This is a genomic window from uncultured Parvibaculum sp., from assembly GCF_963975745.1.
GTDB lineage: Bacteria > Pseudomonadota > Alphaproteobacteria > Parvibaculales > Parvibaculaceae > Parvibaculum.
In genome coordinates this window covers 1-40,441 of the sequence record NZ_CAXBIB010000025.1, presented here as the reverse complement: position 1 = coordinate 40,441, position 40,441 = coordinate 1, and the positions used below count along the sequence as shown (strand labels likewise).

General features: G+C 60.5%; 36 protein-coding genes. 17 read left to right on the top strand and 19 right to left on the bottom strand.

The window, feature by feature from the left end:
* Positions 1 to 373: 373 nt before the first annotated feature.
* Positions 374 to 3,325 carry an AAA domain-containing protein gene (locus AAC071_RS15765; RefSeq protein ID WP_339834403.1) on the top strand — a complete coding sequence of 984 codons (2,952 nt, stop codon included), beginning with the start codon at positions 374 to 376 and terminating at the stop codon, positions 3,323 to 3,325.
* Between the two features lie 128 nt (positions 3,326 to 3,453).
* Here the strand turns inward: AAC071_RS15765 and AAC071_RS15760 are convergent, their stop codons facing one another.
* The 3 genes from AAC071_RS15760 to AAC071_RS15750 all read right to left on the bottom strand — a co-directional run bounded on the left by AAC071_RS15760 (position 3,454) and on the right by AAC071_RS15750 (position 5,674).
* A complete protein-coding gene (locus tag AAC071_RS15760) occupies positions 3,454 to 4,881 on the bottom strand; it encodes an aldehyde dehydrogenase family protein (protein WP_339834401.1) in 1,428 nt (475 codons plus the stop codon).
* 228 nt (positions 4,882 to 5,109) lie between these two features.
* Positions 5,110 to 5,427: a type II toxin-antitoxin system YafQ family toxin gene (locus AAC071_RS15755; protein ID WP_339834399.1), complete on the bottom strand. Its 318-nt coding sequence runs from the start codon at positions 5,425 to 5,427 to the stop codon at positions 5,110 to 5,112.
* A complete protein-coding gene (locus AAC071_RS15750) occupies positions 5,405 to 5,674 on the bottom strand; it encodes a type II toxin-antitoxin system RelB/DinJ family antitoxin (protein ID WP_339834396.1) in 270 nt (89 codons plus the stop codon). The genes AAC071_RS15755 and AAC071_RS15750 overlap by 23 nt, the downstream gene beginning before the upstream one ends.
* 192 nt (positions 5,675 to 5,866) lie before the next feature.
* Between AAC071_RS15750 and AAC071_RS15745 the strand changes: the two genes are divergently transcribed.
* Both AAC071_RS15745 and AAC071_RS15740 read left to right on the top strand, forming a co-directional pair.
* A complete protein-coding gene (locus tag AAC071_RS15745) occupies positions 5,867 to 7,408 on the top strand; it encodes a GMC family oxidoreductase (protein ID WP_339834394.1) in 1,542 nt (513 codons plus the stop codon).
* 7 nt (positions 7,409 to 7,415) lie between these two features.
* Positions 7,416 to 7,874 carry a hypothetical protein gene (locus tag AAC071_RS15740; RefSeq protein ID WP_339834392.1) on the top strand — a complete coding sequence of 153 codons (459 nt, stop codon included), beginning with the start codon at positions 7,416 to 7,418 and terminating at the stop codon, positions 7,872 to 7,874.
* A 119-nt stretch (positions 7,875 to 7,993) separates the two neighbouring features.
* Here AAC071_RS15740 and mtgA read toward each other — a convergent pair whose 3' ends face one another.
* The gene (gene mtgA, locus AAC071_RS15735) at positions 7,994 to 8,737 is read right to left on the bottom strand and encodes a monofunctional biosynthetic peptidoglycan transglycosylase (protein WP_339834390.1); all 744 of its coding nucleotides are present in this window, start codon (positions 8,735 to 8,737) and stop codon (positions 7,994 to 7,996) included.
* A 143-nt stretch (positions 8,738 to 8,880) separates the two neighbouring features.
* On the opposite strand from mtgA, the gene AAC071_RS15730 reads away from it, so the two are divergent.
* On the top strand, positions 8,881 to 9,114 hold the full coding sequence (locus tag AAC071_RS15730) for a hypothetical protein (RefSeq protein WP_339834388.1): 234 nt from the start codon (positions 8,881 to 8,883) through the stop codon (positions 9,112 to 9,114).
* A 51-nt stretch (positions 9,115 to 9,165) separates the two neighbouring features.
* Here the strand turns inward: AAC071_RS15730 and mtnC are convergent, their stop codons facing one another.
* The 4 genes from mtnC to AAC071_RS15710 all read right to left on the bottom strand — a co-directional run bounded on the left by mtnC (position 9,166) and on the right by AAC071_RS15710 (position 13,072).
* Positions 9,166 to 9,876, bottom strand: coding sequence for an acireductone synthase (gene mtnC, locus AAC071_RS15725; protein WP_339834386.1), 711 nt, complete (start codon positions 9,874 to 9,876; stop codon positions 9,166 to 9,168).
* The gene (locus AAC071_RS15720) at positions 9,873 to 10,427 is read right to left on the bottom strand and encodes a cupin (protein WP_339834383.1); all 555 of its coding nucleotides are present in this window, start codon (positions 10,425 to 10,427) and stop codon (positions 9,873 to 9,875) included. Before AAC071_RS15720 ends, mtnC begins: the two co-directional genes overlap by 4 nt.
* Positions 10,424 to 11,041 (bottom strand): methylthioribulose 1-phosphate dehydratase, encoded by a 618-nt coding sequence (mtnB, locus tag AAC071_RS15715; protein ID WP_339834381.1) that lies wholly within the window; start codon positions 11,039 to 11,041, stop codon positions 10,424 to 10,426. The genes AAC071_RS15720 and mtnB overlap by 4 nt, the downstream gene beginning before the upstream one ends.
* Positions 11,042 to 11,125: 84 nt before the next feature.
* Entirely contained in the window at positions 11,126 to 13,072 is a 1,947-nt protein-coding gene (locus tag AAC071_RS15710; protein WP_339834378.1) for a rhamnan synthesis F family protein, read from the bottom strand.
* Between the two features lie 178 nt (positions 13,073 to 13,250).
* On the opposite strand from AAC071_RS15710, the gene AAC071_RS15705 reads away from it, so the two are divergent.
* Positions 13,251 to 14,738, top strand: a complete 1,488-nt coding sequence (locus tag AAC071_RS15705) for a DUF2793 domain-containing protein (protein ID WP_339834375.1) — start codon at positions 13,251 to 13,253, stop codon at positions 14,736 to 14,738.
* A 42-nt stretch (positions 14,739 to 14,780) separates the two neighbouring features.
* Here AAC071_RS15705 and AAC071_RS15700 read toward each other — a convergent pair whose 3' ends face one another.
* Positions 14,781 to 15,482, bottom strand: coding sequence for a hypothetical protein (locus AAC071_RS15700; RefSeq protein ID WP_339834372.1), 702 nt, complete (start codon positions 15,480 to 15,482; stop codon positions 14,781 to 14,783).
* A gap of 194 nt (positions 15,483 to 15,676) precedes the next feature.
* On the opposite strand from AAC071_RS15700, the gene AAC071_RS15695 reads away from it, so the two are divergent.
* The 5 genes from AAC071_RS15695 (at position 15,677) to AAC071_RS15675 (ending at position 22,295) form a co-directional block, all read left to right on the top strand.
* Entirely contained in the window at positions 15,677 to 17,149 is a 1,473-nt protein-coding gene (locus AAC071_RS15695; protein WP_339834370.1) for a hypothetical protein, read from the top strand.
* Positions 17,146 to 19,605, top strand: coding sequence for a glycosyltransferase family 2 protein (locus tag AAC071_RS15690; protein WP_339834368.1), 2,460 nt, complete (start codon positions 17,146 to 17,148; stop codon positions 19,603 to 19,605). The genes AAC071_RS15695 and AAC071_RS15690 overlap by 4 nt, the downstream gene beginning before the upstream one ends.
* Positions 19,606 to 19,692: 87 nt before the next feature.
* Positions 19,693 to 20,472 carry a class I SAM-dependent methyltransferase gene (locus tag AAC071_RS15685; protein ID WP_339834366.1) on the top strand — a complete coding sequence of 260 codons (780 nt, stop codon included), beginning with the start codon at positions 19,693 to 19,695 and terminating at the stop codon, positions 20,470 to 20,472.
* Between the two features lie 123 nt (positions 20,473 to 20,595).
* A complete protein-coding gene (locus AAC071_RS15680; RefSeq protein WP_339834364.1) occupies positions 20,596 to 21,486 on the top strand; it encodes a methyltransferase domain-containing protein in 891 nt (296 codons plus the stop codon).
* A complete protein-coding gene (locus AAC071_RS15675; RefSeq protein WP_339834362.1) occupies positions 21,483 to 22,295 on the top strand; it encodes a hypothetical protein in 813 nt (270 codons plus the stop codon). Before AAC071_RS15680 ends, AAC071_RS15675 begins: the two co-directional genes overlap by 4 nt.
* Positions 22,296 to 22,656: 361 nt before the next feature.
* On the opposite strand, the gene AAC071_RS15670 is transcribed toward AAC071_RS15675, so the two are convergent.
* Entirely contained in the window at positions 22,657 to 22,800 is a 144-nt protein-coding gene (locus AAC071_RS15670) for a hypothetical protein (protein WP_339834360.1), read from the bottom strand.
* Between the two features lie 524 nt (positions 22,801 to 23,324).
* Here AAC071_RS15670 and AAC071_RS15665 point away from each other — a divergent pair.
* Entirely contained in the window at positions 23,325 to 23,540 is a 216-nt protein-coding gene (locus tag AAC071_RS15665) for a hypothetical protein (RefSeq protein ID WP_293217650.1), read from the top strand.
* A 27-nt stretch (positions 23,541 to 23,567) separates the two neighbouring features.
* Here the strand turns inward: AAC071_RS15665 and AAC071_RS15660 are convergent, their stop codons facing one another.
* From AAC071_RS15660 to AAC071_RS15635, 6 genes are all read right to left on the bottom strand, one after another.
* A complete protein-coding gene (locus tag AAC071_RS15660; RefSeq protein WP_339834357.1) occupies positions 23,568 to 24,767 on the bottom strand; it encodes an acyl-CoA dehydrogenase family protein in 1,200 nt (399 codons plus the stop codon).
* A gap of 233 nt (positions 24,768 to 25,000) precedes the next feature.
* A complete protein-coding gene (locus AAC071_RS15655; protein WP_339834355.1) occupies positions 25,001 to 26,086 on the bottom strand; it encodes an acyl-CoA dehydrogenase family protein in 1,086 nt (361 codons plus the stop codon).
* An 11-nt stretch (positions 26,087 to 26,097) separates the two neighbouring features.
* Positions 26,098 to 27,291, bottom strand: coding sequence for an acyl-CoA dehydrogenase family protein (locus AAC071_RS15650; protein WP_339834353.1), 1,194 nt, complete (start codon positions 27,289 to 27,291; stop codon positions 26,098 to 26,100).
* A 39-nt stretch (positions 27,292 to 27,330) separates the two neighbouring features.
* Positions 27,331 to 27,753 (bottom strand): Zn-ribbon domain-containing OB-fold protein, encoded by a 423-nt coding sequence (locus AAC071_RS15645; RefSeq protein WP_339834351.1) that lies wholly within the window; start codon positions 27,751 to 27,753, stop codon positions 27,331 to 27,333.
* Positions 27,754 to 27,755: 2 nt separating this feature from the next.
* Positions 27,756 to 28,925 carry a transporter gene (locus AAC071_RS15640; protein WP_339834349.1) on the bottom strand — a complete coding sequence of 390 codons (1,170 nt, stop codon included), beginning with the start codon at positions 28,923 to 28,925 and terminating at the stop codon, positions 27,756 to 27,758.
* 87 nt (positions 28,926 to 29,012) lie between these two features.
* A complete protein-coding gene (locus tag AAC071_RS15635; RefSeq protein ID WP_012110713.1) occupies positions 29,013 to 30,107 on the bottom strand; it encodes a zinc-binding dehydrogenase in 1,095 nt (364 codons plus the stop codon).
* Positions 30,108 to 30,256: 149 nt separating this feature from the next.
* Between AAC071_RS15635 and AAC071_RS15630 the strand changes: the two genes are divergently transcribed.
* From AAC071_RS15630 to AAC071_RS15615, 4 genes are read left to right on the top strand one after another with little or no spacing between them, the layout of a single operon-like run.
* Positions 30,257 to 30,826, top strand: a complete 570-nt coding sequence (locus AAC071_RS15630) for a carboxymuconolactone decarboxylase family protein (RefSeq protein ID WP_339834346.1) — start codon at positions 30,257 to 30,259, stop codon at positions 30,824 to 30,826.
* Positions 30,827 to 30,880: 54 nt separating this feature from the next.
* A complete protein-coding gene (locus tag AAC071_RS15625) occupies positions 30,881 to 31,729 on the top strand; it encodes a MaoC/PaaZ C-terminal domain-containing protein (RefSeq protein WP_012110711.1) in 849 nt (282 codons plus the stop codon).
* Positions 31,730 to 31,748: 19 nt separating this feature from the next.
* Positions 31,749 to 33,794 carry an NADPH-dependent 2,4-dienoyl-CoA reductase gene (locus tag AAC071_RS15620; RefSeq protein WP_339834405.1) on the top strand — a complete coding sequence of 682 codons (2,046 nt, stop codon included), beginning with the start codon at positions 31,749 to 31,751 and terminating at the stop codon, positions 33,792 to 33,794.
* 54 nt (positions 33,795 to 33,848) lie between these two features.
* Positions 33,849 to 34,688 (top strand): helix-turn-helix domain-containing protein, encoded by an 840-nt coding sequence (locus tag AAC071_RS15615; RefSeq protein WP_012110709.1) that lies wholly within the window; start codon positions 33,849 to 33,851, stop codon positions 34,686 to 34,688.
* Here the strand turns inward: AAC071_RS15615 and AAC071_RS15610 are convergent, their stop codons facing one another.
* From AAC071_RS15610 to AAC071_RS15600, 3 genes are read right to left on the bottom strand one after another with little or no spacing between them, the layout of a single operon-like run.
* Positions 34,689 to 35,582: an alpha/beta hydrolase gene (locus tag AAC071_RS15610; protein WP_333666757.1), complete on the bottom strand. Its 894-nt coding sequence runs from the start codon at positions 35,580 to 35,582 to the stop codon at positions 34,689 to 34,691.
* Between the two features lie 14 nt (positions 35,583 to 35,596).
* A complete protein-coding gene (locus AAC071_RS15605; protein WP_339834337.1) occupies positions 35,597 to 37,279 on the bottom strand; it encodes an amidohydrolase family protein in 1,683 nt (560 codons plus the stop codon).
* Between the two features lie 58 nt (positions 37,280 to 37,337).
* Positions 37,338 to 38,441 carry an amidohydrolase family protein gene (locus AAC071_RS15600; RefSeq protein WP_339834336.1) on the bottom strand — a complete coding sequence of 368 codons (1,104 nt, stop codon included), beginning with the start codon at positions 38,439 to 38,441 and terminating at the stop codon, positions 37,338 to 37,340.
* 156 nt (positions 38,442 to 38,597) lie between these two features.
* Here AAC071_RS15600 and AAC071_RS15595 point away from each other — a divergent pair, with 156 nt between their 5' ends.
* Both AAC071_RS15595 and AAC071_RS15590 read left to right on the top strand, forming a co-directional pair.
* Positions 38,598 to 39,410 carry an enoyl-CoA hydratase-related protein gene (locus AAC071_RS15595; RefSeq protein ID WP_339834335.1) on the top strand — a complete coding sequence of 271 codons (813 nt, stop codon included), beginning with the start codon at positions 38,598 to 38,600 and terminating at the stop codon, positions 39,408 to 39,410.
* A 39-nt stretch (positions 39,411 to 39,449) separates the two neighbouring features.
* Positions 39,450 to 40,441 (top strand): LLM class flavin-dependent oxidoreductase (locus AAC071_RS15590; protein WP_339834333.1); only part of this gene is annotated, 992 nt, incomplete at its 3' end.

Here is a 40,441-nt window from a genome sequence, read left to right as displayed (position 1 = left end):
CTTCAAGTGACGGACTCTACTCAAATCTGGAGGAAGTTCAGGGGCTCAGGTCAGAGCGCTTGGTGTCACTAAGCCCGACATCAATAAACTTCTCTACGGGTCTCTGAAAGGGCGTGTCGCTCAAGATCGTGCCTACCGCTGGTCGACAGCAGTCGAAACTCAACTAGCGCGTTCTGATTCTAGTTCACCTGAAGAGCAATTCGTCGATACCGACCTTGCTCGTCTCTGTCGGTATTATCTTGCATGTCTCGGCTACGACGACACCGGCATCTCAACATTTCTGACCTCCAAGTATGGAGACCCGGATTATCTTGAGATCACGTCCATTCCCCGTACGCCTGACGACCTTGCTGAAAGCGAAGCAGGGAGGCGCTTGCTAGGACGAAAGCGCACCGAGCGGGGCCGCTACGGTCTTTATTTCGGTTATCCCACCAACATTTCGCTGATTAAGTCTCGTCGCTCTGACTGGCAAGGGTACATGGTCGAGCCATTACTTCTGTTTCCGATCGAACAGGAGCCAGGCAGCGGCCGCCTGGCCATCGACTTGAGCTTCCCAATCATCAATCAGAAGCCCTTCCAAACCTTTACCAATGTTGAGCGCGACATGCTCATGAATGAGCTTGTCCAGCTTGAGCAAGAGTTGGGGCTGAACAGCGACGAAGTCCGGCCCGAGGTCGACGAGATTGCGATGCGTTTACAGGCGGTGCGGCCTGAATGGCCGTGGAGGGAAGACATCGACTCCAGCGTTCTCGCCGATGAACGCGTCCCGATGACGGAAGTTAGTGAGCCCGGCATTTACAATCGGGCCGTCATCCTCATGGCCGAAAAGTCTCCATTCACCCAAGGCCTTGAGAAGGAGCTCCGCGATCTCGCCCAGCTGCCCGAGACGAAATATGCGGATACAGCACTGGGCAGGTGGATAAGGGGAGAGGACACGTCTCTCGATGTTGCGCCGCTCGACGAGCCGCTCATCGAAGTCTTGCCGATGAACTCGGAGCAGCGAAATGCGGTATCCGCCGCATTGACCCGCCCCGTGACAATCATTACCGGTCCTCCCGGCACCGGCAAATCGCAAGTTGTTACCAATCTCCTTGTGAACGCCGCTTGGTCCGGGAAGCGTGTTCTTTTCGCAAGCAAGAACAATAAGGCGGTCGATGTTGTCGAAACTCGGGTAAACGCACTTGGGCCGCGTCCAATTCTGTTGCGCGTCGGCGCACAGGCGTATCAGGTACGTTTGGCGGAATATGTGCTTGCATTGCTGTCATCAACGACGACAAATGCCGAACGAGAGGAGTTCGCTGACGCCAAGGCCTTACATCAGCGCCTGCTTTCTGAGTACAGCCGCCTTGCAGATGAAACACAGCACTTTATCGAGCTGCGCAATGACATTGACCGTCTAGAGCAGTTTGCCGAAGAGGCGCGCCAACAGTTGCGCCCCGGCCTTTTCGCGAAGGCCTTGGAGTTGGATATTCCAGGCATCCGAGGTGACATGCAGTCTCTTGCGTTCGCCGCCAAGCAAGCGGACCGGGAGCAGGTAGGCATCATCGCAAAGGCTCTTTGGCCATTATTCAGGGGTGGACGGTTCGCCAGTCTTGCATTGGCCATTGAAGCCGCCACTCCCTCTTTGGAGACCATCGAAGTCGATATCCCCGCGCCGCCTTCAACAGACATAGAACTTCAACCGGTCGCGACCGCATTATCGACAGCGATTCACCAGCTGGAAGCTTTGGAGAGAGCGAACCTTTATCGAACGGCATTGAGAGAGCTTCAAAAGTCGCGATCACTAGAGGAAATTGCGCGTGAAGAGGGAAGCGTCCTAGGTCGGATCGCACGTCATTCCGAGATGCTTTGGAAGCTTTGGTTACGTCTTCAGCCATCAGTGATGTCTGCGGCCGAACGACGAGATCTTGGCAAATACACCGCGCTCTTAAAGATGGTTATTGAAGCCGGAGATGACGGGGAGCTATCCCGTCAAGCCTATGCGAAATACAGTGCAATGCTGCGCGACATTTCGCATTTGCTCCCATGCTGGGCTGTGACTTCGCTCTCGGCACGTGGGCGCATTCCACTTGAACCTGGCCACTTTGACCTCGTGGTTTTTGATGAAGCCAGTCAGTGTGATATTGCCTCGGCGCTGCCTCTGCTCTACCGCGCGAAATCTGTCGTGATCATTGGTGACCCAAAGCAGCTTTCACATATTAGCCGCTTGCAGCGAGGGCAGGATCAGGCTTTGCTCGAACGATATGAGCTTATGGACGACTTCCCTCATTGGGCGTATTCACATCAATCATTGTTCGGGCTTGGGGCGACGCAGGTTTCAGGCGAAGACGTCGTGAGCCTTGTCGATCACCATCGCTCCCACGCCGATATCATTGGCTTCTCGAATGATGAGTTTTATGAGCAGCGGCTTCGGGTAGCAACCAGATATGACAATCTGCGTTCTCCAGCTCGGAGTGAGCCGGGAATCCGATGGATTGACGTCAAGGGCCACTCCGTCCGCCCTGCCAGGGGCGGCGCAGTGAATATGGACGAAGTCAAGGCAGTTGTTTCCGCACTAAGCGATCTCGTGCTCACAAAAAACTATCGGGGCAGCGTCGGTGTGGTCACACCATTCAGAGCCCAAGTCAACGCTATTAACGAAGCAGTGAATCGTGAGAGCAAACTTTCGGCCGAACTGATTCAGCGCGGCTTCTTAGTGGATACGGTGCACGGATTTCAAGGTGATGAACGAGATGTGATGGTGTTTTCACCCGTTGTTTCTGCTGGGCTCACGAGCGGGGCGCTCGGATTCCTGCGCTCCAACGGAAACCTGTTCAACGTTGCCATCACGCGGGCGCGAGCTCAGCTGATCGTTGTCGGGGATATGGCTGCATGTAGTGCGTGTGATGTTGGCTATCTCTCACGCTTTGCCACATACGCGGCCTCCCTCGAAAATCGCTCAGCAGAGGCAGTCGAGATGCAGCTGGAAGAATATGGCCCGTCGTATCCAGATGTTCCAAAGCCGGAGCTTGTTTCCGATTGGGAGAGAGATTTCTACACGGCGGCGCACAAGGTTGGTTTGCGCTTGATTCCGCAGTACCCGGTTGAAAAGTATATTGTGGACTTTCTGATGGTGGATGATTCTCGCAAGCTGGCTATCGAAATTGATGGTGAGCGATACCATCGAAATTGGACCGGCGAGCTTTGCAGACGCGACCAGATCCGCAATCAACGGCTCTTCGAGCTTGGCTACGATGTCATGCGCTTTTGGGTTTACGAAGTCAGGGACGACATCGACGGCTGCCTAAACCGCGTAAAGGCGTGGAGAGACAGATCGACGGACTAAATATATGCTCGCCGACTTTGCAAATGCGGCTTAGACCAAGCAAGTCCACAATAGTCCGTCCCCCAAACGAAAAAAGCCGGCCCCTCGCGGGACCGGCTTCTCCGTATCCGGACCAATCCGGAAGTTGCTTACGCCGCGTTATACCCCAGCACCGCCTTCACCTCGAGGAACTCCTCGAAGCCGAACTCGCCCCATTCGCGGCCATTGCCCGACTGCTTGTAGCCGCCGAAGGGCGCGTTGAGGTCGGGGCCGGCGAGGTTGAGGTGGACATTGCCGGTGCGGAGCCGCGAGGCGACTTTCCGCGCATGTTCCGGCTCGCCCTGCACATAGCCCGAAAGCCCATAGACCGTGTCGTTGGCGATGCGCACGGCGTCTTCCTCGTCCTTGTAGGGAAGAATGGCCATCACCGGCCCGAAGATTTCCTCGCGCGCAATGGTCATGTCGTTGGTGACATTGGCGAAGATGGTCGGGCGCACGTAATAGCCCTTGTTCATGCCTTCCGGCCGGCCCGTGCCGCCGGTCACCAGCGTCGCGCCTTCCTCGATGCCCTTCTGGATCAGGCCCTGGATCTTCTCGAACTGCACTTCCGAAACCACGGGGCCGATCACCGTGCCTTCCGCGTTCGGGTCGCCGACCTTGACCTGCTCGGCCGCCGCCTTGGCGATCGCGATCACCTCGTCCTGGCGTGCCGCCGGCACCAGCATGCGCGAGGGCGCGTTGCAGCTCTGGCCCGAATTCGACATCATGCCGAACACCGAGCCCGTCACCGCCTTCTTGAGGTCGGCATCGTCGAGCACGATATTGGCCGACTTGCCGCCCAGTTCCAGCGCCACGCGCTTGACCGTGTCGGCCGCCGCCTTCGAAACGAGAATGCCGGCCCGCGTCGAGCCGGTGAACGACACCATGTCGACATCCGGATGCGACGACAGCGGCGCGCCCACGCCCGGCCCGTCGCCATTGACGAGGTTGAACACGCCCGCCGGCACGCCCGCCTCATGCAGGATTTCGGCGAAGAGATAGGCGTTGATCGGCGCCACTTCCGAAGGCTTCAGCACCATGGTGCAGCCCACCGCCAGCGCCGGCGCCACCTTGCAGGCGATCTGGTTGATCGGCCAGTTCCACGGCGTGATGAAACCGCACACGCCCACAGGCTCGCGCAGGATCCGCGTCGGGCCCTTGTCTTCCTCGAATTCGTATGTCTTCAGGATTTCGAGATTGGTGTTCAAGTGCGCGATGCCCATGGCGGCCTGCGCGTTCTGCGACAGCTTCTGCGGCGCGCCCATTTCCTCGGTGATCGCGGCCGCGATGTCGGCATAGCGCTTCTGATAGACGGCCATGATCGACTGCAACAGCTCGATGCGCTCCTGCCTGGTCGTCGTCGAATATTTCGGGAAGACGGCCTTGGCGGCGGCCACCGCCTTGTCGACATCCTTGGCCGAACCCATGCTGATGCGCGCGAAGGGCTCTTCATTGGCCGGGTTGATCACCTCCAGCGTCTTCGGCGTCGCCGGGTCGACCCACTGGCCGTTGATGTAGAATTTCAGATAGTCCTTCATGGGGGCAGTCCTCCTTGTTTGATGCCGTCCCTCGTCTGCCGGCGGGCGCCGGCGAATGCCGGTTTCACCCGCCCGGACGGCCGCATATGCTGCGGCCCCCGGCTGCGCGCGAGGGTGTTTGTTGTTGGCAAGAAACCTCGCATGCCCCCCCCTGCCCGGTCCAGCGTAAAACGGCCTCGAAAGCCGCCAAAACGCCGGGAAAATGCGGACTTCCGCCTGCCGCTCGCCCTATTCGAAAAGTTCCGCATGCGTGCCGGTGCGCTCAAAAACGACCGATTTGTCATCGCATGTGTAGATCAGGAGAAAATCGCCGCCGACATGGCATTCGCGATGGTCGGCCCAAGCGCCCTTGAGCGGGTGGTCTTTCCACTCGGCAGGCAGCGGACCGTCATTCGCGATGAGCAGCAGCATAACCTCTTTCAGGCGGCCCATGTCGTAGCGGCCGGTGCGGGAGAGGCGGACCCAGTCTTTTTCGAACGCCCTGGTGTGGTCCGACGTGCGCGGCCGCGACGCCCGTTTGCGGCTAGCGGGCTTTTCCGAGGGCATCCAGATGCTCGTCGCCGCTGGAGAACCGGGCCCGGCGCGATTTGATCAGCTTCCGGCCCTCCTTCATCGCTGCCTGCGTTTTAGCGTTGGGCGCGGTGAGATCGAAAGGAACCGCCCGGTCTCGGGCGACGCGGGTCAGCGTCATGCGGATAATGTCGGACACGGTCAGCCCCAGCTCGCCAAGCACGACCGTCGCATCTTCCTTCACATCGTCTTCGACACGGGCGCGAACGACACTGGTGGCCATTTTCAGATCTCCTGTAAACCGAAACCCATATGTAGCCCAATTGGGCCACACTTTCAAGTCCCGTGCGAAAACGGGCCGGCGGGTGGTCCGGCAATCGGGATCGAGCATCGGCCGGCAGCCGCCGCAATTCCGGCGGAATCGGGTAAGAAGTATCAGGGCAGGATCAGACCCGCGCCAGGAGAAGCAGCGCCCATGTTCATTGACGGACGCAACGTCCCCGACGGCACCATCATCGAAACCGACCTCGCCATCATCGGCGCCGGTGCGGCCGGCATCGCCATCGCGCGCGAGCTGGCAGGCTCGGGCATCGCCATCGCGTTGATCGAAAGCGGCGGCTTCGAATTCGATGCCGACACGCAAGCCTTGTATGAAGGCGAGATGGCCGGCGTCGAATATCCGCTGACAAGTTCGAGGCTGCGCTATTTCGGCGGCACCACCAACCACTGGGGCGGCTGGACGCGGCCGCTTGAGCCCATCGACTTCGAAAAGCGCGACTGGGTGCCCCATTCGGGCTGGCCGATGACCCGCGCCGATCTCGACCCTTTTTATGAGCGCGCGGCGGATGTCTGCCAGCTCCGTTCCACCGCCTTCGACGATGCGAGCGCCTGGGCCGAGGGCGGCGAGCCGCTGCCGCTCGCCGGCGACGAGGTGATGACGCGCTTCTTCATCTACAGCCCGCCGACCCGCTTCGGAAAGAAATACCGGCCCGACATCGAAGCCGCGCCCAATGTCACCTGCTACCTCAACAGCAATGTGATGGAAATCGTGCCGGCGGAAAACGGCGCCCGTGTCGAAACCTTGCGCGTCGGCACGCTGTCGGGCGTCCGCTTCGCGGTCAAACCCAAAGCCTGCATCCTGGCCGCCGGCGGCATCGAGAATGCGCGCATCCTGCTTTATTCCAACAGCGTCGAGCCGGGCGGCGTCGGCAATCGCACCGGCAATGTCGGCCGCTTCTTCATGGAGCATCCGCACATTCCCTCGCCCGCGACCTTTCTCGTCACCGATCCCGATCTCGTCGCGCGCTTCTACCGCACCTACACGAAGCTTCAGAATTCGGTCGTGCGCGGCTGCTTCCTTTTCACACCCGACTATCTGCGCCGCACCCGGCGCATGGGCACCGTGCTGACCTTCGGCATGAGCTATGCGGTGACGGACGCAACCGGCTCGGAGGAAGGCCAGCGCGATCCATCCGCCTGGATCCAGCCGCTGGTGCTGAAGCTCGCCCGCGACACCACCGCGCGCGCCGCGCCGTCGGACGAACTCGGCTGGCGCATCGGCGTCGGCTGCGCCGCCGAACAGGCGCCCAATCCGGCGAGCCGCATCACGCTTTCGGACGAAAAGGACGCGCTCGGCCTGCCGCGCACGCGGCTGGCCTGGCGGTTGCAGAAAACCGACGCCGACAGCCTGCGCGGCAATCTCGAGGCGCTGGCCCGCGCCTTTGGCGGCTGGGGCGAGGGCCGCGTCCGCGTGCTCTTTCCCGAACGCGAGACATGGACCGAGGCCGAAGGCTGGGGCAATCATCATCTCGGCACCACGCGCATGGCCGCCGACCCGAAGAACGGCGTCGCCGACGGCAACTGCGCCGTACACGGAATGTCGAACCTCTATATCGCCGGCTCCTCGCTCTACCCGACGGGGGGCACGGTCAACCCGACCCTGACCCTGGTCGCGCTGGCGCTGCGCCTGGCCGACCATCTGAAATCCCGCTTTGCCGAAGGCGCCTTTGCCGCATGAGAACCGCATGAAACATTCATCCGATCACGACGCCGCTCACGCCCATCCGCCGGTCTCGCGCCGCGACATCGTCATTCTGGGCAGCGCCGCACTCCTCGCCGCCGCCGTCCCGGCCGCGCTGTTCGGCCGCGACCCGTCGGTCCTCGCTCTCGACAGCGACGTCTTCCTGCGCCTGCTGGCCGATCGGCAGGCGGCCGCAAAGCTCGGCGAGATCTGGTTCGCCGAAAGCCGCCCGGCCGAAACCCGCGCGATCTACGAGGCCCGCCTCGCCCGCCGCCTGCGCGCGCATGGCTGGACGCCCGCCGCCACGCCGGAGCTCGCCCATCGCGCACTGGCCGCCGCGACCCGCGCCGACTATCTCGGCGACCGCATGGTGGCGATCGAGAAATGGCATTTCTCGGAAACCGAGGCCGATCTCTGCGCGCTGGCCGCGCTGGTCATGCGCGATTCGGCGCATCACGCCTGACTTGTCCCCGGGGGCGGGGATAAACCCGCGCATAACCCCGGGCATAAACCCGGGCACAAGTTTTCCTCGCGGCGATTTGTGACAGTTTCGTGACAGTTCCGTGACAGAGGGGGGGGGGGTTAGCAGGGTCCGTCGCTGCCGAGTTGCACCGATCGCGCCCTGACTTCGATCGTTCCCGCCCTTGCGCTGGCGACCGGCCGCCAGGTCAGCGGCGAGGGCAGCACCGCGGCCAGTTGCGCCGCCTGGGACGGCGAAAGATCGGCCGCCGCAACGCCGAAATAATGCCGCGCCGCCGCCTCCGCGCCATAAAGGCCGGGGCCGAATTCGATCACGTTGAGATAGAGTTCGAGGATGCGCCGCTTGCTTAAAAGCGTTTCCAGCCAGACGGTTATGTAGGCTTCGCCGCCCTTGCGGAAATAGGTCCGGGCCGGCCAGAGAAAGAGATTCTTGGCCGTCTGCATGCTGATCGTCGAGGCGCCGACGACGCGCCCGCCCTGGCGCCGCCGCTCGATCGCGCTGTCGACCGCTTCCCAGTCGAAGCCGCCATGCCGGCAGAATTTGCCGTCCTCGGCCGCGATGACGGCGCGCTGCAGATGCGGCGAGATTTCATCGAGCGGCTTCCATTGCTTGGAGATTCCGTACCCTTCGATGGCGCGGATCAGCATCAGCGGCGTCGCCGGCGGCGGCACCACCGCATAGAGAAGAATGACGAATGCCGGCAGGAAGAAGATGACAAGCACCGCGCGTGCAAGGGCAAGCGCAGCCTGTCCGGCAAAGCGTCGCGCGGTCTCCTTCCGGCGCTCGACCGCCTCTTCGCGCAGCCGGTCGCCGCCGGGGCCTTCGGGTCTGATGTCCTGTGTCATCGCCGGCGATCATCTGCAAGGATCACCGGCCGCACAAGCCCGCCCGCCCCATAATCGGCCCTCAATCGCCCCATTCCCGTCAAGCTTCGGCCGTCAAACGCCGCCAATCTCGGCCGGGTGGATTCACGTTGATGGAGGCAAAGATGAAGAAGACAGCGACGGCCTTCGCGGTGGCTGCGCTTCTGCTGACGAGCGGCTGCACCAATCTGAGCAAGACCGAACAGGGCGCTCTGTCAGGCGGCGCGATCGGCGCCGGTGTCGGTGCAGCGGCCACCGCCATCGCCGGGTCGAGCATTGCCGCCGGCATGATCGTTGGTGGCGCCGTCGGTGCGGCGGCCGGCGCCTATAGCGGCTGCAAGCAGGACGACAAGTGCTGATTTCACGTCATCGACACATCGACAAAAGGCCCGGTGAACCGCCGGGCCTTTTTACTTGCCGGGCACCAGCGCGCGTTCGACCGCATCGAATGAGCCGGCGACGGGCGCCTGTTCTTCGTTGAGCCAGAGATCGGGCGCCGCCTCGCGGTCGATCCGCACAGCCGGCATGCCGGCCGCGCGCGCCGCCGCAATCTCGCCGGCATGATCCGACAGGAAAAGCATCCCGGCCGCCGGCATCGCCGCCGCCTGCGCAATCGCCTGATAGGATGCCGTCGCGGTCTTGGCGCCGATCCGCGTATCGAAAAACCCGTCGAACAGGGGCGTCAGATCGCCCTGGTCCGAATAGCCGAAGATCAGCTTCTGCGCCTCTTCCGATCCCGACGAATAGACGAAGAGCTGCAATCCCCTTTCGCGCCAGCGCCGCAGCATTGCCGCCGCGTCCGGATAGACCGGCCCCTTCAGCACGCCCGCTTCGTAGCCCTGCCGCCAGATCATGCCCTGCAGCAGTTTCAGCGGACCGGCCTTGCGGTCCTGGTCGATCCAGGAAAGCATCAGCGCCACCGTTTCGTCATTTGAAGCGTTCGGCACGCCGCCCAGTTCCCGCGCTTCCGCAAGCGCCGCCGCAACCTCGGGCGCCGTGCCTTGCGCGGCGACGAACGCCGCCAGCCGTTCCCGCGCATAGGGAAACAGCACCTCATGCACGAAGACGATGGGTGTCGTCGTTCCCTCGATATCGGTGACGATGGCACGAATCCGGTTCACGCGGCCGCGCCCTCGAATTTCGGGAAGCGCGTCGCGATGTCGTCGCCGGTGAAATGTCCGACCCAGCCCTCGGGCGAGGTGAAGATGCGGATCGCGCAGAAATGCGGCGCGGGACCTGTATCGAACCAGTGCGTCGTGCCGGCCGGCACCGAGATCAGGTCGTTGCGCTCGCAGACGATGCGAAACACCTTGCCGCCCTTGCGCAGATAGAAGGCGCCGGCGCCCTCGACGAAAAAGCGCACTTCGTCGTCGTCATGCGTGTGCTCGGCGAGAAACTTCTGCCTGAGCGCTTCGCGATCGGGATTGTCGGGTTTGACCCGCACCACATCGGCGCTCTTGTAGCCGCCTTCGTCCATCAGCCGTTTGACCTGCGCGTCATAGGCCGCGAGTACGGCAGCCTGATCGGCATCCTCGCCGAGTTCATGCGGCGCCGCCCAGCGTTCGAAGGCAACGCCGATCCCGGCCAGCGATGCCGCAATGGCGGCACCGTCGCGCGTCTCGAGCAGCACCGTATCGGGATCGGTATCGGGATAGACCGTGAGCTGTGTCATCTTGCGCCCTCCTCATGCAGCTGGGCGGTGAGCAGAAAATCGAAGGCTTCCATGTGACGGATCGCGTCCGTCACCGTCGCGCCCCAGACATAGAGACCGTGTCCGGCGATCAGATAGCCCGGCGCCGCCGCGCCTGCCTTCAGCCGCGCCTCGACCAGCGCGGCAAGCCGGGCCGTGTCCTGGTCGTTGGCGACGATCGGAATATCGAGCGCAACCTCATGCGTCGTCACGCCGGCAAAGGCCTTGAGAAGTTCCCAGCCTTCGAGCCGCAGCGCCCCGGCAGCGGCATGGCGCCGCGACAACACGGTCGCGGCCATGCTGTGCATATGCGCAACCGCACCGATCGCCGGCACGGCCGCATAACGCGCCAGGTGCAGCGGCGCTTCGGCCGAGGCGCGCGGATGCGCGGCACCCTCGATCTCGACCGCGATGACGCCGCTTTCCTCGAGCATCGCCTTGTCGCCGCCCGTCGCCGTCAGCGCCGCGCGCGTGCCGTCGATCCGCACCGAAAAATTGCCGCTGGTCGCCGGCAGCCAGCCGCGCGCGCCGGCAAACCGCGCCATGGCGACGACGCCGCGCGCGGCCTCGGCAAAACGCGTATCGGGGGCTGGCATCGGCAACTCCACTCCGGCGGTCGCGAAACTGGCGCCACCATAATCGATTTGCGCGGCGATGGAAGCCTCTGCCGCCGGACCGGCTCAACCCGACATGTTCCAGATCGGCGAGTGCCGCCGCAGCACATCCTCGACGCCGGCGACGCGCAGCCCGCTGGCAACGACGCTGAGCGCGAGGCCGCGCTCGATCGCATGCGCCAGCGTGCCGTCGAGCTGGCCCGCCTCGGGTTCGAAATCCGCCTCGCCGATGGCAAGGCTCATCAGCGGCGCGAGCGCCGCCACCCGCGCGACGAACATCGAGCCGGCAAAGAACTGGCCATGCGTGACGTCACGCGCGGTCAGGCCGAGCCGCCGCGCCAGGCCGAAAACCCGCGCCTCGTTGGGCACGATATTGTTGCGAAAGCCGGTCAGATGCCGATCCGGCCCGGTCATGCCGAGCGTGCGGTCCGCCGCGAAGGCGGCGAGGATGCGCGTAAAACCCTGACGCCCGAGGATCGGCTCGACCAGCGTCCGCCGCCAGACCGCGCCATCCTTGCGATGGGCCGATTTCTTGGTGTGAACCTTGACGACGAGATCGAAGCCTTCGGCCGAAATCGCCGCATGCATCCTGAGGAAGGGGAGAATGTCGCGGCCGCGATTGTCGAAGACATGCAGCGCATGAGGGCGCCCCGCCGCCCGCAACAGGGCCTCGACCTCGGCCTGCCGCGCCGCCGTGGTGCTGACGAAGAGCTTGTGTTCGGCCGGCAGATCGCGCAGTGCCGCCAGCATTTCGGCAAGAACGTCGGGATAGAAGGCATGCAGGGCGATCGCCGCCCGCAACGGTCGCGACGGCGCGGACGCCACCGCCGCATGGCGCGCCCGGGCGACGCGCAGCGCCTCGAGCGCGGCATGGCCGAAGCGCGGATCGTCGCCAAGATCGGGCCCGGGCCCGCCCGCCGCCGCCAGATCGACAAACACGAAGGCGGGCCCGGCCCGCCCGGCCGCCGCGGCCAGCGCCTTGCCGATCGCCGCATGCGCGGCCCGGCCGAACCGTACCGGCGGCGTGTCGGGCAGCCGCGCCGCGGGATCGGCCGCACCGGCGGTGAAGTCGCCGGTCAGCACGGCGCCGTCATCCCCGGCGAGAAAGACGCCGTCCGCCGAAACGGCGCCGGGTGCCGCGGCCACACGCAAGGCGCGCGGATCGTCAAGGAACGGCGCCAGCGCCGCCATCAGGCCGCGATCGGCCGCCGCCGGGCCCGTCGGCCGCAGGATGAAGGGCAAGTCGCAAGCCGCATCGTCGAGAAAGCGCTGCACCGGCGCCGGCAGGCGAAGCTGCTGGCCGTCCCAACCGCAGGGCAGGCAGAGCGCGTCGAAGCCGGCCAGCCGCGCCCGCGCCAGAAAACCCGCATCGAGCGCCGGAAGCGCCGCGCCGCGCGACAGATCGGCGACGAGGCAGAGGCCCGGCACCGCCGCGGGCGCGCCGGCGGGAAGCCCGACCCGGTCCGGACAGGCAAGCGCGCGCGCGGTAAAGCCCGATTGCGGCGCCGCCCACGACAGCGCGGCCGCCCAGTCGCCCCACAGCGCCGCGCCGACGCCGTCGAGCCCGTGCCGCAGAAAGGCCGTGCCGAGCAGCTTCAGGCTTTCCTTGCGCGCCAGCACCCGCCGCATGAAACGCCCGAAAAGTGCGACATAGAGTGCCGGATAGCTCTTGAACTGCAGCCGCCATGCGAGCCCCGGCAGGGCAGCGCCCGCCGATGCCGCCTCGACGACAAGTGCGACCGCCTCCTGCCGCACAAACACCGGCACGAAGGCGGCAACGGCCCGCCCGCGGCGGCGCCGTGCGAACAAGGGTTCGAAGTCGAGCAGGCCCGCGCGCGGCCGCTCGTCGCCCTCGACCGTCACATCGATCTTCAGCGCCGGCATCGTCGCCCCTGCCGGCGGCACGGCATGCAGCAGATAGCGCCCGGCGCGCAGCGGCCGCGCGCCATCGGCCGGCGTCAGGCGCAGCGCCGGACGTCCCGATCGCAGGATCTCGTCAACGCAAAGGCGCATCGGCCCTCGTTCCACACTGATCGTCCCGCCGGCCGCGACAAGCCCCGGCGCCGACAGGCCCCCCCCGCGTCGATAAGCCATTGCCCGGCAAGGCGCAACCGCGCCGCCGCCGACTTATCCCCACCCCCGGGCACGCGCCTTAGGCTTGCCGCATCCGCAACGGAAAGGGGAGCGACCCATGTCCTTCGACACGACCGAACTGCTCGGCCTGCCCTGCATCATGCCGGCCCAGGCCCAGAAACATGTGACCCACAACGAGGCGCTGCGCCGGCTCGACGCGCTGGTCCAGCTGGCGGTCAGGTCGCGCAGCCTCACCGCGCCGCCGCCCGCGCCGGCGCCCGGCGAGCGCCACATCGTCGCCGCCGGCGCCGGCGGCGCCTGGGCCGGCCATGACGGCGAGATTGCCGCCTGGCTCGACGGCGCCTGGACTTTCTTCACGGCCCATGCGGGCTGGCGCGCCTGGCTCGAAGACGAACGGAAACTGCTGGTTCGCGACGCCGGCACCTGGAGCGACATCGCGCCCGAACAGGCGCCGAAATTCGGCATCAACACCGCCGCCGACACGGCAAACCGCCTCGCGGTCAAATCCGACGCGGCGCTTTTCGCCCATGACGACCAGACGCCCGGCAGCGGCGACATGCGCGTGACGATCGACAAGGCGGCGACGGGCAACACCGGCACGCTGATCTTCCAGACCGCCGCCGCCGGCCGCGCCGAACTGGGCCTTGCCGGCAATGACGACTTCACGCTCAAGGTCAGCGCCGATGGGGAGACGTGGAGGGAGGGAATCAAGCTAGCTGGAGACGGACAAATATCTCTCGGCGACCCCGTCAACTTCGCAAATATCGTTCCACCGCTATCCGCGCTTCCTGCCGTGAGCATCGGAAACAACGACACAGCGCGGCCAACACTGGGCTTGCAGGCAGCGACGGATAACAACGCAGCAGGCACCCGGTTTGACTTTTTTCGCGCGCGCGGGACGCTCTCATTGCCTGCTGTGGTTGCAGAGAACGATACGATCGCTGCTTTCAATTCATTCGGATTTGACGGAGCGGCGTATCGTCAGACTGCAGCTATTCGCTTCGTTGCCGATTCAACCCCGAACTCAGGCGTCTCGTGCCCCACTCGGATTTCCTTCATGTCCGGAGAAACCAGCACAATCGAGCGCTTGCGAATTTCCAGCACTGGCGTCGTGCAGCCAGGCGCTGATAACGCCCAGGATCTGGGCTCATCGGCTCGTAGATGGAAAGACATATACGCGGGCAACGGAGCGATTCAGACATCGGATGCCCGCGCCAAGACACAGTTGCGAGCGCTCGAACCAGCCGAACGCCACGTCGCCAGAAGCTTGTCACGACTCGCCGGCATATATCGCTGGCGTTCGGCGATCGAGGTCAAAGGCGCCAATGCACGGCTTCATATCGGAGTGACAGCGCAGGACGTACTCAGTGCGTTCGAGGCCGCGGGGCTCAACGGATTTCGATACGGTGTGCTATGCCGGAATCCTTGCGAACCGTCCTCCATACCAAGCACAGAAGACGGAGAATCTTCCCTCACACACCGGCCGACTAACGAGCGACTTGGAGTTCGATACGATCAATTGTTAGTTTGGATAGCAGCAGGATTCGAGGATCGAATTGCTTCCATCGAAGATGCAAGGCAATAATTTTCATGTCCAAACTCTAACCACTCAGTCAACGGAAATGTCTTAGACACGCTTGCGCCCCCTAGGCATCGTCGCTCGAACCATCTTCTGATTGCGCGGATGTCCCCAGTCCCCAACAAACTCGATTTGCCAAGGGAGGTTGGCGGCAGCATAGAGAATATCGCCAGATGTGTAGTGATAGGGATCTCGATGTGGATAGGTAATGATCTTTTCGAATTGTTCGAAGGGTCGTTCAAACGACTCACCTTCCGGCAACATAAATACAGTGAAGAAGAATTCACATGGTCCTGCCAGGTGAGCCGATAGATTGGCGAGACACAGCCGCATATGATTCAGTGGCAAATGAGTAAAGACTGACTGGGCGATAGCAAAATCAATGTCGCGGGGAATGCCATCAAACGTAAAATCGGTATCCTGCACAAGGTTTGTTCGCGGCAACTTTTCACCTAAACCTGCTGGCAACACCTCGCGCTCATATCCGGCAGACATCAAACTTTCATTGATGTCTGTTCCCCAGTAGCATCCAACATCCAGATGGCTGACAGCGCGAACCCCGAGGCGCAGGCTTCCGCAACCAATATCCAACAGCACATGATGAGGCGACAAACCATTCGACACAAGAAATTCGATCTGAAGCGCGCCAATTTCATCCCATAAATCACCAATGATTTGCCGATGCCCGCCCCGTTCCACAGCGGCAGCAATCGCATCAATTTCGTAGTAACTCGACGGATTTAGAGACACAGTGCGTTTCCTGAAATCGGATTCAAAACATCAATCGTGATTTGGCGCGCACACACCCCCGACAATGATGTTGAGATGCTGCAACGTCGCCTGCTCCCGATTGTTGACCGGCTCGCCGCCGCCCCCACCTTGAATCAGACTTGCTAGCCTGCCAAGAAAATTATAATTTCATCCGGGGGATAAGCGAGGAATGCGTGAACAATAATATCGTCAGTCAGGAAGGTGTGATGTCTTCCGGGCGCAGTTGCCTTTTGATACTCGGCATGCACCGTTCGGGCACCAGCGCGCTTGCCCGGGTGCTGACGCTGCTGGGCGCCGATGCGCCGCAGACGCTGATGCCCGCCAACGTGGCCAATGAGACCGGCTACTGGGAGTCGATGTCCGTCTTCGGGCTGAACGAGGAACTCCTCGCCTCGGCCGGCTCGGCCTGGGACGACTGGCAGGCTTTCGAGCCCGGCTGGCTGGCCTCGCCGAAGGCCGGCGCCTTCGAAGCCCGGGCGCGCGCGGCGCTCGAGGCCGAATATGGCGGCTCGTCCTTCTTTGTACTGAAGGATCCGCGCCTCTGCCGCATCGCCCCCTTCTGGCTCGGCGTGCTGGCGGCCGCCGGCGTGCGGCCCCTGGTGCTGCTGCCGCTGCGCAATCCGCTGGAGGTTGCGGCCTCGCTCGAACAGCGCCACGGTCTCGCCCCCGAACTCGGCCATCTGCTCTGGCTGCGCCATGTGCTGGCGGCGGAGGCGGCCTCGCGCGGGCTGCCGCGCTTCCATTGCAGCTACGACCAGCTGATGCAGGACTGGCCGCGCCTCGCCGCGCGCGCCGGCCAGGCGCTGGACCTCGCCTGGCCCCGCGCGTCCGAACGCGCCGCGCCGGAGATCGATGCCTTCCTGGCCGAAAAGCTGCGCCACCACAAGGAAGCGCCGCAACGCATCGCCGACAATCCGGCCCTGTCGCTCTGGCTGCGCGAGACCTATGCCATTCTCGCCCGCTGGGCAGCCGAGGGCGAGGATCCTGCCGATTTCGCAACGCTCGACCGCATCCGCGCCGCCTTCGACGATGCGGCGCCGGCCTTTGCGCCGCTGGTGGCGCAGGGCCGGGCGGATGCCGGCCGCGCCCGCGCCGCCGAACAGGCAACGGCCGAAGCGCAGGCAAGCCTGCAGGAAGCGCTCAACCGGGCCGAGGCCGAACAGGCCGGCCGCAGCCGCGCCGAGGCCGGGCTGAAGACGGCCCTGGCCGAACTGGCCGAACAGCGCGCCGCGCGGCAACAGGCCGAGACCGAACGCGACGCGGCCCGCACCGAGGCCGGCACCGAAAAGACCGGCCGGCAACAGGCCGAGGCAGCACTGGCCGCCCGGATCGAGGAAATCGTCGCGCTGACCCGGCTGATGCGCGCGCGCGAAGCCGCCGCGCGGGCCGGCGGCACCGTCGCGACCCTGCTCGACCGGCAGGGCTCGCGGCTGCTGCCGCGCGCCCTGCGCATCCGCCGGCAGATGGCCTGGATGCGGCAGAGCGGCATGTTCGACGCCGAATGGTATGGCCGCGCCTATCCCGACGTCGCGGCCGCCGGCATCGACCCGCTGCGCCATTTCATCGAGCATGGCGCGGCCGAGGGCCGGGCGCCCAATGCGGCGGCAGCCGGCGGGAACGGCGAAAACGGGATCAAGACGGAATGACCGGCGTCCCGGCACAGGATATCGAGATCATCCGGCAGTCGGAACATTTCGACGACGCCTGGTATCTGGCGCAATATCCCGATGTCGCCGCGCTGGACATGGACCCGGCCGAACATTATCTCTGGCTCGGCGCGCAGCTCGGCCGCAAGCCCTCGCCCCGCTTCGACGGCCAGGCCTATCTCGCCGCCAACCCCGATGTCGCTGTCACCGGCGTCAACCCGCTGCTGCACTACGAGACCATCGGCAGGAGCGAAGGACGGTCCGGCGACGTTGGCGTCATCAATAACAATATCATTCAGGATCAAACGATCGCCCTGAAGACCACAGCAGTAACTCCGTCACCAGAAGATCACGAACGGAAGTCGTGGCTTGCACACGATGTCGAACTTGTCGCCGGCTCGGGCCTCTTTGATAGAGAATGGTATTTGCGTACATATCCAAATACGGTGAATGCGGGCGAAGATCCAATAGCTCACTATATTCAAAATGGAGTCGCCGAGAGACGAAATCCGAATCCACTTTTCGATACTGATTGGTACTTGCGCCAGTACCCTGATGTTGCAGAAGCCGGCCTCAATCCGCTCGTCCACTACGTGACGCAGGGTGCGGCGCAAAAGCGTGATCCAGGACCGAACTTTTCGGCGGGATGGTATCTCAATCAAAATCCCGACGTGGCCGCTGCCGGCATCGATCCGCTTTTGCATTTTTTGCAGTACGGCAAGTTTGAGGGGCGTAGGCCCTGCCGTGGAGACGCCGATTACGACTATATGAAATGGCAGGAAAATTTTGATTACCGTCCAGAACGGGACCGATCGAGCTATGTCTCGACGCTGTCGGAACTCCCATGGCACCCTGCAATTTCCGTCTTGATGCCCGTTTTCAACCCGGACCCGGTTCATCTCGAAACCGCAATTCGGTCAGTCGAGAACCAAATCTACCAGACTTGGGAATTGTGCATTGCGGATGACGCATCGACAGACGACCGCGTGCGGTGGGTGCTCGAGGCAGCAGCAACTCGAGATAGCCGAATTAAGATCTCCCTCCGGGAGCAGAACGGACATATCGCAGAGGCCACGAATTCAGCTTTTGCTCTCGCAACAGGCGACTATATCGGCCTGCTGGATCACGATGACGTTCTGCGTGAGCATGCCCTCGCGGAAATTGCGTGCGTTCTCAACAGGCAGCCGAACGCTGAATTGCTATACAGCGATGAAGACAAGCTCAGAGATTCGGGCGAACGCTACGACCCCCATTTCAAACCCGATTTCTCGCCCGATCTTTTCTATGCGATGAATTATCTCAACCATTTTACGGTGCATCGCGCAGAAAACATTCGGAAAGTCGGCGGATGGCGCAAGGGGTTTGAGGGCAGCCAGGACTACGACATCAATCTCCGGATCATCGCGACGATCGATCCGCACAAGATTGTTCATATCCCGAAGATTCTCTATCACTGGCGGGCTGCCGAAGGCTCGACAGCCCGGGCCGGGTCGGAGAAAAGTTACGCTTATACCGCCGGACTCCGCGCACTTGAGGACCACGTTGCACGCCGCGCGCGTCCCGCAAAGGTCGAGAAGATAGATGGGTTACCCTTTTATCGCCTGAGGTGGGCCGTGCCTCGCCCGGAACCGTTGGTTTCCCTTATCGTTCCGACGCGCGACATGGTTGATGTCTTGCGAGCATGTATTGCCTCGATCATCGAGAAAACCACCTATTCGAACTACGAAATACTCATCGTCGACAATGATTCCCGCGAGCAGGCCACGCTGGAATATTTCGCCGAAATATCGGACAACCCCAACATCCGCGTACTGAGCTACGCCAAGCCGTTCAACTATTCAGCTATCAACAATTTTGCGGCACGCGAAGCAAGGGGAAGCATTCTCGGCTTCATCAATAATGACATCGAAGTCATTGAGCCCGAATGGCTGGAAGAGATGGTTTCGCACGCAACGCGGCCGGAGATTGGATGCGTAGGAGCGAAACTTCTCTATCCTGACGATACGGTTCAACACGCGGGTATCATTATTGGTCTTGGCGGTATTGCTGGACACGGGCATCTTCGTGCCCATCGAAATGAGCTGGGATATTTTTCTCGATTGCAGATCGCACAAAATGTCTCCGCCGTAACTGCTGCGTGCCTTCTCGTTCGCTCGGAAGTCTTCTGGGAGATTGGCGGACTAGATGAACTGCATTTGACGGTCGCCTTTAACGATGTTGATTTCTGCCTGAAGGCTCGACAGGCTGGTTACCTTAATCTTTTCACGCCTTTCGCGCTCCTCTATCATCATGAGTCATTGAGCAGAGGATATGAGACGACACCGGAAAAGAAGGAACGATTCGCGTCAGAGACAGCGGTCATGAAAGAACGATGGGGCTCGATACTTGAATGTGACCCGTTCTATTCACCGAATTTGACACTCGAACGCTCTGATTTTTCGCTCCGCTTGTATTGATCGGGCACGCTGCGAGAAAGCCGAGAGACACGCAGCTTGTTTACGCATGCCCCGTTTGTTTATTCCAGCCAACCACAGGCCGCATACATGGAAATTCTCGACGCTTACGTGACAACGCCGCCTGACCCCCAGGCCGTCATCGACATTTTCAACGGTGAGTGGTCGTCAATGATGCCTGAGGAGTCCGGCCTGGTTTCCACTCCAGGCACCGCAGCACTTTTTGCCGATGCCCGCATAAGTTGGCTTGCAGACAGAATCGGTGGTTTTGATGGGAAGAACATCCTTGAGCTAGGGCCACTCGAAGCAGGCCACACATTCATGATGCATAATGGAAACGCTAGAGCAATTACAGCTATAGAGTCGAACTCCCGCTCATTCCTAAAATGTCTTTGTATAAAAGAGATATTTAATCTTCATCGCGCCCAATTCCTCTACGCAGACGCATTGGAATACGCTGCTGGCGCGGACGAAAGCTTCGATCTCTGTGTGGCATCCGGCATACTTTATCATATGACGCATCCGATCGATCTGCTGCAAAACCTAACACGCCTTTCCAGTACGCTTTTTCTCTGGACGCACTATTACGATCAGGCGGTCATTGGCGATAGTGTGGCGAGCCGGCAGTTTGAAAGTGCTACCGAAATAGAGGTTGGCGAAAAAAAGTATACGGCCGCAAAGCGAAACTATCTTGAAGCGTTGAACTGGGCGGGGTTCTGTGGTGGCTCTCACACTTGGGCGTACTGGCTCACTCGACCATCCCTACTTCAGGCTATCGAGCAGTGTGGATTCAATGTGACAGAAATCGGATTTGACAATCCAAATCATCCCAATGGCCCCGCTTTGGCGCTTATCGCGCATCGGAGGTAACCGCGATGCGCTTCATATCTAACGCCTAAAGAAAAGAGTGAATAAGCAGGCTATAATGAACAGCAACGATACAGAGGTGTCCGACCTTAGAGTTTCCTCTTTAGCACTCCAACCGGCATGTCCATGAAGGAAAGATTAGATTTTCCGCCAGAGTTTGATGTTGCGTTCTATCGCCGTCGCTATTCACAACTGGCAGCTCTCGATGATATTGCCTTGACAAGGCACTACGAGTTGCATGGCCGCAATGAAGGACGGCAGGCATCGTCGGCAGCATTACGTTCCGGATTTGTCTGCCTCTTCGATAAGGTGAGGCCACTCCTCGAAATCGGCCCCTTTGATCGTCCGATGGCAATAGGCGAAGGCGTTTCGTACTTCGACGTACTCGATCAATCTGCGCTGATTAAAAGGGCAAGAAATTCCGGCCGGACGGGCGATGTCCCTTACATAGAGTTTGTCTCGCCGAACGGTGATCTTTCCGTAGTTGATCGGAGCTTTGCGGCAGTGTGCAGTGCTCATTGTATTGAGCATCAACCTGATATGATCGCACACCTTCAGCAGGTTGGGCGAATTCTTGAGAACGGTGGCTTTTACTTTCTAGCAGCCCCAGACAAACGGTTCTCCTTCGATCATTTCATCCCAGAATCAAGTGTGGCCGAGGTCATTGAGGCGCACGAGGATAGACGCTCGACACATACGCTAGCGAACGTGATCCGTCATATAGCCCTCTCGACGCACAATGACGCTCCACGCCATTGGGAAGGCGATCATCTGAAGCCGGAATACAATGCCAAAATTCCAGATCAAATTGCCAAAGCAATCCGCCAGTATCGCGCAGCAAACGGAACCTACATCGATGTACATGCGTGGCGCTTTTCGCCGCCTTCATTTCGTGAGATGTTAAATATTCTTAGTGATATGCAAATCATTCCGTTCAAAGTCATTCGCGTTTACGACACGCCGCGTCCTCGCGTCGAATTTATGGCAATTCTTCAAAAAGTCTTGGAAGCAGAATGAAGCGCTATCTTGTCATTGGCCTTGGAAAGACCGGCACCACAGTCATCTCAAAAACCATTCAGAACAGCGCCGGCATCAGCAACTATTATCTTGAGCCCAAGAATGTCGCGTTTTTTGAACATCTTGCGAGTCACAGCGAGGATGGTGTCGTCAAGATTATCTTCGACCATTGGATCATGAAGATTAGGCTCCTCAATGGCATCATTCACAACGAAGCCAGAACAAACTTCCAGAGGAATATTTTCATCACGCGCGACCCTCGGGCTGAGTTAATCAGCCGCATCAATTATGTCGCCTTTCCATATTTCCAGGCTGCAAAGCGTTCTGATGAAGATGCGGCAGATTGGATCAATATCTTTCGCCGCAAGGAAAGCGATCCGTCCTTTTCGCTGCGTGACCTCGTTGCCGGTCTCGCGGATCGCTTCAACGTCCGCATTACCGAGGGTGCCCCGAGAATGACAGAAGCTTACGCGCACTACGTCAGCCAACTATCTCCAAAATACAAGGCACTCCTGAGATATGAAGATTTCGTTTCATCGAATCTGTCCAACCATCCCCTTGCGGACCTGCTCTCCGGTAGCCGCGACGTAGGTGAGGGCCTTCAGCGGACACTCAGGAGCGGCGGCACCGACGACTGGAAGGCGTTCATAAGCTCCGACGATCTTGCGTGGCTGAACGAAGAGCTGTCCGCATCAATCGAGGCGCTTGGCTACGAACGAGATGTGGAGATCGGAGGCGAAGTGAGCCCTGACAATTGCTCTCTTTATGTCAGTAGGATTATAGAGGAAGCACGTAGGCTCCACGCCTGAAAGCGAATGAGGAGCTTCGGTGGCCACGAACCCAAGTCCTCGTCTGCCGGAAGCCGGCGCGACGCCGCTGACGCAGCCCCCAGGCCGACCTCACACGGCCCCCGCAGGCGCACCGTGAAACGCACCGGCAAACGCACCTGCCGCGACACCTTCCCCGTCACCTGCCCCGCCCCCGGGGACAAGTTGAGGGATAAGTCGGGAAACAAGTCCGACTTGTCCCCGCCCTGCCGGATGCCCCGGCGCCATTTGTGACAGTTTTATGACAGTTCCGTGACAGAGGGGGGGGGTCCGCTGTCGTCGCTGTGCAAATCCGTTGTCCAGCCGGTCAATCCGCGAACAGCCGGCGGCCGGGCCCGCGCGCTCAGCGCTCCTCGATCGTGATGCCGCTTTCGCCGATCTGGATGTCGATGCCGCTCTTCTGTTCTTCCTGGTAGATCAGGTAGCCGACCGCCAGGGCCGCGATCGCCAGCAGGCCGATCACGAGATAAAGTCCGTTCCGGTTCATGGGCGCGCGCTCCCCGCTTCGAGGTGACAACAGCGCTCAGCATACGCCTGTTCACGCCCGCCGCCACGGACAAACGGCGCCTGCCGCCGCCGCGCCGCGCGCACCAACAAAAAACCCGCCGAGCGGAAAGCTCAGCGGGCTGATCGTTGGTTGCGGGGGCCCGCCATCAATCCGAAACGCCGTTTCGATCCGGTCGAGCTTGGCCCAATCGTCAAGGACCTCCTTAGCAAGACGAGACCGCCGGACGCGATCGGCGGCAAAACGGTCTGAGCCCTCGCTATACCGAGTCGCAGAATCTGGCCGATCTCACCACGACCGCGAAGAAGGATGGCGCCGGCTACGTCATCAGCGGCGACAAGGAAGTCGTCATCGCGGCGCGCGCTGTGTGCAGAAACTCGTCGTCACGGCCCACACGCCGGGCGCCCAGCGCGACGGCGTCCCGGTGTGCGACTATCCGACAGTCGATGGTCGCCGCGCCTTGGAAATCACCTTCGAGAACGTCAAGGTCGGCACCGATGCGCTGCTTGGCGCAAAAGAAAGGCCTTCCTCTCGTCGAGAAGGCGACCGATCGGGCGATTGCGGCGTTCTCCGCCGAAGCGGTCGGCTACATGGGCATGACCGACGAACTCAATGTCGGCCGCTACAATCACCTCACCGTGATCGGCACCCAGTTCGGCAATGTCGATCACCAGCTCAAGCCCTATTCACAGGCCACTGAGACCGACGGATTGGCGGACTGACACAAGGGCCGCATCCCGGATGGGCCGTCAAAGTCCCAGAACGGCCTTTGCGATGACGTTGCGCTGGATTTCGTTCGAACCGCCATAAATCGAAGCGGCGCGGCCGAAATTATAGGCGCTTGTCACACTCACCGCATAGGCGGGCCCGATGGGCGCCTCATTGGCGATTCCCATCAAATGTTCCCTCTGGAACGGCATGGCGTAGAAGGCGACTGCTTCGACGGCAAGCTCCGACAACGCCTGCTGAACTTCGGTCCCGACGATCTTCAAGGTCGAGGAAGAGGGGCCCGCAGGGCGGCCCGCCACCTCCTCCGCGACGATCCTCAGATTGGTATATTCGAGACCCGTAAGCTTTACCTCGATTTCGGAGAGCCTCGTCATGAATGCCGGTTCGTCCGCCAGCGCCGCGCCATCGCCGAGCCTTTCCTGTTTCACGATTTTTCTGAGGTGCGCGATCTTGCGCTTGGACTCGGGAACACCTGCAATGCCGGTGCGCTCATTGACGAGCAGGAACTTCGCGTAGGTCCAGCCCTTGTTTTCATCGCCGATGCGATTCGTCACCGGCACCTTGACGTCAGTAAAAAAAACTTCGTTCAAGTGATGCAGGCCATCGATTGAAATGATGGGCTTCACCTCAATGCCGGGCGTCTTCATGTCGATCAGAAGGAACGAGATACCTTCCTGCGGTTTAGCGGTCTCATCCGTTCGCACGAGACAGAAAATCCAATCGGCTTCGTGGGCGTACGACGTCCAGATTTTCTGGCCGTTGACGATGTAATGGTCGCCCTGACGCACGGCCCTGGTCCTCAGCGAGGCGAGGTCCGATCCGGATCCTGGCTCCGAATAGCCTTGGCACCACCAGACATCGCCGGTAAGAATGCCCGCCAGATGCTGCTTTTTCTGGTCTTCATTGCCGAAGGTGTAGATCACCGGGCCTACCATTGACAGACCGAAAGGCGAAAGACGCGGCGCGTTAGCGGCGGCCATCTCCTCATTGAAAATATGCTTCTGCATCGGCGTCCATCCGGTGCCGCCATACTGCTTGGGCCAATTGACCGCTACCCAGCCTTTCTCGAAGAGGTCCTTCTGCCAGCGCCTGAGCGCCCCGCGCTCGCCAGACGCGCCCACTGTCTCTCTCTCCGCGAGCTCCCTGGGGAGTTTTTCCGAAATGAACCGGCGGACTTCCGCGCGGAAGGCATCGTCCTCTTTCGTAAGCTCGATATCCATCTACAGACCTTTCGCGGCGACGATCCGGGTGATTGTATTTTTATTATAATGAATTTATCCGGGTGGGCAAAAGACCGAATTGTCCGCCTCTTTCAAAAATTCCGGCGAAAGGTTGGCCGCGATAAATCCGCTTCTCTCCCCATTGCCGGGCCGATGCGAATATTACCGCGCCGTGAGTCGCGGCAACACACATCGACAACCGTATCCATGCTTCCCGATACCCGGGTCGGGGTCTAGGCAGCCCAGCCCTGCAAGCGCGCCGCTTCAAGACGAACCAGCTCCGGCCCGCCCAACAGCTGCCGATCGAAACCAATACGCTTGAACCAGTAATGCAGGCCAAGCAGATCGGTGAAGCCCATGCCGCCATGAACCTCGGTCGCGGTGCGCGCGACGAAGCGGCCCACTTCCGACAAATGGCTCTTGGCATGACATGCCATGAGGCGCGCGTCGCCCGGCACCTCGTCCAGCGCATGGGCCGCATACCACACCAGCGAACGCGATGGTTCGAGAGCGGCCGCCATCTCGGCGCAGAGGTGTTTCACGGCCTGAAACGACCCGATCACACGGCCGAACTGCTTGCGCTCTCCCGCATAAGCTACCGCCTTCTCGATCATCATCTGACCCGCGCCGAGGGTGTCGGCGGCAAGCATGACCCTACCGGCATCTATCACCCGCGCAACCGCGTCGGCGCTGGATAGGCGCAAGGGCTCAGCCGCGACCCGATCGAAGACAAGTTCGCCAACCGATCGGGTCTTGTCGATGGTGTTGAGCGCCCGCCGCGACAAACCCTTCGCGTCGGGCAAAACGACATGAAGTCCATGGTCGCTGTCGGCCACGATGTAGAGATCGGCCTCAGCCCAGTCGATCACGAAGAGGGACTTGCCCGTGAGCGTTCCCTTCCGGGCTTTCACGCCGGCATCTTCGCGGATGCCGATTCTTTCCGTGACGGCCACGCCTGCGACAATCTCGCCCGCGGCGATTTTTGGAAGCCACTTTTCCTGCTGGGCCTCGCTGCCTGCAAGCATCAGCGCGAGCGGCGCCATGACGGCGGTCCCAAGGAAAGGCAGCGGCGCCACATGCCGACCGAACATCTCGTAAACGATCGCCGCGTCGAGAAACCCAAGACCCATGCCGCCAAAATCTTCCGGAATCAGCATTCCAGGGATACCCAGCTCGCTGGCGCCCGCCCACAGGGACCGCTGAACGGTATGCGTGTTCCCGGCGGCAAGGCGTACCTTGTCAAGCGGCGCATTCTGTTCAAGAAAACGGCGGACGCTGTCCTGCAACATGCGCTGCTCTTCCGACAATGCAAATTCCATCGGATAAATTCCTATTTTGCCAGCTTCGGTTCGCGCGGCATTCCAAGCCCACGTTCCGAAATAATGTTTTTCTGAATCTGCGCCGTGCCGCCGCCGATGATGAGCCCAAGCTGAAACATGTATCCCCACTGCCACGAGCCGTGGCTGCGCAGATAGGGGCTGTCGTCGTAGAGAACGCCAAACTCTCCCATGACGTCGATCGCGAGCGCCGATATTTGATGGGTAAGTTCGCAGGATTGAAGCTTCACGATCAGGCGCGCCAAGCCGGAATCTTCGCCCTTGCTGGCGCTGGTCAGCAGCCGGAGCCCATTGAACTTCATGGCGGCAAGTTCTGCCTGAAGCCTTACCAGGCGGTCCCGGAAAATTGGATTGTCGATGGCCCGCTGCCCGTCGACAGTCTCCTCGCGCATCAGATCGACAAGGGCCTGGAACCTGGTTTCCATAGCGGCCGGATCACCCAGCATTCCGCGTTCGTGTTTCAGCGTTGCGTTGGCGACGAACCACCCCTGCCCGCGCTGGCCGACGATCTGCATCTTCGGTACGCGCACATCGGTGAAGAAGACTTCGTTGAATTCGGCATGGCCCGTCATGGTGGTGAGCGGACGGACTTCGATGCCGGGCGTTTTCATCGAGAAAATCAGATAGGAAATGCCTTCATGCTTCGGCTTGTCGGGCTCAGTGCGCACCAGGCAGAAGATCATGTCCGCCTCATGCGCGGTACTGGTCCAGATTTTCTGACCGTTGATGACGAAATCGTCGCCATCGACAGTCGCCCTTGTCTGAAGGCTGGCGAGGTCCGAACCCGAACCCGGCTCGGAATATCCCTGGCACCAGACCACCTCGCCGCGAAGCGTCGGCTTCACCCATTTTTTCTTTTGCTCCTCGGTGCCAAGTTCCAGAAGCGTCGGCACCAGCATGGAGATACCCTGGTTCTGCAACGCCGAAGGCACACGAGCAGCGGAAAATTCCTCCGCGATGATGCGCGATTCGAGAATATCCGGCTTGGCACCATAACCGCCGTAGTCTTTCGGAATCGTCCGCGCGGCATAGCCGTACTGGATCAGCAGTTGCTGCCAGGAACAGGCTTCGGGAGACGGGCGCCCGGCAGCACCGAGCCCCTTAGGCGCCTGACTCTTGTATTTCGTCAGGAACGCCCTGACTTCTTCCCGGAAGGCCTCGTATTTGGGGCCGTATGCCAGATCCATTTTCGATCTCCGATGCGTAGATGGCGATTGGCTTTGCTTTTATTTCGGGGCAGGTTTGAAACACGGAAGCATGAATCCGTCGCCGATATCCTTGAAGACAAGGACCACAGGCATGTCCAGTTCAACTGCCTCCGGGTCGCAGTCGAGCAAGCGCGTCGCCATGCGGACGCCTTCTTCCAATTCCACGACCGCAGCTATGTAGGGCACGTCGCGTGCGAAAGCCGGATGAAAGGGCTGGTAGGTCACCGTCCAGGAAAAAACGCGCCCGCGCCCGCTGCTCGGCATCCACTCGTAATCCGGCGAGCTACATTTTGCACACATGTAACGCGGAAGGAACCGCCAGGTATCACAATGGCTGCACTGCTGAAAACGCAGGACGCTGTCCTGGCAAAGCTTCCAGAACTCCGCATCGACCGGATCGACGGTCGCGGGCTGAGGATATTTCGGTTGCTCAATTTCCATTTTTACCTCCTCAAAATCGCGAGGCTACCATCGCCGAGATCGCCCCATCCGGTCACGAGTCCGATTTCGGCATCCGGAATTTGCCGCTTGCCCGCATCGCCGCGCAATTGGCGGGTCGCCTCAAGCACATGATTGAGGCCCCACACATGTGCCTCGCTCAAAAGTCCGCCATGCGTGTTAAGCGGGAGCTTACCGCCGAGCTCGATCTGTCCATCCTTGACGAAATCGAGCGCGCCACCCGGCTCGAAATAACCCAGGGCTTCGAGCTGGAGCAGCACAACATAGGTGAAACAGTCGTAGACCTGCAGAAAGTCCATGTCCTTCGGTGTCACGCCAGCCATGGCGAACGCGCGCGGCGCGGCGTAGCTCAAACCGATCTTGAAAGGATCCGGCCGTGACGGAATATCGTCGGCAGGATAAGGATGACCCTCGGCCGCACCGGAGATATAGACCGGCCTGTGAGGCAAGTCCCTCGCCCGCTCGGCACTCGTCACCACGACGGCGCAGGCCCCATCTGTTTCAAGACAGCAATCGTATAAACGGAACGGCGAGGACACCATGCGCGACCGCATGTAATCGTCCATCGTCATCGGTTGACCGCAGGTCAGGGCGCGGTCGTTGAGTTGGGCATGCTTGCGGCACGCCATCGCAATCCAACCCGTCGCCTCGGGGCCGACATTGTAAAGTTTCGAGTGCCGCATCGCGAGCCAGGCATACATCTGCACCGGCAACAGAACGCCATAGGGGAGATAGTAACCCCGGATCGTCGAGGTCAGCGTGTTCATATTCATCGGCCGGCTTGGCGGCACCCCCGCTTTGGGACGCAGCGCCGAATAGCCGTTCCAGCCGAGCGTGACCAGCACGTTGTCGCAGATACCGGAGGCCACGGCCATGGCGGCATTCTGCAACGCCGTGGTCGGACTCGCGCCTCCCATGTTGACCGTCGAGGCATATCGCAGCACATCCACGCCGAGGTTGGCGGCCAGTTCTTCCGACGTTGTATAGACGGGCGGCGGCACCATGCCGTCAATGTCCCCAGGCTTCAGCCCCGCATCCGTGATGGCCCGCCTGGCGGCGTCGAGCATCATGGCCACGGCCGTCTGGTCCGACCCTTTTACATAGCCGGTCTCGCCGATCCCGACGATCGCAGCCTTGTCGCTGAAATTCTTCACGAAACTGCCCTCATCATCATTGCCCCGGCACGCAGCCTTTTCGTTGATCCGCCGCACACCTTCCGTAGAAAATATTCTGTAGACAGATCAAGTCGCCGGAATGAGACAGGAATGGACGGATTCCTGCCCCTCGATCTGGCGCGCCAGCGTCTTGATCGCCAGTTCAGCTTCCTCAAGCTCGAAATTATGAGTGTGCATGAGCTCAAGAGGATATTTGCGGCGCTCGATCATCTCGATCGCCTTCTTGTATCCCGACGACGTAACGCCGATCGCGCCCTTGATGGTGATTTCCTTCATGACGATAAGGTCGGACACAAAATCGGAGACGGGCTTAAATCCCTTGACGCCGGCAAGGACGACCGTTCCGCCCATACGGACACAATCCAGCGCATCACGGACCGGCTGAGTCGCGTAGGATGTAACCTCAACGATGACGTCCGCGCCCTTTCCGTTTGTCAACGCCCGCACGCGATCGACAACATTTTCGTTCTGCACGTCGATGATGTGATCGGCGCCCAGAGCAAGCGCCATCTGGAGCTTGTTTGAATCGGCCGCAAGCCCCGTGACTATGATCTTTCCCGCGCCGGCTTCACGTGCGGCAACGACGCTCGCAAGCCCGCGCTGTCCGGGCCCAAAAATCAAAACGGTATCGCCAACCTGCGTCTGCGGAATCTCTACCGCCCAGCGGAAACCGGCGCCCAGCGGATTGAACATGACCGCCAGTTCCGCCGGAAGGTTCTTGTCCATCTTGTGAAGGATCGTGTTGGGCGCGAGATACATATATTGCGAATAGGCACCCCAGAGGCCCGGTGACTCCGTGAGCGGAATATATGAGTAGATCTGGCGACGGTCGCAGAGGTGATAATGCCCGCCGACACAGGTGTCGCAGCAATGGCATGACAGCATCGTCTCGATGGCGACCCGATCACCAACATCGACGCCCCAGCGCCTGGCGGCCTTGTCGCCGATTGCCTCGATAATCCCGAGAGGTTCGTGGCCCGGAATCACCGGCATCGGAGTCTGCAAGACCCCTTCGTATTGTTCGTAATCACTGCCGCAAATGCCGCAGGCTTCGATGCGGAGGATGGCGCTGTCGTCGGCGATCTGGGGGATCGGTAAATCGCGGGCTTCGAGTTTGCGCGGAGCCGTTTGCACCATCGCCATCGATTTTTTCGGCAACATTTTCAACTCCCTGTTTCGTGTCGGCGCCGACGACGCGTCGATAACACATATATATTTTTTTATCTTCGTATGTGTTATAGAGGCTCAAAGGTAGGATGCGAAGCCCTAAACTTCCGGCTTCGCAAAATTTTGGGGAGGACAAAATAATAATGACCGATGAAACGCCCAGGGTTCCCCTGCTGTCGATGGCGGAAGCGGCGGCCGCGGCCGCGAAGGCCGGCATATCCGAACAAATGGCGCCACTCAGCGTCTTCAGGGTCTTGCTCCGGCATCCCGATGTAGCGAGCGAGCTTGCCTCGACGCTGAACACCCTGCTTTTCCAGGGCAACAGGCTCGATGCAAGACTGCGCGAACTCATCATCATGCGTATCGGCTGGAAGACGAAATCGCTCTATGAATGGACACAACATTGGCGGGTCGCCCGCATGCTGGACATTCCGGAGGCGGATCTGGTCGCCACGCGGGATTGGAAAAATGCTTCCTGCCTGTCAGACGCCGACCGCGCCGTTCTCGCCGCGACCGACGAGACGCTCGACGGCGGCATGATTTCGGACGCCACCTGGACTGCCTGTGCGGCACACCTGAAAACGGCCGAAGAACGCATCGAACTGGTTGTCGCCATCGGCAACTGGACGCTTTTCTCGCAACTGCTCAAAAGCCTGAAAATCCCGCTTGAGGATGGCGTCGTCGCCTGGCCACCGGATGGCAAGAAGCCTTGATCTGGCGAGGAATAACAATTCGAGGAATAACAATTCAAGAACAGGATCGCGACAATGAGCGGAAAAAAGGCGATTTCGAAGGATTTGGTCGGCATGACGTTTCCGGCCGTCGATGTGGAATGGTCCGACAAGGACACGATGCTCTATGCACTCGGCGTCGGCGCTCGTCCCGCCGACGGGCTTGATTTCATTTACGAAGGCCGGGGACCGAAAGTTTTGCCGACTTACGCCGTCATCCCTGGCGGGCGAGGGCTCGCCGGGCTGATGAGCGGCGTCGAGATGAAGCTGGAAATGCTGCTGCATGGCGAGCAATCCGTCGAGTTGCTGCGTCCCCTGCCCTCATCGGCCAAGATCAAGGTAACGGGACGCGTTTCCGAGGTTTGGGACAAAGGCAAGGCGGCCGTTATCGGGGTTGAGAGCACAGGTTCCGACGAGAAGGGGCCCCTCTTCAAAACTCACGCAACACTATTTGTGCGCGGCGCCGGCGGATTCGGCGGAGAGCGCGGCCCTTCGGGCGTCGACTCGACGCCGCCGGATCGGACGCCTGACGCCGTGGTCGAGGATGTGACGCGCCCCGAGCAAGGGGCAATCTACCGCCTCTCGGGCGACCGCAATCCGATCCACATCGATCCGGACTTCGCCAAACTGGGCGGCTTTGAAAAGCCCTTCGTTCACGGGCTTTGCACATATGGCTTTGTCGGCCGCGCGGTCCTGCGCGAGCTTTGCGGCAACGATCCTGCCCGCTTCAAATCTCTCAGCGGACGCTTTGCCGCTCAGGTCTATTTCGGCGACACCATTATAACGAAGATGTGGAAAACGGGCGACGGAGTCGCAATCGTGCAGGCCGAGACGCAAAACGGTAATGTCGTGCTGTCTCAGGCCAAAGCGGCATTCAAGCCCTGACGGACGGAAATTGGTCGAAGTGAAAAAAACGCCAGATATCTTTGCTCATCTGCTTGCACCGCTCGATCTCGGGTTTACTGCGCTCAGAAACCGCGTTTTGATGGGATCGATGCACACCGGCCTCGAGGAGATGCCGGACGGTTTCGAGCGACAGGCCAAATTCTTCGCACGACGCGCAAAGGGCGGCGTCGGAATTCTTGTTACCGGCGGTATCTCGCCGAACAGGGCAGGAAGGCTTGCAGAGCGCGCGTCGGTCATGACTGAGGACCTCGTTGAGAGTCATCGTGTGATCACACGCGCTGTCCACGATGAGGGCGGAAAGATCGTTCTCCAGCTCCTGCATGCGGGCCGGTACAGCCGGCATGCCGAACTGGTGGCTCCCTCCGCAGTCAGGTCCCGCATCAATCCGCTTGCGCCCCGCGCCCTGGGTGAAGATGAAATCCTCCAGACCATCGAGGATTTTGGCACTGCCGCGGCACTCGCACGCGAAGCCGGATATGACGGCGTTGAAGTCATGGGTTCGGAGGGCTATTTTCTCAATCAGTTCACTGCGGCGCGCACAAATCAGCGCACAGATGGTTGGGGCGGTTCGGCGGAAAACCGGCGACGCTTGCCGGTTGAAGTCGTCGGGCGTGTCCGCAAGCATTGCGGACCGGACTTCATTATCGTTTACCGGATATCCGTTCTAGATCTTGTCGAGGGGGGTAATTCCTGGCCGGACGTCGCCGCCCTCGCAAAAGATGTCGAGGTAAGCGGCGCAAACATCCTCAATACCGGCATAGGCTGGCATGAATCGCGTGTGCCGACGATCGCTCATATGGTGCCGCGCGGAGCTTTCACCTGGGCGATCAAGCGGCTCAAGGCAGAAGTCGCGATACCCGTGGTCGCGTCCAACCGGATCAATACGCCGGAGCAAGCGGAGCAACTGATTGCAGACGGACAAGCCGATATGGTTTCGCTCGCGCGTCCACTATTGGCCGATCCCGATTTTGTTGCGAAAGCGGCATCGGGCGCATCGTCGAAAATCAATACTTGCATCGGTTGCAATCAGGCCTGCCTCGACAATGCCTTTACCGGACGGCTGACGACCTGCATGGTCAATCCCGCCGCATGCCGCGAAGTCGAGTTCAAGATCGCGACAGCAGCCAGAGGAAAGCACATTGCGGTCCTTGGCGGCGGCCCGGCGGGTCTTGCCTGCGCGGTGACGGCGGCCGAACGCGGCCACAAGGTAGTACTATTCGAAGCCGACATCGATATCGGCGGTCAATTCAATCTGGCACAGCGGATTCCCGGCAAGGAGGATTATGCCGAGACTATCCGCTATTTCAGGAACCGGCTCGACGAACTGGGCGTCGAGGTTCACTGCGGCCGTCCGGCTTCGCTCGCCGATCTGGAGAGCGGAGAATTTGACGAAATCGTCGTCGCAACCGGCGTTCGCCCGCGCCATCTCGACATTCCGGGTTCGGATCACCCGTCGGTTATGACCTATGTAGAGGCAATCACAAACACCGCACGCGTCGGTGCCGAGGTTGCCATTGTCGGTGCCGGCGGCATTGGCTTCGACGTGGCGACGCTTCTGTCCCATCCGCATGGCCCACACGATCCGTTACATCCCGATGTCGAGGGATTTTCCGCCGAGTGGGGAATTGATCTGAGCTATACGCAGCCAGGCGCGTTGCTGCCCGCCAATCATCAATGGCCTTCATCGCGCAAGATTCATCTTCTCCAGCGCAAGCCGCGCGATAGCTTCGGCGCCAGCCTGAGCAAGACCAGGGGATGGGCGAATTTTCTGGAGGTGATGTTCCGCGGCGTTACGATGACCGGCGATGTAACCTATCGGAAAATCGACGATACCGGGCTCCACATCGAGGCAGGCGGTAAACCGCAGACTTTGAAAGTCGACACGATTGTCGTCTGCGCCGGACAGGAATCGGCGGACGATGCGTTGTCGTTGGCGCAGTCCCTGGGCAAACCCGTTCACATGATCGGCGGCGTCGACAAGCCTCAACAACTTGATGCTGTGAAGGCGATCGAGGATGGCACGCGCCTCGCGCTCTTTCTTTGAGGAAACAAACGAAAAACGAGACGCGGAAGAGACCATATAAATCAGAGTTGTCGCATGAACGCTAATGTCCTCAAATCCGAACAGCCGTCGGCTGCAACGGTAAAATCCGCGACCCGTGTTCTGGAGATTTTCGAGTATTTCGACGAAGTAAGACGCCCGGTGACGATTCAAGACGTAGCGCAGGCGCTGAGTTATCCTCATTCCAGCACCGCCGCCCTTCTGAAAAGCCTCGTGAGCCTCGGTTATCTGGAGCACGACGACCGGGGCAAGACTTTTTTTCCAAGCATCCGGATATCTCTGCTGGGAAACTGGGTGGAAGCCGAGGCGTTACCGATCCGGAATGTCCAGCGCCTTATGAGACGGCTTTCGGCCGATACGGGATGCACGATCATCCTCGCTGCGCGTCTAGGGGCTTATGCTCAATATGTGAAGGTGATTCAAGGTACGTCGCCCATCCGCTTCCATGTCAAGCCAAGCACCAAGCGAATGCTCGCTTTTTCGACGATTGGCCGCGTTCTGCTGAGCGAACTTCCGTTGCCCGAAGCGAGACGTCTGATTCATGATGCCCTTGCCGCCATGCCGGAGCGGCGGGAATCGATGCAGGAGATCGAAGACGAACTGCAAAGAATCAGAAAACGCGGGCTTGCGCTTTACAGCGATCTCGTGACGCCGGGAGCGACTATGCTGGCGATGCCCATTCCGATGGGTCCGTCCGGACGCTCGGTCGCGATCGGCATAGCCGCTCCCAACGAGTATTTTCGCAATCGTAAACAACCGTTCACGGCGTTACTGAAAAACGCTATCGCCGAGCACATCTCACAAAACGGGCAAGGCTTTAAGGAGACTGTAGACGACGAGGACCAACTTGAAATCGACGACGATACAGCGCCATAATCATCCGAGCTTTGTATCCAGGAAGCTGGCCAGCTCGTCGATCGCCGCGCGGCCTTCGCTCAAGACCGGCGCAAACCAGTGCCAGACATGAATCATCTCCGGCCAGACATGGAGATTGACGGATACGCCAGCCTCTTTCAATCTATCGGCCAATAAGTGGCTATCCGAGAGCAAAACCTCCGAACTGCCTACCTGAATCAGGAATGGCGGCAATCCCTTGAGATCGGCATATACCGGCGATGCCAGAGGCGTCCTGCGCGGGGTTGAAGTTCCCAGATAGGCCGCCGTCCACAGCTCAAGATCGGCATGGCGCACCATCGGGTCCACATTCGCTTTCGCGCCATAAGAGGCACCTTTATTTTCAAGATTGGCCCACGGCGAAATACAAACGGCCGCAGCCGGAAGTCCGAGACCGGCATCGCGCGCCGCCAGAAGCACGGCAACCGTCAGGCCGCCGCCGGCTGAATCTCCCGCCACAGCGAGCTTCGCCGGGTCGACGCCCGTCTCGATCAACCAGCGATAAGCAGCAAGCGCATCATCGACAGCCGCCGGAAATGGATGCTCTGGAGACCGCCTGTAGTCGATCAGCAGAACCCGGCCTTTCAGGGCAAGAGCTGCGCGCGCCGCAAGATGGCGATGCGAGTCGAGAGAACCAAGCGCATAGCCTCCTCCATGCAGATAGAGCAAAACCCGCTTGCCGGCACCGGCAGCCGGCGCCAGCCATTCGCCGGGAACCCCGCCGGCGGAAACCGGCGTGACCGTCACGCCTTCGGGAAGACCGAACGCCTTGCCAGCCTCGTCATACGAGGTACGAAAATCCTCAAGAGAACGAGCCTCCCCGGTCACAAGGCCCGCAAGCAGCTGACGAACGACAGCAAGTTCCTCAAGACTCATTTTTCACGTCCTCCTCAGGCTGCTGCGCCATGGCGCAACAGACGGCCCGGCAAACGACCTTCGGCGCCCAACACATCGACGCCATTGCGCCGGATCAATGTCCCGTTGACGACGACGGCCGAAATGCCCGAGGCATCGGAAATCAGCCGGTCTTCGCCAGCAGGCAGGTCATAGACCCTGCGAAGGGAACTTGCGCCAACCGTTTCGGCGTCGAAGATCAGGACATCGGCAGGCATTCCCACAGCGAGGCGACCGCGATCCTTGATGCCGAACACCTCGGCGGGCCGCGATGTCAGCATCCGGACCGCCTCCTCCAGCGTCAAAACGCGCTTTTCACGGACCCATCTTCCGAGAAGATGCGTAGAAAAACATGCATCGCAGAGTTGGCTCGCATGCGCGCCTGCGTCCGAGAGGCCGAGCACCGTGCAGGAATCGCGCAGCAACGTTGCCACTTCGTCTTCGTCGGCGTTTGCGACAGGCAGGCGGAACCGCGTCTGCAGATCGCTTTGAATCGAGAGATCCAACGCAAGATCGATCGAGTTGCATCCGAGTTCCGCTGCTACGTCGCACACCAGCCGTTCTCCGAACTCCGGCCGATCCGGACAATAAGCGATGACCGCCTTGTCCCATGCACTGAGAATCGGACCACGCATCGCGTCCCGGAATCCCGCCCGGAAAGAGTTGTCGGCGTAAAGCCTCAGTTTTTCCGCGCGGTCGGCTTTGTTCACCGGCGCGAAGACCGGCATGCTCTGGAACAGAAACGGCTGATCGAATCGAAATTCAAAATTGAGTGGCCTGCAGGTGACCTGCGGAAACACCGCGTAACCAGCCGACTGAAGTTCGTTTGAGCGCGCCAACTGCTCGGCCGCGGAGCCGACATTCAGCACCCCGCCACCGCCCAGCAACGCCGTCCAACTGACATGGCGACCGGAAACGCGGTTCAATTCCGCGAATTCATCAAATGACAGTTCCTTGCCGACAGTCGCCTGTATCACGCCTTCGCCCGCCTCGCCCAGCGCCGACGCGATCTCCCGTATCTCGCTGAACGCCGCCAGCCGGCTTGGAACCGGTCTGCCCTCGTAGCCCACATGCGTCGGCGATTTCGATGTCGCATAACCGAGTGCGCCCGCTTCGAGGCCCTCGCGCATCAGGCTTTTCATATGCCTGACCTCCTCCGGCCGCGCCGCCCGTTCGGTGGATTCAGGCCCGAGGGCATAGAGGCGAAGCGGCGTATGCCCCAGAAGAACGGCCACGTTGATCAACGTACCCTTCTTTTCCACGACGTCGAGATATTCGGGAAACGTCTCGAACCCCCATTCGTCGCCGAGACCGGCCTCCAGCGCCCTGACGCTCATGCCCTCGACATTTTCGAGCGTCCGCAGAATAAGGCCGCAGTGCTCCTTGCGCGTCGGTGCGATGCCGAACCCGCAATTGCCCACCACGACCGTCGTCACGCCGTGCCACGGCGAGATCGACAGATTCCTGTCCCACAGAAGCTGGGCATCGTAATGCGTATGTATATCGACGACGCCGGGGGCAACGACCTGCCCCCGGGCGTCGATAGTCGTCCTCGCCCCGGCGGGGGCCTGCCCCATAGCCACAACTTTGCCATCGCGAATACCGATGTCTCCGGCATAGCCCGGAGAGCCGGTGCCGTCGACAATGAATCCACCCACGATCTTCAGATCGTAGTCCATGAAAACGTCCTCCCCGTGAATCGAAAAAACCCGCGCCTTGACATCAGCATACGGATCGTCAAACGGCGAGCTGGTAGAGTTCCGCGACGTTGTCGTGGCATATCCAGTTGCGTTCCTGCTCGCTCAGATTTTTCGTGTGCTCTTCCAGCATTGCCTGCGACCAGGGCCAGGTCGAATCCGAATGCGGGAAATCGTTCGCCCACATCAGGCGGCGAACATTGCACATATCCTTCATCCTGAAGGCAACCCAGTCGTCCTGGAACGTCACATAGATGTTGTCGTTGAAATAGTCGCTCGGCATCCGCTTGAGCGGCGGCGCCTTCATCCAGTAGCGATGACGCTTGTAGGCATGGTCCATGCGATACATGTAGTGCGGAACCCAGCCCGCATCGGCCTCGACGCAGACAACCTTGAGGTCGGGGAAGCGATCGAAGACACCGCCGAATATGAAAGTGCCCATCACGTCCTGGCAGCCACGAATGATCGAGAGGAAGCCGTTGATACGCGGACCCCGGACCTGCCCCGAAAGACTGTCCGATTTGCCGGTCAGGATGTGGAACGAGAGCGGCATGTCGCACTCGACAGCGGTCGCCCAGACCTTGTCGTATACAGTTGAATCATAATCCTCGACGGCGGGGTTTCCGGGCATCATCACACCCTTGAAGCCCATCTCCTTCGCATGCCTGATTTCCGCAACGCCATCTTCCGGTGATCGCATGGAAACCTGCGCAAGACCGTAAAGACGGTCAGGCGCCTCCCCGCAGTATTCCTGCAACCAGCGATTATAAGCGTCGAAGCAGGCCTTCTTGTAGTCGAAGTCGGGATGGTTGCAGATCACCATTCCGACCGTCGGATAGATGAACTCGGCCGCAATGCCATCCTTCTCCTGGTCCGCAACGCGGAACTTGGCGTCCCAGCCGCTCTTCCACAGGTCTTCGAAGGCGACGCCGTCTGTCGTGATCTCCGCCGGATCCTTGCCGGCGGCGGCCACCAGCCCCATCGGAACTGGAGACCCCATACCATCGACGATGAAAGCATCGCCAATCTTGTCGATCCGCTGGATGCGCGGCGCGCGATCACGGAATTTGGGATCAATGTAATCAACATAGCAATGCGGAGGTTCGGTGATGTGCGAATCCGCGGATATCGGCTTCTTGATCATTGGCGCTCTCCCAGCGTCGTATTTGGTTTCAAGGGCGCGACTTTTAATTTGACAATCCCTGATCATAAATCTTCGCTGGCCGCGCAACCCGAGTCCAGATAAATTTACATCCATGCGATCAGCAACACATATATGTTATTCAGAGGAGACGCGAACATGACGATGGAACCGGCCCTGCTCGAAAAAAAGGGCCATATCGCGCTGATCACGCTCAACCGCCCGGAAGCGCGCAACTCGTTCAGTCCGGAGATGTTGGTCAGGCTTGCCGGTCATTGGGAAGAGGTGCGCGACGACGCGAATATCCGCGTCGCCATCGTCACCGGCGCCGGAGACAAGGCGTTTTGTTCGGGCGCGGATCTCGGGCAACTCATCCCGCTCATAAATGGCGCACGCAAACCGCAAAACGAATGGGATCAGAAAATTCTGGCTGATCCGAATATCCTGGCCAAGGGCTTGTTGCGCACATTCGATGTGACAAAGCCGGTCATCGCCGCGATCAACGGCTTTGCCGTCGCAGGCGGGATGGAGCTGGCGCAAGGAACCGACATGCGTATCGCCGCGGATACGGCAAAGCTCGGCGTGCAGGAAGTCAAATGGGCGATTTTTCCGGGCGGCGGCTCAACGGTGCGCCTTCCGCGCCAGATACCTTATGCAAGGGCAATGGAACTGCTGCTCACCGGCGACCTGATCAGCGCGCAGGAGGCCTACGATCTGGGATTCCTGAATCGTGTCGTCCCCCAGAAGCAAGTGCTCGACGCGGCATTCGAACTCGCGGAGAAGATCGCCGCGAATGGGCCGATCGCCGTTCAGGCAATTCGCAAATCTGCCCGCGAATGTCTGGGACGCCCCGAGAGCGAGGCGATGGGTATGGAGTCGCGCTTCGCAGCCCCCGTGTTCAAGACCGAAGATGCCCGCGAGGGACCCAAGGCATTCATGGAGAAGCGCAAGCCAAACTATAAGGGCCGTTGAAGCAAGAAACCGAAATCATTACCACGGGGAGACGTTCCGATGCAGTTCGGCATTCAGATGGTTTTTCAGAATTTCGACAGAGCCAACTCTGGCGTAACCGACGGCCAGGTCTATGACGAGGAGATCCGTCTCGGGCTTTTGGCGGAAGAACTCGGCTTTGACGCATTGTGGCCCGTCGAGCATCATTTCGAGGACTATTCGTTTTGTCCCGACAACACCCAGTTCCTGAGTTACATGGCGGCGCGCACCAAACGCATCAAGTTGGGCACCGGCGCTGTCATCCTTCCCTGGAATGTGCCCGTTCGGATCGCGGAAAAGGTCGTCCTGCTGGATCACCTTTGCCAAGGCCGAACGCTCTTCGGGATGGGGCGCGGTCTGGCGCGCAAGGAATATGACGGCATGGGCGTGAACATGGACGAAGCCCGCCAACGCTTCGATGAAGCAAGCCCGATGATTATAGACGCTCTCGAGACCGGCTTCATCGAAGGAAGCGGCCCCTTCTATCCGCAGAAGCGGATAGAAATCCGTCCCAATCCGCGCGGCTCCTTCAAGGGGCGCATCTATCAGGTCGCCATGTCGCCGGAATCCGTTCTTCAGTGCGCGAAGGCTGGCGCGCGGATGGTGATCTTTGCTCAAAAGCCGTGGGAAGCTCAGGCCGAGGCCGTCAAGGAATACAAGGCTGCGTACAAGGCGCAGCATGGCGAAGACGCGCCGCCGATCATGATATGCGACTTCACCTATTGCGACACCGATCCTGCGCGCGCGAAGGAGTTGGGACAAAAATATGTGACCAACTATCTGCTTTCGGTACTCGATCACTATGAACTGGCCGGCGAGCATTTTAAGAACGCCAAGGGCTACGAGTCCTATGCCCAGGCCGTCGACGCCATTCGCGCGCTCGGCAAGGATGGAATGGCCAAGACCTACCTCGATGTCACGGCCTGGGGGACGCCCAAGGAAATCCTCGAGAAGTTCGAATATCGCAAATCGCTTCTTGGCGAATTCGACATCAATCCCTGCTTCCTTTTCGG

What these genes read in the sequence shown, in the direction of transcription:
- AAC071_RS15720 (WP_339834383.1), bottom strand. Translation starts at nt 10,427, where the DNA reads ATGACACAGCTCACGGTCTATCCCGATACCGATCCCGATACGGTGCTG.
- AAC071_RS15610 (WP_333666757.1), bottom strand. Translation starts at nt 35,582, where the DNA reads ATGAGTCTTGAGGAACTTGCTGTCGTTCGTCAGCTGCTTGCGGGCCTT.
- AAC071_RS15615 (WP_012110709.1), top strand. Translation starts at nt 33,849, where the DNA reads ATGAACGCTAATGTCCTCAAATCCGAACAGCCGTCGGCTGCAACGGTA.
- AAC071_RS15675 (WP_339834362.1), top strand. Translation starts at nt 21,483, where the DNA reads ATGAAGCGCTATCTTGTCATTGGCCTTGGAAAGACCGGCACCACAGTC.
- AAC071_RS15630 (WP_339834346.1), top strand. Translation starts at nt 30,257, where the DNA reads ATGACCGATGAAACGCCCAGGGTTCCCCTGCTGTCGATGGCGGAAGCG.
- AAC071_RS15625 (WP_012110711.1), top strand. Translation starts at nt 30,881, where the DNA reads ATGAGCGGAAAAAAGGCGATTTCGAAGGATTTGGTCGGCATGACGTTT.
- AAC071_RS15730 (WP_339834388.1), top strand. Translation starts at nt 8,881, where the DNA reads ATGAAGAAGACAGCGACGGCCTTCGCGGTGGCTGCGCTTCTGCTGACG.
- mtnB (WP_339834381.1), bottom strand. Translation starts at nt 11,041, where the DNA reads ATGCCAGCCCCCGATACGCGTTTTGCCGAGGCCGCGCGCGGCGTCGTC.
- mtgA (WP_339834390.1), bottom strand. Translation starts at nt 8,737, where the DNA reads ATGACACAGGACATCAGACCCGAAGGCCCCGGCGGCGACCGGCTGCGC.
- AAC071_RS15645 (WP_339834351.1), bottom strand. Translation starts at nt 27,753, where the DNA reads ATGGAAATTGAGCAACCGAAATATCCTCAGCCCGCGACCGTCGATCCG.
- AAC071_RS15680 (WP_339834364.1), top strand. Translation starts at nt 20,596, where the DNA reads ATGAAGGAAAGATTAGATTTTCCGCCAGAGTTTGATGTTGCGTTCTAT.
- AAC071_RS15685 (WP_339834366.1), top strand. Translation starts at nt 19,693, where the DNA reads ATGGAAATTCTCGACGCTTACGTGACAACGCCGCCTGACCCCCAGGCC.
- AAC071_RS15760 (WP_339834401.1), bottom strand. Translation starts at nt 4,881, where the DNA reads ATGAAGGACTATCTGAAATTCTACATCAACGGCCAGTGGGTCGACCCG.
- AAC071_RS15740 (WP_339834392.1), top strand. Translation starts at nt 7,416, where the DNA reads ATGAAACATTCATCCGATCACGACGCCGCTCACGCCCATCCGCCGGTC.
- AAC071_RS15660 (WP_339834357.1), bottom strand. Translation starts at nt 24,767, where the DNA reads ATGGATATCGAGCTTACGAAAGAGGACGATGCCTTCCGCGCGGAAGTC.
- AAC071_RS15705 (WP_339834375.1), top strand. Translation starts at nt 13,251, where the DNA reads ATGTCCTTCGACACGACCGAACTGCTCGGCCTGCCCTGCATCATGCCG.
- AAC071_RS15670 (WP_339834360.1), bottom strand. Translation starts at nt 22,800, where the DNA reads ATGAACCGGAACGGACTTTATCTCGTGATCGGCCTGCTGGCGATCGCG.
- AAC071_RS15650 (WP_339834353.1), bottom strand. Translation starts at nt 27,291, where the DNA reads ATGGATCTGGCATACGGCCCCAAATACGAGGCCTTCCGGGAAGAAGTC.
- AAC071_RS15750 (WP_339834396.1), bottom strand. Translation starts at nt 5,674, where the DNA reads ATGGCCACCAGTGTCGTTCGCGCCCGTGTCGAAGACGATGTGAAGGAA.
- AAC071_RS15595 (WP_339834335.1), top strand. Translation starts at nt 38,598, where the DNA reads ATGACGATGGAACCGGCCCTGCTCGAAAAAAAGGGCCATATCGCGCTG.
- AAC071_RS15605 (WP_339834337.1), bottom strand. Translation starts at nt 37,279, where the DNA reads ATGGACTACGATCTGAAGATCGTGGGTGGATTCATTGTCGACGGCACC.
- AAC071_RS15600 (WP_339834336.1), bottom strand. Translation starts at nt 38,441, where the DNA reads ATGATCAAGAAGCCGATATCCGCGGATTCGCACATCACCGAACCTCCG.
- AAC071_RS15690 (WP_339834368.1), top strand. Translation starts at nt 17,146, where the DNA reads ATGACCGGCGTCCCGGCACAGGATATCGAGATCATCCGGCAGTCGGAA.
- AAC071_RS15745 (WP_339834394.1), top strand. Translation starts at nt 5,867, where the DNA reads ATGTTCATTGACGGACGCAACGTCCCCGACGGCACCATCATCGAAACC.
- AAC071_RS15635 (WP_012110713.1), bottom strand. Translation starts at nt 30,107, where the DNA reads ATGTTGCCGAAAAAATCGATGGCGATGGTGCAAACGGCTCCGCGCAAA.
- AAC071_RS15755 (WP_339834399.1), bottom strand. Translation starts at nt 5,427, where the DNA reads ATGCCCTCGGAAAAGCCCGCTAGCCGCAAACGGGCGTCGCGGCCGCGC.
- AAC071_RS15655 (WP_339834355.1), bottom strand. Translation starts at nt 26,086, where the DNA reads ATGGAATTTGCATTGTCGGAAGAGCAGCGCATGTTGCAGGACAGCGTC.
- AAC071_RS15710 (WP_339834378.1), bottom strand. Translation starts at nt 13,072, where the DNA reads ATGCGCCTTTGCGTTGACGAGATCCTGCGATCGGGACGTCCGGCGCTG.